The organism is Geomonas sp. Red276 (assembly GCF_054784495.1).
The window spans coordinates 1-57,671 of record NZ_BLXW01000018.1 but is presented as its reverse complement, the minus strand read 5'-3'; the positions used below and the strand labels follow the sequence as shown (position 1 = coordinate 57,671).

The window sequence follows — 57,671 nt, the reverse complement described above, 5'->3', positions numbered from 1 at the left end:
GGTTGAAGAGGACGCTGACGCTGCCGCTTTTCGGGGCCCACTGCTTGGAGGCGTTGCTGCAGGCAAGCACGATCCGGTCGCCTGCCGACCCGTAGCACATGCCGTTGAACCTGACGATCACGTATCCCCGCCCGGTGGGCGGGGCGATCGTGATGTGTGCCACGTCAACCGCCGAGCTCCTGACATCGATGTCGTCGAGGTTCACCGTGGAATAGGCCATTCCGGCCGTGCCGTAAAGCTGCCCCCCATCGCCGCTGAATTTCCCATGAAAATTGGTCGCCTTGACGACACCGTTCACCTCCAGCCTGGCGGTGGGCGCCGATGTCCCGATGCCGACGTTGCCGTTGGCGAGCATCACCGACTTGGCCGTTTCCGCCCCGACGGTCGCCCCCGGTGAGAAGACGAGATCGCCGTACTCCCGGAGCTCCAGCTTGTTTTCCGACCTGCGGAAGAGGATGCGGTGGTTGTTGTCGTAGGAGCGGATCTGCCCGTTGTCCTGGAAGAAGATCTCGTTGGAGGTCCCCCGTATCGAGAGCGGCCCCGTTTCGTTGAGCTTGTTGAGGTTGGTGGTTCCTTCGACGGTGAGATTGCCCGTGACGGTCCCTCCCGGGACGGTGATTCCCTTGTCGTTACCCATGTCTCCTCCCGTTGCGATCTTTGGTCGGCGTACCGGCAGGGTGGTAAGAAGCGACCGGCTCGCCGGTGCGTTAGTCTTTTTTACCTCTCGCGGGGCGCTTGTCAACGCCGCCTCTAGGGCCGCCCGCGCTTTCCCGGGCTCTTCGGGCTGGAGGCGGCGCTCTTTGAGGATGACTAATTCCCGGGCAGCGGCCGCCTCGCTGCCCAACCTGGCGGCACCATTTCGTTCCCGTCTCCGGGTTCCGATGCTAACCTGCGGTAATCATGAGCAATAAAGCGGCACCCCTTTTGGCACGCGTCATGTAACGGTTCACCCCGGTGTCTCACACAAACGAGCGGGGGCCATCTCCTCGCGGAAGGGGTGACGTTATGAAGCTGATCGAAGCGGTGATCAACAAGCTGAAGCTGCAGGACGTGCGAAGCGCGCTGGACGAGCTGGGGGTGGTGGATTTCATGGAGAGCCCGGTGACCTGCAACGCCGACCGCGGACCGGTCATGGTCTTTCGCGGCGCCCGGTTCGTGGCCAGGGTGGCCGGGAAGGTGAAGCTGGAGATCGTCTCGGCGGACGAATCGGTGGAGAGGATCATCGACGTCATCGGCTCCCTCGCCAGGACCGACCGCCCGGGAGACTGCCGGATCGCCATCCGCCCCTACCTGGAGGTCACGTCCCCCTCGTGACCTGAAGGCACCGACCCGTACTCCCACTCTGATCTCATGCAAAAGCCCTGGCTCCCGTCAGGGCTTTTGCCGTTGACGGCGGCCCTGGCGAAGGCCCGGGTGAGGGGAGATTGGAATCCGGTCACCGAAGCGGCCGCCTCGCTTTATATACGGAAAAATTAACATTTGACCTCGATCTTTTAACTGTTAAACTGATTCGGATTTAAAATCCGCACCTTGCTGCCGAATAGTGTTTGGAGATGTTTCATCCGCCTGCTTATTGTTTTTTAAAATAAATTAATTGTCTCTTTTTCTTTATTTGTGCTATCTAATCGTTTCGCCCGGCACCCTAAGTCAAGTGCCGGTGTCTTCCGTGACGGCCCCGACCCTGGAATGCGATGCCTCGTGCAGGTCAGTGAACTTTAGGTACTGTCGAACTCTGAATTGACTGTCGCCGTGCGCGAACCGGAAGGGCCGGCCGCGCGGTCTGATGGGGGCAATCATGGCGGTTGAACCCGATAGAAGTGGCGGGTGGATAGGGAGGGGCCCCCTCCTGTTATTGGCTCTGTGCGCAGCCGGCCTGGCGGGAAACTACTTCAAGGTAACCCTCTTTCTCAACATCGATTTTCTCTTCGGCAGCATCTTCGCCCTCCTCGCCCTGCAGTTTTTCGGCCTCGCCCCCGCGCTCTTGGCGGCGGCCGTCATCTCCAGTTATACCTTCGTCCTCTGGAACCATCCCTACGCGATCGTCGTGATGACCGCCGAGGTGGCGGTGGTAGGCCTCCTCAGACGCCGCAGGATCGGCATGGTGCCGGGGGACGCCCTCTTCTGGCTGTTCCTCGGCATGCCGCTCGTCTACCTCTTCTACCATGGCGCCATGCACGTCCCGTGGAACGTGGTCAAGATGATCACGATCAAGCAGTCGGTCAACGGCATCGCCAACGCCATCGTGGCGCGCATGCTGATCACCGGCTATTCCTTTCGCTCCCGTTCGGTCGCCGTGCCGTTCAGGGAGGTGCTCTCCAACCTATTGGCCCTTTTCGTCCTGGGACCCGGGCTGATCCTGCTGGTGATCGGCTGCCGCTCCGATTTTGCCGAGGTGGAGCGCTCCATCCGCGCCGGCCTGGTGGGGGACATCGCCGACAAGAGCGGCCTGATGGAGACCTGGGTGACCAATCGCCAGCGGGGGATAACCGGGCTGGCCGAGATCGCCAGGGACAAGCCCCCCCGCGACATGCAGTCCCGCCTGGAGCAGGCCCATGGCGCGGACCTGAACTTCCTCCGGATCGGGCTGCTCGACGAAAAGGCCGTCACGGTCGCCTTCTCCCCCCTGCGCGACGAAACCGGTGCCCCCAACCTCGGGAGGAGCTTTGCCGACCGTCCCTTCATCCCCGTCATGAAGAGGACCCTCCAGCCGATGCTCTCCGAGGTCTACATGGGGAGGATCGGCACCCCCGCCCCGGTGGTCTCGGTGCTCGCCCCGGTGGTGGTGGGGAAGGAGTACCGCGGCTACGTCATCGGGGTCTTGAGCCTGCGCTACATGAAGGATCAACTGGACCACGGCTCGCGCAACGGCATGCTCTACACCCTCCTGGACCGGCACGGCAACGTGGTGATGAGCAACCGCCGGGAGCTGCGGACGATGGCCCCCTTCGTCCGCGGCCCGGGGGAGCTCACCAGGCTGGACGGCACCATCAGCCAATGGGTGCCGCGGCTTCCCCCCAACACCCCGGCGGCCGAGAAGTGGCAGCAATCGCTCTACGTCTCCGAGGCCACCATCGGGCCGCTGGCGGAGTGGAGGCTCGTCCTCGAGCAGCCGGTGGCCCCCTTCCAGAAGAGGCTCAACGACAGCTATACCGAGAAGTTCACCCTGTTGTTTCTCATCCTCCTCGTCTCGCTCGCCCTCTCGGAGTTGCTATCCCGCGCCCTGGTCCGTACCCTGGAAAAGCTCTCCCTGGTTACCCACGACCTCCCCGCGCGGATCGCCAGCGGCGAGGCGGTGGAGTGGCCGGAGAGCGGCCTGGAGGAAACGAGCAATCTGGTGGGGAATTTCCAGCAGATGGGGGGGAGGATCGACCAGCTCGTCAAGGCCCTCAAACAGTTGAACGACTCCCTCGAGCAGCGGGTGGAGCAGCGGACCCGCCAGTTCGAGCTGCTCGCCAACCAGCAGCGCATCATCCTCGCCAACATGCCGGTGGGGGTCTGCCTGGTGAGAAACGGGAAGGTGGAGATGGCCAACCCCGCCTTCGACCGGATCCTCGGCTACCAGCCGGGGGAGACGGTGGGGCTCGACACCGCCTGCTTCGACCAGCACGCCGCCGCGGGGCGCGGCGAGGTCTGGTGGGGGGCGCTGATCGCCCGGGGCGAGGTCTTCAGCGCCGACCTGGAGCTTACCGCCAAGGGGGGGACCCCGCGCTGGTGCCACCTGACCGGGCAGACCATCACCGTCGACCACCCCGAGGAGGGGGCGCTCTGGATCATCCACGACATCGCGGAGAGGAAGTCGATGGAGTCGCAGCTTAGGGACCGGGAGGCGCACTACCGGCTGCTGACCGAGGACGTCTCGGACGTGGTCTGGAAGCTCGACGCCAACTACCGGATCACCTACTTAAGCCCCGCCGACGAGAAGCTCAGGGGATACCCCTCCCACGAGATGGTGGGGCGGTCGATCTTCGAGCTGACCACCGAGGAGGGGAGCCAGGTCATCATGGACAAGCTCCACCAGGGGGCCGATCCCACCCGGCCCGACCCGGGGGTGACGACGGTGATGGAGATCCAGCAGCGCTGCAAGGACGGCAGGCTGATCTGGACCGAGGTGACCGCGACCGTGGAACGCGACTTGGCGGGGAGGGTGGCGGGGTACCACGGCATCACCCGCGACATCACGGAAAGAAAGCAGAAGGCCGAGCTCGAGCAGCAGCTTCTGCACGCCCAGAAGCTGGAGAGCCTCGGTGTGCTGGCGGGGGGGATCGCCCACGATTTCAACAACATCCTGATGGCCATCATCGGCAACGCCGACCTGGCGGCCATGCGGCTGGGCGCCGAATCCCCGGTGCTCGACAATCTGCACCGCATCCAGGAGGCCTCCAAGCGGGCGGCCGACCTCACCAAGCAGATGCTCGCCTACTCCGGCAAGGGGCGCTTCATGGTGGAGATCGTCGATCTGAACCTCCTTTTGGAGAACATGCTCCACCTCCTGCAGGCTTCGGTTTCCAAGAAGGCACAACTGGTCCTCGAGCTGGAGAGGCCGCTCCCCCCCCTGGAGGCCGACGCCGCCCAGCTGCGCCAGATCGTGATGAACCTGGTGCTGAACGCCTCCGAGGCGCTCGGCGACGAGATCGGCACCATCACCATCTCCACCGGGGTGGCGGAGTGCGACCGGGCCACCCTCCGCCAGGAGTGGCACGAGGAGAAGCTCGCCGAGGGGCGCTACGTGGTCCTGGAGGTGAGCGATACCGGCTGCGGGATGGAGAAGGAGACCCTGGCGCGGCTTTTCGATCCCTTCTTCACCACCAAGTTCACCGGGCGCGGGCTCGGCATGGCGGCGGTGCTCGGGATCGTCAAGGGACACAAGGGGGGCGTGCGGGTGGCGAGCGAGCCCAACCGGGGGGCGACGGTCAGCATCCTGCTGCCGGCCAGCCGCCGGGTGGCCGAGCTCCTCGACGCCTACCGGGACACCCCCGATCAGCCCGAGCAGCCGGTTGCCGGGGAGAGCCTCCTCCCGCGGGGGGGGAAGGTCCTCTTGGTGGACGACGAGGAGGCGGTCCGCCGGGTCGGGGTGGAGATGCTCGGCCAGCTCGGCTACTCCACCATCGAGGCCGTGGACGGGGAAGAGGCGGTGGAGATCTTCAAGGCCAACCCGGTGGAGCTGGTGATCCTCGACCTCACCATGCCCCGCATGGACGGCGAGCAGTGCCTGAGGGAGCTGCAGCGCCTCAAGCCGGGGGTGCGGGTCATCATGTCCAGCGGCTACAGCGAGCAGGAGATCGCCCCCCGGCTCTCCGGCAAGGGGGTGGCCGGTTTCATCCAGAAACCGTACACGGTGGGGGCGCTGCGCGAGGCGATCACCCGAGGCGTCTTTTGAGCTTTGGCGTCCGGCCGGGAAAAGGAAGCGGGACTCATAGATGAAGAAAGAGGAAACAGAACAGCACCACGAGGGTAACGAACAGCACCACGGGGGGAGGGGCAAGCCGGGGGCGGTCTCTTCCCGGTTGCTCGGCCTGCGCCGCTACGGCGCGGGGATGATGGCGGCCTGGACGGTTACCATCGCGGTCTCCTTCGGATGGCTCTGGCTGCAGGAGCGGCGTAACGTAAGGGAGATGGCCCGGGCCGAGGCGCGGGTCGCCTTCGAGAAGGACACCCTGTACCGGAAGTGGGCCACCAGCCACGGCGGGGTCTACGTCCCGGTCGACGAGCGAACCTCCCCCAACCCCTACCTCTCCCACATCCCCGAGCGCGATCTCACCACCCCCTCCGGCCGTCACCTCACCCTGATGAACCCGGCCTACATGACCCGCCAGGTCTTCGAACTGGCCGGCCGGGAGAAGTCCATGGTGCGCGGCCATATCACGAGCTCCCGTCCCATCCGGGCCGCCAACGCCCCGGACCCGTGGGAGGAGCGGGCCTTGGCGGCCCTGGAGAAGGGGGCCCCGGAGTACAGCGAGGAGGTCGATTACGGCGGCGCCCGCTCCATGAGGCTGATGCGCCCCTTCAAGGTGGAGCAGGGGTGCCTCAAGTGCCACGCGAGCCAGGGGTATCGGCTGGGGGACCTCCGGGGGGGGATCAGCGTGACGGTGCCGCTGGCGGTCTTCGCCGGCTACAGCGGCAGGGTGGTGACCAGCGCGGCGGTCGCCTACGGGATCATCTGGCTTTTGGGGATCACCGTGCTGGCGGTCGGGCAGAAAAAACTGCGCGAGATGTTCGGCCGGCTGGAGGCGAGCGAAGAACGGTACCGGACGGTGGCCGACCACACGGCGGCGTGGGAGTACTGGCTCGACCCCGACGGGAACTTCCGGTGGGTCTCGCCCAGCTGCGAGGCGGTCTCCAGTTACCGCTGCGAGGAGTTCTACGCAGACCCCGGTCTGATGCTCCGGATCATCCACCCCGAGGACCTCCCCCGCTTCCGGGAGCACCTCCATGACGAGGATGGCCCCCACCAGTTCGACTTCCGGATCGTCACCCGCGACGGCGAGACCCGCTGGATGTCCCACGTCTGCCGCAACGTATACGGGGCCGACGGGGAGCCGAGCGGCCGCCGGGGGAGCAACCGGGACATCACCTTCCGCGTGCTGGCCGAGGAGAGGCTCCAGGAGCAGACCGAGATCCTCAAGGAGGAGATCGCCGAGCGCCAGTTGGCCCAGGAGAGCCTGCAGGAGCAGGCGGTGCTCCTGGAGGAGGAGATCGCCGAGCGGCAGATGGCGGAACTGGCGGGAAGGCTCAGCGAGGAGAAGTTCTCCAAGGCCTTCCAGCTGGCCCCGCTGATCATGAGCATCACCGACGCCAGAGACGGGACCTTTCTGGAGGTCAACGAACGTTTCCTGGAGCTCTCCGGATATGCCCGGCAGGAGGTGATCGGACAGAGTTCGCTCGAGCTTGGGTGGATCTCGCCGCAGGCCAGGCGGCAGATCCTGGATCGGCTGGGGGACACCGACCGGATATCGGGGCTGGTGCTCCCGCTCATCACCAAGGACGGCCGTTGCCTCGAGTGCGAGTACTACGGCGAGCTGATCACCGTCCACGACCAGCCGTGCATCCTTTCCATCGCCCTGGACGTCACCGGCCAGAAACAGCTCGAGGAGCAGCTTCGCCACTCCCAGAAGCTGGAGGCGGTGGGGCAGCTGGCGGGGGGGATCGCCCATGACTTCAACAACATCCTGATGGTGATCCTCGGCTTCGGGAGCATGGTCGAGCAGGCGATGAAGCAGGACGATCCTCTCAAGGAGAAGGTCGGCCAGATGCTGGTGGCCGCCGAGAAGGCCTCCCAGCTCACCCGCTCCCTCCTGGCCTTCAGCCGCAAGCAGGAGATGAACCCGCAGGTCCTCGATCTCAACGACATCGTCCTGGGGGTGGAGAAGTTCCTGGTGAGGATCATCGGCGAGAACGTGGAGCTCAAATCCGAGCTCGGGGTGGGAGATCTGCAGGTGAACGCCGACCGGGGGCAGATCGAGCAGGTACTCATCAACCTCATCACCAACGCCCGTGACGCCATGCCCAAGGGGGGGGTGGTCACGGTGGCCACCGCCCCGGCGCAGGCGGGGCGGGATGGGCGCCCCTACGTGATGCTCTCGGTCTCCGATACCGGGGTCGGCATGGACCCGCAGACCAGCAAACGGATCTTCGAGCCTTTCTTCACCACCAAGGAGCTCGGGAAGGGGACCGGGCTCGGCATGGCCATCGTGCACGGCATCGTCACCCAGCATGGCGGCTTCATCGAGCTCGACAGTGCGCCCGGCCAGGGGACCACCTTCCGCATCCATCTCCCGCTCGCCCGCGGGGAGGCGCCGGCCGAGCCGCTTCCGGCGGAGCAACAGGTCAAGGGGGGGGAGGAGACCATCCTGGTGGCCGAGGACGATCCCTCGGTGAGCTTTTTCATCGAGTCGATCCTCGGCCAGTACGGCTACCGGGTGATCGTGGCCGCCGACGGCGAGGAGGCGGTGGCGCGTTTCCAGGAAAACCGGGGGGCCATCGGCCTGGTGATCCTCGACCTGATCATGCCGCGGATGAACGGGAAGGAGGTCTTCGATGAGATCCGGCGGATGGAGTCGCAGGTGAAGGTGCTCTTCTCCAGCGGCTATTCGGCGGAGATGATGCTGGACCAGCTCGATCTCTCCCATGGCGCAGAGTTCATCATGAAGCCGGTCCAGCCGATCATGCTCCTGAGAAAGGTCCGGCAGATGCTCGACGCTTGACCGTTAGCTCCCTTGCGGCCCGGGCCATTCGGGGTTATGCCGGGTCCCGTCGAAGTTGTGGGAGGTCTTGTACTTCTCGAAGCGTCCCTTAGCCGATCAGGGGGTCGCGGCCGTCGATCCTGGTCATCAGGAAGACCCGGTCGCGGTAGCCGTCCGCCAGCGCCTTCCCCATCTCCGTTCGCTCTCGCCGTCGTTGTAATCCCCGCAGTTGTCCATGAAGTTGACGCCCGAGCCGATGGCGGTCCGGATGATCCGGATGCTCTCCTTTTCATCCTTCTGGCTCCCGATCTGGAACCCGCCCACCCCGACGATGGAGACTTTCTCCCCGGTCCTGCCGAGGAGCCGGTAGGGGATTTCGGTGACGGGTGGGGCGGCGAAGAGGCTGCCCGGAAGGCGGCTGGTGACAGTCAATGCGGCGGACGCCCCTCGAGCTCGCGGATGCGCGCCTTGAGCTCCACCATCCGCAACTCCCGCCCCACGAACAGCTTGTTCATCCTGGCAAGCTCCCCGTTGCTCTGCTCAAGCTCGGCGGTCCGCTCCCGCACCCGCTCCTCCAGCTCCTCGTTGAGCTTGCGGATCGCCTCCTCGGCCCTCTTTCGTTCGGTGATGTCCCGGAAAACCAGCACCGCCCCCACCATGCGGCCGTCCACCATGAGGGTAGTGGTGACGTACTCGACCGGGAAGGAGCTGCCGTCCCGGCGCCTGAACAGGTCGTCGACCACCTCCTGGTTGCTTCCCTTCAAAAGGGTGGCCATGACGGCGCCCGGCTGCTGCGGGGCGCCCTCTTCTTTTCGGTGGGAGATGATGTCGTAAAGGGGCTTCCCCTCCATTTCGGCGGGCTGGAAGCCGAGGAGCTTGGCGGCCGCGGGGTTCACGAAGGTGACGCTCCCCTCCAGGTCGAGCCCGCAGATCCCTTCGCCCACCGAGTCGAGGATCAGCCGGTGGCGGTAGCTGATGTCCTTGAAGGCCGCTTCCGCCACCCGCTGGTGCTGGATGATCCCCTCTGTGTAGGCCTCGTAGCCGCGGCAGAGGTGGATCGCCTTGGCGAAGTTGTTCATCACCGGCTGGAAGATCTGGGTGAGCGGCAGGCTGGTGGAGGGGAGGGAGGGGGCCATGAGGAGGATGACGCCGCAGTCGTTGACCGGCAACCGCAGGAAGACCCCGTAGTAATCCTTGCGGCACGGCAGCCGGCTCAAGGGTTCCCGGTCCTCGACCAGCTCCATCCCGCCGCGGATCAGGGTCGCCGGGATGGAGATGAGCGAACCGTCGTGGCCGGAGAGATCGAGATCCCCGATCGACTGTTCGAGCCTGATCTCCACCGTCTCCTCCGCCGCCTGGCCGGAGCGGACCGCCTCGGTGTCGAGGAAGATCAACCCGCACGGGAACGAGGTGTGAAACAAAAGGCGCTGCAGGGTCTTGGTGAGCAGGGGCTTGAGCCGCATCTCGCCACCGATGGTGATGGCCATCTCGTACAGGATGGCGAGGATCTGCTCCCTTTTCATCATCTCCCCCAGCGGCTGCAGACCAGCGCCCCGTTGTGGAAGTACGGATACCCCATCTGCATGGAGTGGCCGATCTCTCCCAGGGAAAGGGCGCCCGCCTGGCTGGCCGCGCCGGTGCGCTGGAAAAGTGCCGCCAGCTCGCCGGTGGCCGCCTCTCCCAGGTGGATTTTACGGCCGGCGCAGTAGAAGGTGAGGAGGTTGGCGCCGGCCAGGGAGCCGTACATGGCGGTGAGACCCCGGGCGAGTTTCTCCACCGTCTGGCGCGAGTCGACCTCCGGCGCGCGCAGCAGGGTCAAAAGGGCGTTGGGGGGGACCTCGCCGACGCAGAAGATGGAGCCGTCCTCCTCCAGCGCCACCGGCATCCGTACGACGATCTCCTCGTTGGCGCGGATGATCCCGAACGGGAAGTGCACGGCGTACTGGTAGAAATTGTCCCGGTCGATGGCGATTCCGTACTCCTCGCGGGCCGCCTCCCGGTACACGTCGAAGGCGGGGCGCCAGTCGATGGCGATGATCCGGTTCCCTTCGGTTGAGGTGGCCGAGATCATCCGCTGCGGGGCCAGGTAGCAGTGCTCGACCACCGCGCCGGGATGCCCGGTGAGAAGGATGGCGAGGACTCCCCCCTGAGTGGTGCGGTGGTTGTCGAACAGGCAGGGAATGGGGCGGAAGGTCTCGCTGCCGGCGTTGATCCCCATGTAGCGGACCCGGTCCGCCAGTTTCAGGTAGAGCTCGTCCAGGATGGTGGCGATGTGGGAGACCATGGCGTCGAAGATGAGCAAAAGCGAGCTGTCGCGGGGGCGCTCCTGGTGCGCCGTCACCTCGTCCGCCAGCCGGGCGACCGTCTCCGCGGCCGGCCGGTCGTACGGCTCGAGCGCCTCGTAGATCCGGGCGAACGGCATGACGTCGAAACGGAGCAGGACGCAGCCGTGGTCGAGAAAACGGTCCTTCGCCAAGAGGGCGGGGAAGACGGCGCCACAGAGCGTGATGCCGCGATCGCTGCAGAGCTTCTGCAACCCGGGGATCCACCGTTCGCGCTCCTTCTCGGCGACCAGGGCGAGGATCCCCATGCCGGGGAAGCTCACTTGCCAGTTCTCCAGCAGGAGCTCCACCTCTGCGACTGCCATCTGCTCGAAAACCTGCATGCCCATCTGCGGATGCTCAGTCATAAACGCCTCCTTCATCGCTTAAACCTGCTGGAGGGTAGAGTCTGGCACTGTCACAAGCCACCGACGATCTGTGACTGGTTCGGACTATGTCAGGAAAATTACAGGTGTTTAAACTTTTTAATTCAATCACAGATGGCGTTGCTGTCAACCATACCGGTATCAGTTACTGTCAATGGTAAGCAGAACCAGGCTCTCTGTGATTTCCGTGATCGTTTCCGGCGAAGGAGAGGGGGGGGAGCGTGGGGGGGGCCGCCTTGGAAAGTACCTCGGAAGCCCACTGGCTGAGGCTCATCCCATGCGCTTCAGCCGTCATGGCCGCCCGGGCATGGACTTAGGATGGGACCCTGGGACGACAGGCGTTAAGGGGGGAGCCGGAAGGAGGATGTCGGCTGTTTTACCGCAGCGCCTCCTGGATCTTCTGCTCGAGATCGGCCAGTTGGAAGGGCTTCTGGATGAAGGCGTCGGGCTTTTCGCCGGGGAACTGGTCGGCGATCGCCTGCTCGCTGTAGCCGCTGCTCAGAATGGTGCGCACGCAGGGATCGACCTTCTTGAGCTCGCGGAAGGTCGCCACCCCGTCCATGACCGGCATGGTGAGGTCCAGGATCACCAGGTCGATCTCGCTGGCGCGCTCCCGGTAGATCTTCACCGCTTCCTCGCCGTTGCGGGCGGCCAGGGCGGCAAAGCCGAGGTGCTCGGCGAAGCCTGCACCCAGGTCGCGGACCTGGTCCTCGTCGTCCACCACCAGGATGGTCCCCTTCCTCTCCCCCGGCTCCTCGCTGGGACGGGAGGGGTTCCCGGGGGCGGCGGCGGGGAGGGAGACCCCTTCGGCGACGGGGAAGCAGATCCGGAAGGTGGTCCCTCTCCCGGCCTCGCTCTCCAAAAGGATGAGCCCCCGGTGGGACTTGACGATCCCGAGCGTGGCCGCCATCCCCAGTCCGCGCCCGGTGAACTTGGTGGTGAAGAAGGGCTCGAAGAGCCGTGCCCTGGTCTCCGCGCCCATCCCCGCCCCGTTGTCGGCCACCTCCAGGTAAACGAACTCGCCGGGCGACGGCTTTTCCGCCAGCACGCTTTTTTGCACGGTTTCCCGGTCGCAGCGCATGACCCCGGTGGAGACGGAGATGATGCCGGGGCGGTTGCCGATCGCCTCGGCGGCGTTGGTGATGAGGTTCATGACCACCTGCTGGATCTGCCCGGGGTCGGCCATCACGGCGGGGAGTCGGCCGCAGGAGAGCATGGTGAGGTTTATCCCCTTGGGGATCACCGTCCTGAAGAGGTCGGTGTTCCCGGCGACGATGGTGTCGAGGTCCAGGGGCTTCAGCTGGAACACCCCCCTCCCCGCGTAGGCGAGCAGCTGCCGGGTGAGATCGGCGCCCCTGCGGCAGGCGGTGATGGACTGGTCCAGGTTGGCCCGTACCGGTGAACCCGCCGGGAGCTTCATCTGGGCCAGGTCCAGGTTGCCGAGGATGGCGGCCAAAAGGTTGTTGAAGTCGTGGGCGATTCCCCCCGCCAGGATCCCCAGGCTCTCCAGCTTCTGGGCGTGGAGGAGGCTTCGCTCCAGGTCGAGCCGGCGGCTCTCTTCGACCATGCGGTCGGTGATGTCGCGCGAGATGGTGACGATGCCATGCACCAGCGGGGTGGCGAGCCGGTTGACCGCGGTCGCCTCCATCCAGATATAGCTCCCGTCCTTGTTGCGGTAGCGGTAGCGGATGGACTGGGGGGTGGCGGGGTCGGCGATGAGCGCCTCGAAGGCGGCCGCGACCTTGGGCTGATCCTCCGGGTGGATGAGGTCGAAGGTGTTGCGCCCGAGCATCTCCTCGTCGCCGTAGCCGTGTATGGCCCGGGCCGCCGGGGAGTTGTAGGTCAACACCCCGTGCTCGTCGATGGTGCTGATGATATCCGGGGAGAGGGCCATGATGCTCCGGAAACGCTCCTCGCTCGTCCTCAGCGCCAGGTCCATCTTTCTCAGCTCGCTTACGTCGGTCATCATCATCTGCAGGTACGGCCAGCCGTCGAGGTTGACGGTCTCCGCGGAGAACATGATGTCGCGCGCCTCGCCGGAGCGGTGCCTCATCTGCAGGCTGCTGTTGACGATTCTCCCCTGCGTCTGGATGGTGACGATGATACGGTCGCGATCCTCATCCCGCAGATAGATGCCGAGCTCCTCGGTGGTCCTGCCGATCACCTCCTCCCGCTCGAAACCGAAGAGGGTGAGCCAGGCCGGATTGACCTCCACCAGCCGCCCTCCCACCAGTTCCCCCAGGCCGATGGCGATCGGGGAGTTGTCGAAGATCGCCCGGAACCGCTGCTCGCTCTCCCGCCGCTCATGGTTGATCCGTTCGAAATAGGCGAGCAACATCCCGATGGCGATCCCCAGCGCCATGATGCCGCCGAAGAGAAAGCCCCAGGGGGCGATCCAGTCGATGGGGCGCAGCAGCGGGTAGTCGAACTGGTGGACCCCCCAGATCACGAACAGCCAGCCGACGATGGGGCTCGCCAGGTCGCCGGAGCGGGAGGCCTTGATGACCTGGAAGCCGACGTGGATATAGGTGCAGCCTAAAAAGGCGAAGACGGGGATGACCAGCCAGAGGGGAGGAAGCCCCCACAACGGCGCGATGAGAGACCAGACCGAGAGGGTGGCGCCGCAGACCACCAGCCACCTCGCCGGCGGCTTCCCGATGAACTGGCGGGTGCCGGCCAAGAGCACGACGGAGCTGAGGATGATGGAGAGATAGTAGATGACGGTGGCCGGAAGGCCCTGGCCCCCGAGGGTGGACGAGGCGAGGGCCAGGTAGCGGACGACGTAGATCCCCCACGCGATGGCCCACTTCTTGAGGAACGATTCGCGATAACAGCGGTAGAGATAGGTGTTCACCAGCATCAGGATGAACACCGAGCACGCGGTCGACATGGCGGCGAAGGGGAGCCAGGACATTCGGGTCTCCGGGGTACCGTGTCACCCGGGGCGTCGTTGCCCGACGGGGACCTGTTTTCCGCCCGATCGTGCTCTCAGGCGCGCGAGATATTCGCATGAAAGCAGTCAACAGGCAACCGAAAGTTCTGTTTGACAGGGCATAGCTGCGGGGTAAGCTTGGTGGGGGCAATTGGTTCGGTTCCCCCAAAGCTTACAACGGGGCATGTCAACTGTATCACCATTTTTCAAAGAGACAGTGAAGACGAACAGTCATTCTCCCTTCTTGACTTTGGACGGGGCAGACACAATCGTCCGTTGAACTCGAACAGGAGGAGCGCTTGAACGAGATAAAGAGCATGCAGGGGCTTCTTCCCATCTGCGCCTGGTGCAAGAAAATCCGTACCGATGAAGGGGCCTGGACTCCGCTGGAACAGTACCTCTCCGGTAACTTCGAGGTCGAATTCACCCACGGAATCTGCCCGGAGTGCTACGCCAAGATCTCCCCCGAAACCTGACCGGCGTTTCGCTGCCGCCTCCCCCGGTCTTCCCCCTCATCTCCTATCCGTCGAAAAAGTTTTGCCGGCCACTTATCATTAACCACTCTCCTGCCGATAAGCTTCACTACATCTGTCGACACCCACCTTGCACCCTGCCCCCTCGACGCTCCTCGATCGGCCCGGGCATGGCCGATACGGCTGCGGTGGTGGCATCGCTGGCGTCCGGTCCCGTGCGGGTCCCGACGCACCCTGGGGAAGCCCATGTCTGATAGCAGTGCCATGGCGGACGCCCCCCCGGTCCTGGTCATCGCCTATGACGAAAAGGTCCGGGCCCAGTTGGCCCAGAGCCTGACGCCGTTCGGCATCAGGGCCGTCCCCTGCGGGAGTTTCTGCGCGGCCGAGCAGGTCGCGCTCGCGGAGGCCTGCCGGGGGGTGCTGGTGGACCTGACCGCCATGATCAAGGCGAAGTCGGAGGAGAGGATCGTCGCCCACACGCTGGCCACCTTCTTCCCGGTCCTGCGGGTGAGGGCCATGGGGCCGGTCGTCGTCCCGATGTCGATGCCGGGTGACGCGCGGCAGGAGAAGAGCCTGAGCGACTTCGTGATCAAGGGGTGCGCGGGATACCTTCCCCGGCGGCTTCGCAGGCACCGGCGCAAGCCGATCTGCCTCCCGACCGCGCTGGGAGACTGCCGGGGATTCACCCTGGATCTCTCCTGGGGAGGGGCCTTCATCGCCGACATGAATCCCGAGCGCTTCTCGGTCGGGGACCGGCTGACGGTGACCTTTCCCGATTTCGGCTTCGATGTCGCGGTGAGGGTAGCCAGGGTGCAGTTGTGGGGGGAGCACCGTCCCCCGGGGATCGGGGTGGAGTTTGCCGCGCCGGGGCCGGAGCTGGAAGAAGCCTTGCGGAGTCTGTTGCGAAGCGAAAGGGATAACGATTACGACCGGATCATCACGTAAAAGGAAGGAAACCATGGTAGATGCCAAGATTCTGGAACTGCTGAACACCACCGAGGAACGACTGGTAGAAAACCTTCACAAGGACGTGGCCGAGATCTTCACCACCATGATCGGCATCGAGATTACCTCGAGCGAGGTGGCCGAGACGGCGACCCAATTCAAGGAGAGCGTGAGCGCCATGGTCGGCTTTGCCGGCGGCTACAACGGCATGATCAGCCTCAACACCCCCCGCTCGCTGGCCCTCCACTTCGCCTCCCAGATGCTCGGCATGGAGGAGGACGAGTGCGAGGGGGAGATGGACGACGCCATGGGGGAGATCGCCAACATGATCGGGGGGAGCTTCAAGCACCAGTTCGTGAAGGACGGCCACGAGGTGCGGCTTTCCACCCCGTCGGTCATCCGGGGTGACGAGTACCACATGACGGTCGGCACCATCCCCGGCGGGCTCACCCTCCGCTTCGAAACCGACGCCGGCCACTTCACGGTCAGCGTCTACCTCGAAAACGGCGACTGACCGGGGCCTCCGCCGCGGGGGATCTCCCGGCACCATTGCCGAACCGGCAGGGGAGGGGGCTTTGCCGTCTCCTTAGTACCCCCAGTAGGGGCCGGTCCCCAGCGACGAGTCGGTCCCCTCGATCCCGACGTAGATGCTTCGTCCCAGGAAGAAGGGGAGTCCCCAGTCGAAGGCTCCGGCCATGTTGGCCCCCAGGTCGTTGAAGACGTTGTTGTAGCTGTTGAAGAGCGCCGTCGAGTTGGCGAGCTGGAAGCTGACCTGGCCGCTGGGCGACCCGTAGGCGCCGCTGTTGGTGGCGGAGAGGGCCATGGTCTGGGAGGGGGCGAACCACCCCCCGGAGTCGAGCGGGATCCCGGAGTCGGGGAAGAAGAGGCCGTTGGAGCCGCTGTCGAGGAAGCTGCTCGACAAGACGGTGCCGTTGAAGGTGGTGGTGAACTCCCCGTAGCCGTCGGCCGGGTAACCGGTCACGCCGGAGGGTGTGTTGTTCGAGCGGGTCCCTATCCCGAGGATGAGGGACCCGTTCACGTAGGAGGCCCCGGAAAGGGAGACCCCCGGAAGCTGCAGGAGCACCCCGTTGTTGTCCACGGGAAGGAGCGAGACCGGGTTCTGGACCTGGCGGGCGAGCGAGACGGTGGTGCCGCTGCAGGTCGATCCGCTGCAGCTGTAGTAGTTCCCGTTGCCGGCGCTGGCTGCGCAGGCGGCGCCGCAGTCCTGGGCGAAGAGCCCCACGCCGAGGATCCCGTTGAAGCCCCCGGCCGACGGGCTCGTGTCGGCGTTGCTGCAGGCGCGGGGGCGGGTCCCGAAGGTGGAGTCGATGACCTGGATGGGGACGGTGACCGCCGGTTCTCCCCCCAAGACCAGGTCGGCGCTCGCCACCGGCCCCCAGTGCGAGGAGCCGTCGCCGTACTGGACGCATTCGGTCAGTGTGCCGGAGCCGGCCGGCAGCTGGGGAAGGGTGACGTTCAGGGCCTGCTTGAAGATCCTCAGCCCGTAGCTACCGGTGTCGAGGAGGAGGTCGGAGACGGTCTGGCAGTTCGAGGTACCGGGAGTGCAGATGGTGACGCTCACGCACGGCTTGTTGGGGTAGGAGCCGCTCGAGCAGAGCGAGCCGTTGACGGTGACCGTCATCACGTTGCTCCCGGAGCCGGTGGAGGCGGGCTGGCCGGCCACCGTGAGGCTGGCGGAGCTGGAGAGGGAGCCCGCCACCGGCTGGGTTACCGCCAGGGTCGCGGTGATGGTGGTGACCCCGGCGGTGAGCGTGGTGGCGGTCCCGGCCGAGCCGGAGGCGTTAGTGATGGTGGCGACCGAGGTGGAGGACGAGCTCCAGGTGACCAGCGAGGTGACGTCCTGGGTAGAGTCGTCCGAGTAGGTGGCGGTCGCGGTGAACTGCTCCGTGTTCCCGGCGGTGACCGTCGGCGCCGAGGGGGAGACCGCCAGCGAAACGACGGTGGCCTGGCTCACCGTCAGGGTGGTCGACCCGGAGATGGTCCCCGGGATGGGCTGGGTGGTGGCCATGGTGGCGGTGATGGTGGTCGATCCCGTCGTGAGCGAGGTCGCCTTCCCGGCCGAGCCGGTGGCGTTGCCGATCAGGGCGACCGAGGGGAGCGAGGAGCTCCAGGTGACCGAGGCGGTGAGGTCCTGGGTGGTGTGGTCGGAGTAGGTTCCGGTCGCGGTGAACTGCTGGGAGCTTCCGAGCGCGACGGTGGGGGTGGCCGGTGCTACGGCGATGGAGACCAGGGTGGCCGAGACCACGGTGAGGGTGGTCGACCCGGTGATCCCCCCCGAGCTCGCCGTGATGGTGGTGGCGCCGGGGGCCACCGCGGTGGCTACCCCTTGGCTCCCCGACTGGTTGCTCATGGTGGCGACCGAGGAGGCGGAGGATGTCCAGAGCACCCGGCCGGTGAGATCCTGGGTCGAGTTGTCCGAGAAGGTCCCGGTGGCGATGAACTGGTGGCTAAGCCCCATGGCAAGGGTGGGTGCTGCCGGGGTGACGGTCAGGCCGGTGAGGGTGGCCGCGGTCACCGTGAGGGTGGTCGAGTCGCTGATCGGTCCGGAGCTGGCGGTGATGGTGGTCGACCCGACCGCCACCGCCGTCGCTTTCCCGATCGATCCTGCGCTGTTACTGACGGCAGCCACCGCGGTCGACGAGGAACTCCAGGTCACCGAGTCGGTGACATCGGCGGTGGTGCTGTCGGAATAGGTCCCGATGGCCTTGAACTGCTCCGTGGTGCCGAGGGCGATCCCCTGGCTGTCGGGGGTCACGTTGAGGGAAACGAGCGTCTTGGTGGCGGTACTCGCCGGGGCCCCGGAGCCCCCTCCGCCGCAACCGGCCAGTACCAGCATCATCATCAGGAAGACCAACAGCCTATCTAATTTCATGCACGCTCACCCCGCTCGGGAGCCGGGCGGGCAGGTACGCCCTTCCCCGCAACCCCCGCATGTGTCCCCACGTCTCCACCACCATCGAACCGGTCACCAGCCGCTGCCGCCTGCGTCCGGCCACCCGCGGCGCCTTTTGGCGTGCCGCCGAGTACTCCCCTGCGTATCCTCCCAGTAGTTGCGAGAGGTCGGGATGGAGGTTTCCTTCCCAGGCGATGGCGAAGACCACCCCGTCGGCCGACAGGTATTCTCTCACAACTGTGGCGCGGTCCGCCATCTCATTAATGGTGTAGCCGTTACGGGAGATGGCGGCGCGGTGGGTGGCCGAAAGGGCCGTGCGGTCGGCGGCGACCGAGGAAGGTGGGCCTCCGAGGGTGGCCCCGGCTGGCAGCGGGAGAAGCAGCATGGCTGCGAGGGCGAGCGGCGTGAACCTGGCCGGCATGGGACTCTCCTGACATTGTCGTTATGGGCGGTTAGCCCCGGGAGAAATTCGTGTCTCCGGTAGGGGGGCTGTCCGTACCGGACCCGTTACCAAGCCGCACCGGGGCAGTGGTTCCGGCGATGATAACAGGGGGCATGGCTTGTGTGGGTGAAGTGTTGTTGAGAAGTGTAAAGAAGTGTACCGGGGCGGAATCAGACGACTCCGGCGAGGCCCAGGAGGGCGCCGGCGGCTATCAGCCAGAGGGGATGGAGACGGGTGGAGAGGAGGGCGGCCACGGTGGCGGCGGTCAAAAGCCAGGCGCCCGGGGTGTGGTCGGCACCGCGGGAGATGATGCAGCCGCTGGCAAGGACGAGCCCCACCGAGAGTGGCGCAATCCCCTGCTGGACGATCCCCCGCCAGGGGGAGCTCTTCATCCTCTCCCAGAGGTTGGCTGCGCCGAACATCAATAGCGCCGGCGGACCGCTCATGGCTGCCGTGGCGACGATCGCCCCGGCGAGCCCGGCGACCTGCCACCCGATCAGGGTGGCGATCAGGGAGTTGGGACCCGGGGTAGCCTGCGAGATCGCCACCAGGTGGGTGAAGGTCTCCTCGCTCATCCAGTGGTGGGTCACCACCGCCAGCCGGTGCATCTCGGGGACCACGGTGCTCGCCCCTCCGAAGGCGAGCAGCGACAACACCGCGAAGCGGTACATCAGTTCGAGAAGGGGGTTCATAGCGTCCTCCGCTTCTGCCAGGCCGCCACCAGCATGCTCGCGGGGGCGAGGGCGAGCATGAGGGGGGGGAGCGGGAGATGGAGAATGAGCACCCCTGCCAGGATGAGGAGGGTGAAGATCCAGGAGGGGAGACTGCGGCCGAGATCCCTCCCCATCCGGACCCCCATGGCGAGGATCAGCCCGGCCGCCACCGCCGCTATCCCCCGCAGCATGGCATGCACGGCCGGGTGGCTCGCATAGCGGCTGTAGAGCGAGGCGATGGCCAAAACGAGGAGGAAGGGGGCGACGATCAGCCCGAGGAGAGAAACGACGGCGCCGGTCGCCCCCTGGAAGCGGGCGCCGACGCAGACGGAGAGGTTGGTGATGGTCGGCCCCGGGATCAGTTGGCTCAGGCCGAAGAGCGAGGTGAATTCCTGCGAGGTGAGCCATCCCCGCTCCTCGACCAGCGCCCGGCGGGCCCAGGCCATCACCCCCCCGAAACCGACCAGCGAGATCCGGGTGAAGCCCCAGAAAAGCCCGGCGTGGCTGATCCCGGCGGGGGAGGGGAGCCGCTTCCCGACCGCGAGCGGCTCCCCCGTCAGGCAATCTTCCCCGGGCGTCACCTGACCTCCTCGGCCTCGCTCCCTACCGGTATGGCGCAGAGATCGGCCACCGCCGCCGCGGATTTTTTCCGGTAGAGGATGAGGGTTCCGGCCAGGCCGCAGGCGGCGGCGAACATCATCCAGTAGCCGGGCGCCCCCTTGTCGCCGGTCGCCTTGATGAGCCAGGTGGAGACCACGGGGGTGAAGCCGCCGAAGAGCGCCGTGGCGAGGCTGTAGGCGAGCGAGAAGCCGACCGTCCGGATGTGGGCCGGGATCACCTCGGTGAGGGCCACCACCATGGCGCCGTTGTAGCTGCCGTAGAGGAAGGAGAGCCACAGTTCGATCGCCAGCATCTTCTGGAAGGTCGGCCCCGCCACCAGCCAGGAGAGGGCGGGGTAGGCGGTGGCCAGGGTGAGGAGGGTGAAGAAGATCAAGAGGGGCTTGCGGCCGATGCGGTCGGAGAGGGCGCCCATGATCGGGAGCCAGATGAAGTTGGAGACCCCTACGCAGAAGGTGACGATCAGGCTGTCGGTGTCGCTGAGCTTAAGTACGCTTTTGCCGAAGGTGGGGGTGTAGACGGTGATGAGGTAGAAGGAGGTGGTGGTCATGATGACCAGCATCATCCCGGCGATCACCACCCCCCAGTTCTCCAGCATGGAGCGGAAGATCTCCCTGGTGGAGGGGCGATGGGTGCGGCTTCTGGCCAGGAATTCCTCGGTCTCCTGCAGCGAGCGGCGGATGAAGAAGATGAGGGGAACGATCATGCAGCCGATGAAGAAGGGGACCCGCCACCCCCAGGAGGCGACCTCCGCCTTGGTGAGGAGGATGTTGAGCTCGTAGCCGATCATGGCCGCCACGATGATGGCCACCTGCTGGCTGGCCGACTGCCAGCTGACGTAGAATCCCTTGTGGCCGGGGGTGGCCATTTCGGAGAGGTAGACCGAGACGCCGCCGAGCTCGACCCCGGCCGAGAAGCCCTGGAAGAGCCGGCCGATGAGGACGCAGAGTGGGGCGAGGAGGCCGATGGTCGCGTAGCCCGGGACGAAGGCGATCATCACGGTCCCCAGCGCCATCAGGGCGAGGGTGACGATGAGCCCCTTGCGGCGCCCGACCCGGTCGATGTAGGAGCCGAGGATGATGGCCCCTAAGGGGCGCATGAGGAAGCCGGCCCCGAAGGTGACGAAGGTGAGCATCAGCGAGGCGAACTCGCTGCCGGCGGGGAAGAAGGCCTTGGAGATGTAGGTGGCGTAGAAGCCGAAGAGGAAGAAGTCGAACATCTCCAGGAAGTTACCGCTGGTTACCCGTAATACGGCCCCTAGTTTCGTTTGCTGCCCGGTTGACATAGTCTCTCCTCCTCGCGAAGCGGATGGGTTTCTAAAACGGTATTCTAGGGACCCGCGAGGTAGCTGTAAACATTGGGCCGAAAAGGAAAGTATTATCTTTATTGGCATTTTTGGCGATTTCGGCAACTTGTACCCTCGGTCCTGAAGGGGCGAGGGTGAAGGACCTTTTTGTTATCCCCTCTCCCCACGGGAGAGGGTGGCCGAAGGCCGGGTGAGGGTAGCCGTTAGAACCTCCCTCACCCCTGCCCCTCTCCCGGAGGGCGAGGGGATATGGAGTGGCGCCCCTCTCCCCTGAAGGGGCGAGGGGATCTCAAGTGAGAGCCCCTGTGCGGCGAGGGGTTGTGGTAGCAATGGGTTTCATTTGCTTTTTCTCCCGTGACTCATTAAACTCTGGGCTTCGTCCGCCCCGTATCCGATTCGCACCGCCCCGGAGATCCGCATGGTGATTAGATTCGGCAGGATGTCCCTGCGCAGCAAGATCAACGGGCTGGTGTCCCTCACCATCTTCTTCGTGCTGGCCATGGTGGTCTCCGCGACCTGGTACCTGGTGGTGGACCTGACCTTCCGGGAAACCGGGGAACGCGCGCTCGTGGTGGCCCGTACGGTGGCGGGGCTACCCGAGGTGGTGAAAGCCTTCGCAGAGCCCGACCCGTCGCGCACGATCCAGCCGCTGGCCGAGACGATCCGGCACGAGACCGGCGCCGAGTTCGTGGTGGTCAGCAACCTCAAGCTCATCCGCTACAGCCATCCCAATCCGGCCGAGATCGGCCGCCACATGGTCGGGGAGGACAACGCCGAGGTGCTCCAGGGAAAGGAGAGCATCACCCGCGCTACCGGCACTCTCGGCTACTCCGTGCGGGGGAAGGCGCCGGTCTTCGACGCTCACCACCGCCAGATCGGGGTGGTGTCCACCGGCTTCCTGGTCCGCAACGTGCGGGGCAACGTCTCGAGCCTCCTCTTCAAGCTTTTGGGCATTGCCGCCGTCGCCCTCCTGGCGGGCTTTGCCGGCTCCTATCTCCTGTCGGGACACGTCAAGCGGCAGATACTCAACATGGAGCCCGGCGAGATCGCCTTCAGCGTCCAGGAGCAGGCCGCCATCCTGGAGGCCATCCGGGAGGGGATCATCGCGGTCAACGCCGAGGGCTTCATCGTGAGCTGCAACCACGAGGCGAAGAAGATGCTCGGCCGGGAGCAGGATGAGCTGGTCGGCTCCCACATCGCCGAGGTGCTCCCCAACACCCGGCTTCCCGAGGTGCTCCGCGACGGCCTTCCCCAGTACGACCAGCCGATGGTGGTGGGTAACGCCCTGGCGGTGGTGAGCCGCGTCCCGGTGGTCCTCGGCGGCAAGGTGATCGGCGCGGTCAGCACCTTCCGCGACAAGGTGGCCCTCGAGCAGATCGACCGCCGGTTGGCCGACATCGGCCGCTACGTGGACACCCTGAGAAGCCAGCGGCACGAGTTCATGAACAAGCTCCACCTGATCTCCGGGCTCATCAGGATGTCCGATTACGATTCGGCGACCGCGGTCATCGACCGGGTCAACGAGGAGTACCAGAAGGCGATGGAGTTCTACCTCGCGCGCATCCGGGACACCGCCATCGTCGGCATCCTGGTCGGCAAGACCCACCGGGCCGACGAGCTCGGCATCCAGCTCCAGGTCTCCTCGGACTCGCTCGTCTCGGAGCACTGCCCGCACCGGGAGGTGGTGGTGGCGGTGCTGGGAAACGCCATCGAGAACGCCTTCGACGCGCTCCAGTCCTTCTCCGCGGCGGGGAGGGTATCCGTCCTGGTACGGGAAGAGACGGACCGGGTGCGGGTGGAGGTCACCGACAGCGGTCCGGGCATCGACCCCTCGGTCGCGGGACGGATCTTCGAGGACGGGGTCACCACCAAGGGGGAGGGGAGGGGGCTTGGGCTCGCCTTGGTAAAGAAAATGGTGGAAAGCTGCGGAGGGGAGATCGGGGTGACCGGTCGGGAGGGGGAAACCATGGTCAGCGTCGTGCTTCCGACGTCAGGAGGGGTGAATGGATAGCCTTAAGGTGCTGGTGGTCGACGACGATTTCATGATCGCCCGGATGCACGCGAAGTTCATCGAGCAGCAGGAGGGGTACCGTCCGGTGGGGATCGCCAAGAACTTCCAGGAGACCATCGAGCTCGCCCGGGAGCTCCGCCCCGAACTGATCCTCCTCGATGTCTACCTCCCCGACCGCTCGGGGATCGAGGCGCTGCGGGAGATCCGCGGCGAGAACCTCCCCTGCGACGTCATCCTCATCACCGCGGCCAAGGAGATCGAAACCATCGAGGAGGCGTTCAGGCTGGGGATCTTCGACTACCTCATCAAGCCGTTCGACCTGGATCTCCTGAAGGGGGCGCTCGCCAAGTACCGGCAGTTCAAGAGCCACCTGCTTTTGGGGGGCAACGCGGACCAGAAGTTCGTGGAGGGGCTGAAGCAGTTCCGGGGTCCCAAGACGGCGCCGCAGCAGTTGCCGAAGGGTATCGACCAGCGGACCCTCGAACTGGTGAAGGGGGTGCTGATCGCCGATGCCTCCTTCCGTACCGCCGACCAGATCGCCCAGACGGCGGGGCTGAGCCGCTCCACGGCGCGCGCCTACCTCGATCATCTCGTGGAACAGGGGATGGTGGAGGAATCGCTTCAATACGGAGCGGTCGGGAGGCCTCAGCGCCAGTTCCGCCTCAAAAACGGCTAGACGTCCCCCCTTTTTCACCCACCTCTGCACCCCTCATCCGAAGGAGGGGACTGGCTCCGCCAGGTGCCTGTCCCCTCTGCCACCAAAGGGACGGGAAATCGGTGCCGTTACCCGCAGCAGTTTTCCGCGGCAGCCGCGGCGGCCTGTTCGTTGCATTTTTCGACCGCCTCCTTTAGCCAGGCGATCTCGTTGGGGAGGAACTCCTTGGTATACTCGGTCCCCACGTTGAGGGCCCAGTGCAGCGGAGGGGTGGTGGTCAGCGTCAGCATGTGGCCGGGGACCTCGACGTAGCGCTTTTCGCCGCCGTCGGCGATCCAGGCGATCATCCGCTCCATGGTGTCGAAGAGCATCAGGTAATCGTTGCCGTTGGCCTGGGTGATGACCGGGATGATGTCGCGCTGACCCTCCGGGGCGTCCCCCTCGTGGTCGCCGAGGATGGGGATGAAAAAGGTCGAGTTGAGGAAGAGGTCGTAGAATTGGGACTGCTTCTTCGGGTCGTTCACGTTTTCGCGCAGCTTGACGAGCGCCTCGTCGATCGGTGTCATGGGTGTTCCTTATCTGTTGGGATTGGGTGCCACAGTACAGAACGACGCCGTCATAGACAAGGAAATTCAGTCAACCCATAACCAAAATACCTAAACCCTTTGAACGCGGATGACGCGGATTGGAGGATTTCCGCGGATAGATCTTAAGGCCTTCGCTACATACAGTCCGAAGCTTTTCAGTGGTAACCCAAAGACTTTTTTTGCCTCATCCGCGTACATCCGCTCAATCCGCAAAATCCGCGTTCCCTGTCTTTGACTGGTAATGAGTTTGCGGAGAGGGGAGGGGAGGAACTGGAGAGGTCAGCGGATGAGGGGGGCGATGCGGTTGATGTCGAAGCCGGTCATTACCCTGCCATAGATCATGAAGGTCGGGGTCGACCTCACCTTGTTCTTCTTCGCTATCTCCTGGTGCTCTTTCTGCAGCCTGATCCCTTCGGGGGTGATGACCGCCGTCCGCGGATCGTACTTCCCGCTCTCCACCTCGAGGTAGGCCCTCTCCCGGTCCTTGGCGGAAAGGATGTACTGCACCTTTTCCTTGGCGCCGGGATGGATCGCCAGCGGTAGGAAGAATATGTAGCGGGTCACCTGCGGTTTCCCCTGGAAGTATGCTTCGGCCCTGCGGCAGTGGGGACAGTCGGGATCGGTGAATTCTATCACCATGATCTTGCCGGAACCGACCTTGACCGCCTTGTCGAGGTCGAGGCTCTCGGCGCCCCGCGCGGCCCCGGCGCCCATCGGCAAACCGAAGGCAAGGGCCGCCAGCATCGTTATCAGGTGACGTAGTAGTATCTTCATGTCAGTACCGTATGCTGAAGCCGGCAAATTCGCCGGTGTACTCCCCAGGCTCCTCGGTCAGTTGTTCCACCTGGGCGAGGTCGGGACCGCGCCGGCACCACTCGACCATCGCCCGTACCGCCTCGTCTTCCCCCTCGAAGCATCCTTTCACCGAGCCGTCCGCCTGGTTCGCCACCCAGCCGCACACCCCAAGCCTCGCCGCGGTGCGCGCGGTGTGGTGGCGGAAGGCCACCCCCTGCACGCGCCCGCGGACGACGACGGTTACCCGTGTCCTCATTTCTTCCCGAGCTCCATGGAGCGGGCGACGCAGACGTCCACCGCGTTGATGGTGGCGGCGCGGAAGCCGTCCCGGTCGAGTTGGTGCATGGCGGCGATGGTGGTCCCTCCCGGGGAGGCCACCTGGCTCTTGAGGACGGCCGGGTGCTCGCGGGTCTCCAAAAGAAGCTTGGCGGTGCCGTAGACGGTCTGGGCGGCGAGCGCGGTGGCCACGTCGCGGGTGAGGCCGTGTTTCACCCCGGCATCGCTCAACGCCTCGATGAAGGTCAGCACGTAGGCGGGCCCGCTCCCGGAGACCCCGGTCACCGCGTCGAGGAGCTTCTCCTCGACCACGCAGCTCGTTCCGACCAGGTCGAAGACCCGGCGGGTGACCGAGAGATCGTCGTCGGTGGCACGGGTGCCGCGGGCGATGGCGGTGGCACCCTCCAGCACCAGGGCGGGGGTGTTGGGCATCACCCGCACCACGCGGGCCTCGGCCCCCAGGACCTCTTCGATCGCGGCGCACTTAACGCCTGCCATGATGGATATGTAGAGCTGGTTACTTCCCTGGACCTCTTTGAGCGCCTGGGTGAAGACCTGCGGTTTCACGGCGAGGATGACCACGTCGCTTTGGCGGCAGAGTTCGCCGTTGTCGGAGATGGTGCGGATGCCGTAGCGCTCCGCCAGGTGCCCCCTTCGCTGCTCGCTCGGCTCGGACACCGTCAGGTTGGCCGCCGGAACCCCTCCGGCCAAAAGCCCCTTGATGATGGCTTCCGCCATGTTGCCCCCGCCGACAAAGCCAGTTTTCATCTCCTTGTGCATCGCGTCCCTCCATAGCAAATTTCTAACTAAGACTGTGATAGGTAATCAAATAAGGGGTAAATGTCAACCTCAAACCCCTCGTCTCTTCAGCGAGGGGGTGCCTGAATTATATATACCCTCACCCCTGCCCCTCTCCCCTAAAGGGGCGAGGGGATACTTTAATGCAGCCCCTCTCCCTCCGGGCGAAGGTGGCCGCAGGCCCGTACCATATATACCCTCGCCCCTAAAGGGGAGAGGGTGGCCGAAGGCCGGGTGAGGGAGGTTTTCATCGGGAAAGGTGCATGGCGACAGGCGGGTGCCGGATATTGCATCTGCTATAGTTTACCAAGGAGGTGGGCCATGACCGCACTCTTCAAGGGGCTTACCGGCAACGTGCTTATCTTCGGCTTTGTGAGCCTCTTTACCGACGTCTCCAGCGAGATGATCTATCCCCTGCTCCCGCTCTTTCTCTCTTCGGTCCTGGGGGCCGGCCCCGCCTTCCTCGGCGCCATCGAGGGGGTGGCGGAGTCGACCGCCTCCCTGTTGAAACTCGCCTCGGGCATCATGTCGGACCGCGTGCGGGCGAGAAAGGGGCTCGTCCTCTTCGGCTATTCCGTCTCGGCCCTCATGCGCCCCTTGATCGGCGCCGCGCACTCCCCCCTCGCGGTCCTCATCATCCGCGCCGGGGACCGGATAGGGAAGGGGGTCCGCACCTCGCCGCGCGACGCCCTGATCGCCGACTCGGTCGACCCATCCCTGCGGGGGAAGGCCTACGGCTTTCACCGCTCGATGGATAACGCGGGGGCTCTCATCGGCCCGCTCCTCGCCACCCTCCTTTTGTCCGGCTGGCTCCAGGACGACCTGCGGACGCTCTTCTGGCTGGCCGGCATCCCCGGGCTCATCGCGGTCTTCCTCATCATCTTCAAGGTGCAGGATTCCGGACGGGAGGTCCCGGCCAAGCAGCAGGTGCGCCTCGCGCCGCTGCCGGCCGGCTCCCTGCGCCGCTACCTCTTCATCCTCTTCCTCTTCACCCTCGGCAACTCCTCGGACGCCTTCCTGCTCCTTAGGGCGGGGCAGCTCGGCATGCCGCTCGTCAGGGTCCCGCTGCTTTGGGCCTTTTTCAACGCGGTGAAGATGCTGGCCAGCATGCCGTTCGGCGTCCTCTCCGACCGGATCGGCCGGCGCAAGGTGATCGTGGCGGGGTGGCTCGTCTACGCCCTTTGCTACTTAGGCTTCGCCTTCGCCTCCCGCGAGTCCCACATCTGGCTCCTCTTCGCCTGTTACGGTCTTTTCTACGGACTCACCGAAGGGGTGGAGAAGGCCCTGGTGGCCGATCTCTCCGATCCCTCGGTGAGGGGGGCGGCCTTCGGCTGGTACAATTTCGCCATCGGAGCGGGCGCGCTTCCCGCGAGCCTCATCTTCGGCCTCATCTGGCAGCGCTTTGGATCGCTTGCCTCCTTCCTGGTCGGAACCGGACTGGCTGCCGTTTCCGTGGTACTGTTACTGCTCCTGGTGAAACCTCCCGCTCGTACTCAGTAGCCTCCCCGCCTCGGCCCCTCTTTCGGCTTGATCCCCGATCGCTCTTCGCTCTGATTTCCCGCCGTGGCTCAGTCATAACCCCGCCTGACTGTCAGCAAGCCCCTGGCCCGCAATCCCAACTGTCTCTGATCGGTTTTTCCACTATTGAATTATCTGCCTCTTTATATGGCACGACTTTCCTATGTCACAATGATTACTAACAGTTAGTCTCCGGCTGGAAGTTTCTGCGCGTAAGGTGCTGAAAAACAATAACTGTTAAAAATAATTAATATTGACATTGAGAAAAGCAGACGGGTAATATTCGTATCACTGGGAAAAATTTGACAGTCTGAAAAAAAGCGCTAAAGTTTTCCGGACACCGCTCGATACAGTATACGTATGCAGCAGTGTGTTCGCCGAGTTGTTCTGAAAGTTTTGTGATTTCGACTGATAGAACCGTCCTTTAATATTCGGATTTTTGTGTAGTGTAGTCTTTTTAAGAGAGTATTAATGCTGCTACTTGCAATGTCATCAAAACCCTTCGCTTGTGAGAGTGCCGCCGGCCCTAACCGGACCGCAAGGCCCTCGTCTATCATAGTTCCACCCTCATATACAGTTCCTACTCACATCAAAACTTTGCTGCAGGCTGGCGCCTCCCGGGAACGGGGTTCGGTGTCATCGGCCGGCCCGGGGCGTTAGCTTCCGGCCGGGGGGCCGAGCCTTGCGCGCGGCTCCGGTAACGACGAACAGTTCGGCAGTTTGACCGACGCGAACCCGGTGGATTCCTCCCCCTTGGTGGGTGCATTTCCCTGCTCCACCGGTTTCTTCGCGCCCGTGTACGGTAGATCCGCGCAACCAGCGGGAGAATGCCCTCAAGAACCAGATTTCCCAGATACTCGCGAGACAGGAGGAGTTGCATGTGCATTGACTTCAAAAGGTTCTGCCGTTTGCTGCCCGCCCTTTTACTGGCGGCGTTGCCTGCCGCGGCGCTGGCGGATGGGTCCGTCGACTCGACCACGATCCTGAGGATCGAGGAGGACAACCATGCCGGATTCCAGAGCAAGACCCTGGCCCCGCTCACCGAGTTCTTCGGGCTCGACGCGGACCAGCTGGGAGACGGCAGGCTCTCCGCCCACCTCTACGGGTGGGGAAGGGTGAGCCTGGCCGACCGCTACGACCCGATCGACGGCGGTGACAGCAGCGTAGGCGGCGCGCTCAACTACGGCTACCTGCAGTACCGCTTCGATCACGCCAACGCCCGCGCCCGCGCCGGCCGCTTCTTCGTGAACGAAGGGATCGTGAACGAGCAGCTGGACGGCGGCAGCTTCAAGACCGACCTCCCGTACGGCTTCGGGATCTCGGCCTTCGGCGGTGCCACCGTGCACACGGTGAAGATCCCCGGCGCCGACACCGACGGCAAGGGTGACGCCATCACCGGCGGCCGGGTGAGCTACCGCAAGGGTGGCCTCCTCGAAGTCGGTTTCTCCGGCGTCTACGAGACCGACGCACCGAGCGTCTCCAGCAACAACTTCCTCCCCGGCACCTTCGGCAGCCATCGCCTGCTGGGCGGCGACATCTGGTTGAGGCCCTTCCAGATGGTGCAGATCTCCGGCCACACGAGCTACAACACCGAGACCAAGGGGATCGCCGAGCACAGCTACCTCGTGCAGGCCTTCCCTGTCAGCAAGCTGACGCTGGCCGCAAGCTACGACGAGCAGCGCGACCGCTCCTTCTTCTACTCTTCGCTGCTCTTTGCCGACATGCTCAGGAATCTCAACCAGAATTCCAAGGCGATCGGGGGGATGGCGACCTACAGCCTGACCGACAACGTCGACGTCACCGCCGACTATAAGAATTACAAGCGCGACGTCGGGCGCGCCGAGCGGTTCGGGGGCGAGGTGAGGGGGAACTTCCTGAAGAACACCCTCCGGGCCGGGGTGGACTACCACTACCTCCGGGCCTCCGAGAACTTCGCGGTGGTCCCGGTGGACGGCGCCTCCGGCTCCTACCACGAGGCCCGCGGCTACGTCATGCACGACACCAAGGGGTACTTCGCCTCGCTTGACCTGATCGGCTACTTCTTCAAGACCCGCATCGAGAACCGCAACAACGCGTGGGAGACGGTGGCCGGCCTGGGCTACCACCTGACCCCCGACCTCTCGCTCTCCGGTGACCTAAGCTACGGTCAGAACCCGCAGTACAACGACGAGCTGAAGGGGCTGGTGCGGCTCACCTACAATGTCAAATTCGCCGACAAAGGAGACAAGAAATGAGACGCTCCCCGCTGATATCCGCGCTGCTTGTATTGGTCGCGCTCTTCTTACTGGCCGCCTGCGCCCAGATGAAAGCGTTGCCGAACCTCCCCGCCACCCATCCGGAAGAACTTTCCAGCGGGCCGGTGAGCTGCTCCGAATGTCATGAGGATCAGCAGAAGGGGACCATGAAGCCGTTCGCCGCCTTCAACCATTCCCGTATCTTCGTGAAAAACCACCGCTTCTATGCGGCAACCGACGACGCGCTGTGCGCTACCTGCCACAAGTTCTCGTTCTGCGCCGATTGCCACACCAACAAGATCGAGATGAAGCCGTCGGTCAAAAACGGCGACCGCCCGGACCGGATGATGCCGCACCGCGGCGACTACATCACCCTTCACAAGATCGAAGGGAAACTGGACCCCGCCAGTTGCTACCGCTGCCACGGCCGAACCAATAACGAGCGCTGCGTCGCCTGCCATCGATAGGAGAGGATAATGCGTATCAAAACCGCCTTGTTCATGACCATTTCCGTTCCCCTGGCTCTGGCTGCCTTGGCCGCCTGCTCCGGCGGTGGCGGCTCAACCCCGACCGTGGACCCCAACGGCAAGCACCCCGACAACTGGGTGCAGCAGCACTGGGTCTCCTACGACCAGGCCAATGGCGGGAGCTCCGACGTGACCGCCAACACGGCCTGCTCCGAGTGCCACTCTTACGACCTTTCCGGCGGCATCTCCAAGGTGGGGTGCTTCACGGCGAGCTTCAACGGGCAGTCCTGCCACGCCAACGCCGACCACACCCTGGGGCACCCCTCCGGCTGGGTCACCCCCGGCGACGACCAGTTCCACGCCTGGGCGACCTATAACGGCACCACGGTGAGGGGGAGCGCGGTGCTCGACTCCGCCAGCTCCTGCGGGCTTTGCCACGCCACCGGCAGCGGCGGGACCCAAGTTGCCGGGACCCCCTCCTGCCTCTCGAACGACCCCGCGTTCGGCCTCTCCTGCCACAGCTCGAGCCCGGCGGTCAAGTCGAGCGGCTGCGCCTCCTGCCACGGAGCGCCCCCGAACGGCACCAGCTACCCGAACCGCGCCGGCTCCCACGCGGCCCATATCGGCGTCGGCATCGACTGCTTCGCCTGCCACTCCGGCTACGGCACCGGCACCGACCGCCACGCCACCGGGGCCGCCACCAACGGCTCCGCCGCCTTCATGAACTTCTCGACGGTGTTCGCGGCCGAGACCGGCGGCTTCCGCTACCAGGGGGGCAAGTGCTCCGGTGTCAGCTGCCACGGCGGCAAGCAGACCCCGGCCTGGGGGGTGGGCTCCATCAACGTCGCTACCGACTGCCTCGCCTGCCACCAGCAGCTCGACCCGACCAATCCCCAGTACAACAGCTTCCACTCGGGGAACTTCAACGCCATCAACATGCACGCCTTCCACCTCGCCACTGCCAAGCCGGGCGCCGGGAGGCTCATCTTCTGCACCGACTGCCATAACGTGAACCAGCTGACCACCGCCAATCACTTCGCAGGTCTCGCCACCCCGGGCTTCGAGTACGACCCGGCCAACACCATCGGCGGGGGGGCGACCAGCATCACGACCTACAACGGCACCACCACCACCTGCACCAACACCTGCCACTCCGTGGCACCCGCGACGGCCAACTGGGAATAACGGCGGCCTGAGCTAAGGAAGAGTCAGATGAGAAAGACAATCGCCCTGGTATTCATCCTTATCCTGCCGCTCATCTTCGGATGCGGCGGCTCCGGCGGAAGCGGCGTCACGGGGACCTCTGCCCCGGCGGCATACTCCATCGCCGGCAAGGTCACCCTGAACGGCGCCGGCTTAGGGCAGGTGACCCTCGCGGTGAGCGGGGTAGGGAACCAGTTCAGCGACGGCAACGGCAATTTCAGCTTCATCCAGCTCTCCAACGGGAGCTACACGGTGACCCCTTCGCGCTCCGGCTACAGCTTCACCCCGGCGAGCGTCACGGTGACCATCAACAATAACGGGGCGGCGGCCGACTTCACCGCCGTCCCCATCCCGACCTACTCGATCTCCGGGACGGTCGCCTCCGGCAACAACGCGGGGTTGGCCGGCGCCACGGTGACCATCACCGACGCCTCCAACCAGCAGGTCGCAAGTCAGGTGACCGACGGGGCAGGGCAGTATGCGGTGGCCGGCCTGACCGGCGGCGCCTACCACGTGGCGGTCTCCCATCCCGACGGCTTCAGCTTCTCGCCGTCCGGCACCCAGGACGTGACCGTTTCCGGCGCCAACCTGACGGTCAACTTCACCGCCGCGGCGGCGGCCACCTACGCCATCTCGGGAAGCGTGGCGGTCTCGGGCGGGGGAGCCCTGGCGGGAGTCTCGCTGGTCCTGGCCGACCAGGCCGGCGCGAGCTATCGGACCACCACCGGCAGTAACGGCTCCTTCAGCCTGCCCGGGATCCCCGACGGCTATTACACGATGACCCCGACCCTTTCCGGGTACAACTTCGTTCCCAACCCGCTCCTGGTCCACGTGAACGGCCAGGACTCTACCGGGAACGCCATCTCCGCCTCGCAGGCGAACTCCGGGTCCGGCTCCATCACCGTGACCCTGTGAAAAAGATTCGGCGCCCGCCGGCAACCGGGGCGCCTTGGGACCATGACACGCAATCAGCCTAACCATAAGCAGAAGGAGGAGTTGTATGTCGATTAACTGGAAGAGGTTCACCTTCGGAGCCCTGGTGCTCGCCTCTTTGGCGCTGCTCCTTTCCGGATGTGGCGACTTCGCCGGCAATACACCGGCACCGAATGTGGCCGCGAAAACGCTGTCCGGGATCGTCTCCGACCCGGCGACCGGGCTGCCGCTGGCGGGGGCGACGGTGACCGCCTACTCTGTCGACCAGAACGGCGTCGAGTCGACTACGCCCCTCAGCATCTACCCGGTAACCGCCACCACCGACAGCAAGGGGGCCTACCGCCTCAAGATCCCGACCAGCTACACGGGCTCCCTGGTGGTCGAGAGCAAGGTCTCCGGCGGCAGCGCGCTCAGGCAGCTTAGGAGGGCGCTCTTCGTCGGCGGCCCGAGCACCATCCGGGCGGCCGTGCCGGCCAACTTCGTCACCCGCGCCAACATCCCGCCGGTGATGGTCAGCCTGGCCACCGAGGCCTCGGTCGAGTTCATCAAGCAGAACTACGCCGGGACCGGCTTCTCCTCCGGCAACATCAAGAGGTCCTACTCGGCCCTGGAGAACCTGTTCGGGCTGGGCTTCTACCAGACCGCGCCTCCGCGCCGGATCAACGACCGCTTCACCAACAAGGCCCAGCAGGACCTGGCGGTCAGCATCCGCGCCGTGAACCTGGTCACCTCCGGGCAGGTCTCGGTCTCGGCGGCCCACGCCCTGGCCGCCACCACCCCGACCCTGGCCGACATCGTCGCCTCCATGCTCTCCTCCAACGGGATGGGGAACGTGGCGGCCGCCCTCAAGAACGCCATCGTGGTCTCCACCTCCCAGCTGGCCCAGGAGGGTACGGTCCCCCCCGAGTACGTGCCGAGCAGCGTGATCAACACCTCGCTCTCCAACGCCATGAACGCGCCGGTGACCCTCCCTGACGTGTCCGACACCACCTCGCCGACCGCTCCCACCGGGGTGACCGCGAGCGCCCTGGCCGCCCGCAAGGTCAAGGTGACCTGGAACGCAGCCACCGACCCCGACGCCGACGGCGTGGCCGGCTACGCCGTCTGCCGCGTCAACGACGTAGGTGTCGCCTCCACGGTGGCGCTGATCGGCACCCGCGGCTCCTCCGCCTCCACCTTCACCTACCTCGACCTGCTGGCTGAGCCGGTGACCCACTATGTCTACAAGGTCTACGCCTTCGACCCGACCGGCAACTACTCCGAGGCGAGCAACGAGATCGACGTGACCACCCCGGCCCCCTACGACACCGTGGCACCCTCCGCTCCGACCGGGCTGGTCTCGCGCGGCGCCACCGCCTCGCTGGTCTCGCTCACCTGGCAGGGGTCCACCAAGAGCAACGCGGACGGCTCGGTGACCCCGGCGGCCGCCTACTACGTCTACCGCGACTTCCAGCTGATCGCCACCGTCACCACGACCTCGTTTAACGACACCACGGTCGCCCCGGTCACCTCCTACACCTACTTCGTGAAGGCGGCCGACAGCGACAGCAACCTTTCCGACGCCTCGGCCCTTCTGACCGTGCGGACCGCCGCTTCGCCGACCGCCACCGTGCCGGCCGCTCCGTCCGGCCTCACCGACACGGCGGCCTACAACCTGGTCTCCATGAGCTGGACCGCCTCCACCGACGCCGGGGTGACCTACACCGTCTACCGCGACGGCATCCCCATCGCCACCGGGATCACCGGTCTGGCCTACGGCGACGGCGCGGTGACCCCCAACACGAGCTACCGCTACACGGTGACTGCGGTGAAAAACGGCGGCGAGTCGGTGCCGAGTAACCTCCTCTCGGTCACCACCCCGGCCAACCCGAACAACACCACCCCGACCGTCCCCGACACCCCGACCAACTTCGTGGCGGTTTCGGTGAGCGCCGGCGGCGTGTCGCTCATGTGGAACAGCTCGCTCGTGGGCGGCAACCCGGTGGCCGGCTACGTGGTCCAAAGGGGTGACGCCACCGGCAACAACTTCGCCAACCTCGCCACCGTCCGGGTCCCGGGCTACACCGACACCACGGTCTCCCCGTCGACCACCTACAGCTACCGCGTGCTCGCCTACTCCGACGCCGGCATCTACTCCGCCCCGAGCGCGATCTGGCTCGCCCCGGTCCCGGCCCCCATCGACCTGACCGACACCACCGCGCCGTCGGTGCCGACCGGCCTGCAGCTCGCCACCGCCGCCACCAGCGGTTCGGTGGCCCTGACCTGGAGCGCCTCCACCGACAACGCGGCCGTGGCCGGCTACCTGGTCTTCCGCGACGGCTCCCAGGTAGGGAACGTCACGAGCGGCACCACCTTCACCGACGCCACCGTGGTGGGGGGCGCCACCTACAGCTACACCGTCGAGGCCTACGACGCCGCCGGCAACATCTCCGCCGCCAGCAGCGCCCTGCAGGTGAGCACTCCGGCCCCGCCGCCCAACACCTACACCGTCTACGGCCAGGTGGTGCTCAACAACGCCGGCCTCTCCGGGGTCATGCTGACCCTGACCGACGCCAACAACGTGGCCACCACCGCGACCAGCGACCTCAACGGCAACTTCTCCTTCACCGCGGTACCCAACGGCACCTACACCCTTTCCGCCTCGGCCGCCGGGTTCTACTCCTTCGTCCCGCTCACCCGGACGGTGACCGTGGCGGGGGCCAACGTCACCGGCCAGAACTTCGCCACCGTCCTGGTGGGGACCGTCACCGCCGGGACCCAGTACCCCAACGGCACCATCATCGGCGGCATCAGCTACGGCGGGGTGACCATCATCGGCGGGGTGAGCTACCCGACCGGCACCGTGATCGGCGGTATCCAGTACCCCAACGGCGTCATCATCGGCGGCGTCCAGTACCCGGCCGGCACCATCGTGGGCGGCGTCGCTTTCCCGGCCGGTGCGGTGACCACCGGGGTGACCTACCCGACCGGCACCATCACCAACGCGGTAGGCTTCCCGACCGGTGTCATCATCGGAGGCGTCCTCTACCCCTCCGGCATCATCTCGGGCGGCATCCTCTATCCGCCCTACACCGTGACAGGCACCATCAGCTATCCGACCGGGACCGTCTCCGGCGGGCTGATCTGGAACGTGGCCCAGTAGCGATCCTCTGAGACGGGAGTGAATAGTGAAGCAGAAGTGCGTTTTCGCTGAATGCTGTGACAGAAGAACTGCACCCAAGGAGATCGCGATGAGGTGCTTACACTTACAGGTAAGGAGCGGACGATGAGAAACAGTTTGACCATGCTTCAATGCCTACTGTTGGTCCTGGTCATGGCCGCCATGACAGGCTGCGGCGCCAACAATGCCGTCAATAGCGCCGCCGGTGGGGTCCCCGGTTCCCTGAAGGCCAAGCTGAAGTGGCAGGCGCCCCATGCCGCCCACGTGTTTGCCACCTACACCACCTCCACGATTCCCGCCAACGTGGCGAGCATCCGGTTCAGCGTGACCGGCACCGGGACCAACGGGTCGCCGATCCCGGTGGTGAGCACCACCGTTCCCTCCTCCGGGTTGGGCGGGACCGTGGGGGGGATCTATCCCGGCACCGTGGCCCTTTCGGTCAAGGCGCTCGACTCCAGCAACCAGGTGGTCTACGAAGGGTTCGCCCTCCAGGTGAGCGTGGCCGCCAACCAGACCACCGACGCCGGCGTGATCAGCATGAACGCTCCGGTCAACAAGCCGCAGGATGCGGCCTGCCTCGGCTGCCACGCGACCGCCCTGGACGCCACCGGCCAGAACATCGAGGCCAACTTCAAGCAGTCGAGCCACTACAGCTTCACCACCTGGAGCACCGCGGTGGGCAAGCTGGTCCCCGGTTGCGCCGCCTGCCACGGCCCGTCCCACAACAACCCCGACCCGTCCGCGGGCGGTGCCAGCGCCCCGTGCTTCGTCTGCCATAGCGGCAAGGTGGCCGTGCACTTCAACAACTTCACCGGCGCCGGCGCCCATGCCGCCATGTATGCGCCGGACACCGAGCAGTGCGCCTCCTGCCACCAGTTCCACAACACCAAGCACGGCAACGACACGCGGGTGGCCTGGGCCCAATCCGGTCACGGCGACGTGAACGGCGCCGCCTGGGCCACCGAGGACATGCAGGCTCCCGGCCAGCAGGCCTGCCAGCGCTGCCACACCGGCACCGGTTTCAAGGCCTTTGCCCAGACCAATTTCCAGACCTTCGCCATGGCGTCGGTCGCCCAGGCGGGGGACCACCAGCGCCAGGTGCTCGGCTGTGACGGCTGCCACACCGACAACTCCTTCGCGGTCCGTGCCGTGGGGGCCTTCACCACCCAGTACAAGATCAACAGCAACTCGGTGACCGCCACCTTCCCGGACGTCGGCGAGTCCAACCTCTGCATCGCCTGCCACTCGGCCCGCGAGAACGGGGTGGACGCGGTCACCAACTTCGCCAACGCCAGCTTCAAGAACTCGCACTACATGGCGGCGGCGGCCCTGATGTACATGTCGTCGGGCTTCACCCAGTTCACCTCGGCCACCGCCCCCATCGGCACCAGCACCTACGGCAAGACGCTCTCCCCGGACAGCACCAGCGTCCCCAACTTCGGGATCTCCGGCGGTGTCTCCAGTACCCATAGGAAGCTCGGCACTGCCCTCATCCACGGCGACAGCCACAACCCGGCGGTCTTCATTGCCGGCCAGTTCGACGCCAACGGCCCCTGCGTGACCTGCCACCTGAACGCCAACGGCGCACCGGCCGGCGTGCGTGCCGCCCACGGCCACACCCTGGCCATCGACGCCAACGCCTACAACCAGGTCTGCACGAACTGCCACACCTCGGAAAACACCGTCCCGCTCACCGGCGCGAACTTCCAGACGGTCTTCATCGAACCGCAGGCGTCCGCCTTCCAGAGCACCCTCAAGCTCGCCGTGTACCTCCTGGCGACCAAGTGGAACATCGACTACGACTCCACCGCCTACCCGTACTTCTTCGAGCACGGCCTGGCCCACGTCAGCGCGAACCAGGTGAAGGACTGGACTCGCGGGACCGGGAACCAGGCCTTCGGGAAGAAGATGATGGGGGCCTGCTTCAACGTCAATCTCCTGAACCGGGATCCGGCCGCCTACGCCCACGCCCGCAGCTACTCCAGGAGACTTCTCTATGACTCCATCGACTTCCTTGACGACGGAGTCATGAACCTCTCGTCCGGCGCCACCGCCCTGGCAGCCACCTCGTTGGTGGACGGCAACAGCAATCCCCTGTTCACCAAGGGGGCCCAGGCCTACAACGCAGCCAGCGGCAGCATCACCACCATCTACAGCGGCACCTCCGAGGCGATGCTGTACCTGATCGGCTGGTCCCGCACCGACGGCACCTGGAATACTCCGGAGCGTCCGTAGGCGGGTGGCAAGTGACGGCAAACAATAAGGCCCCGCCCGGACCGGGCGGGGGTGTTCCCCGGGATATCCCGTTAACCAAATACTGCAATAGGGCAGAAGAAACCGCGTTGACAACAACCAACACCCCAAGGTAAGGAGAGCACGATGAGAAACATTCTAACCAAGCTGCAACCCCTTCTGGTACTCTTGCTGCTGGTAGCCATGACCGGCTGTGGCGCCAACAACGCCGGCACCGGCACAAGCGGTGCGCCGGGCGCAATCAACGCCAAGCTGACCTGGACCAACGCCACCAAGCTGGCCAAGGCCAAGGCGACCTCCTCCATTCCTTCCAACGTCGCCAACGTCGTCTTCACCGTGACCGGTTCCGGCGCCAACGGCCCGATCCCGGTCGTGAAAACCACCGTGGCGGCTGCCAACTCCGCCTCGGGTTCCATCTCCGGCGTCTACCCGGGCACCGTCGCCGTCGCCGTCAAGGCGCTCGATTCCACCGGCGCCATGGTGTACGAAGGGTACGCCATCAACCTCGACGTCGCCGCCAACGCCACCACCGATGCCGGCACCATCAACATGACGGTCCCCATCGCCAAGGCTGAGGAAGTCCCCTGCCTCGGCTGCCACGAGACCACCCTGGACCTCACCGGCCAGAGCGTCGTCGCCAACTACAAGCAGTCCGGCCACTACACCAACACCACCTTCCAGGATGCCAACGGCGTGGGCGCCGGCTGCGTCGGCTGCCACGGCCCGTCGCACAACACCCAGGACCCGTCCGCCCTCGGGAGCACCCAGCTCACCAACAATCCGGCTGCGGCTACCTCGGTCGGGAGCACCCGCTGCTTCGACTGCCACAACATCGCCAACTCCAACACCGCCATGGTCGGTAACCACGACACCTACTACATGGCCAACGGTAACGCCTGCGCCTCCTGCCACCAGGTCCACAACACCGCTGCCGCCAACATGGAGCGTAAATCCTGGGCCCAGTCCGGCCACGGCGCCACCGACTTCGCCCACATCCAGGGGGGCGGTTCCGGCTGCGCCACCCGCTGCCACAACGCCAACGGCTTCATCGCCGCGGTCGCCAACCCGACCAAGATCGTAAACGGCACCATGGCGGCCGCCGACCAGATGATCACCTGCAACGCCTGCCACACCAACGCACCGCTCGGCAAACTGCGCAACCTCCCGGGCGCCAAAGCCGGCGCCTTCCAGGCGTACACCAGCTCCTCGACCGGCGGCTACGCCTTCGCCCCCTACAACCACCTGAACCCGAACAAGAAGCCGTACTTCCCGGACGTCGCCGGCTCCAACCTCTGCATCGTCTGCCACAGCGGCACCCTGGAAGGCTCCTCCTCCGCCACCGGCTACCGCGTTTCCGATCCGTACTTCGTGAACAGCACCACCGCTCTCAAAGTCAAGAGCTCCAGCACCATCAGTCAGCACAACATGCCGTCCGCGGCGGTCATGTACGTGAAGTTCGGCTTCACCAACCTCTCCACCGGCACCAACGGCCCGACCAACGCGTACCTGAACAGCCTCACCTCCGACCTCGACCCGGGCTACGGCCAGGCTAACGGCAGCATCACCAGCACCCATCGCAAGTTCGGCACCACCGCCATCTACGGCGACAGCCACTTCTCCGCCTCCAACCCGGCACCGAAGTACTTCGGCCAGAACGGCCCGTGCGCCGTCTGCCACCTCTCCGGCAGCCACACCTTCTTCATTGACCAGAAGGCCATCGACGCCGTCTGCAGCCACTGCCACACCTCCGAGGACGGCCAGCCGATCGCTACCGAGGCCGCCTTCAAGCAGTACTTCCTCGACCCGCAGCAGGAGTTCTACAACAACGCCATTGCCCTGGGTGCCACGGTCGTGAACCAGAAGATCGCCGCCTACAACGCCGCCCTGACCAGCACCCCGAACGCCCTGGGCTACAGCACCACCAACCCGCTGCAGTTCCTGGTCGCCGTCAACCCGTTCACCTCCAGCCAGCCGGGTAAACTCGCCTTCGTGAAGTTCCTTGAGCCGGCAGGTAACGCCACCTACCCGACCTACAACACGAGCGACGGGACCATCTTCACCGCGAGCTCCAGCACCACCAGCAGCACCTACGCCGCGCCGGGCACCACCTACGCCAACTACCTTGCTCCGGCCGCCACCAGCTACCCGTACTACTCCACCGACTGGACCAACACCGCCATCGCGCTCGGCTACTCGCAGACCGCCGGCGACATGGGTTACACCAAGTTCGTGGGCGCCCTCTCCAACCTGGCCTTCTTCGCCAAGGATCAGGGCGGCTTCGCCCACGCCAGGACCTATGCCCGCAGGCTGATCTACGACTCCATCGACTTCCTCGACAACGGGAAACTCGACATGTCGGTCAGCGCCACCGCGATCGCCGTCTCCGCTGTCAGCGGCAACATCAACGGCATCCCCAACCCGGTGGCCGGCCTCTACACCAAGGGAGCCGCCGCCTACAACGTCGTGAACGGCGCACTCTCCACCGACTTCGCCGGCACCTCGGAAAGCATGCCGTTCCTGATCGGCTGGAGCCGCAGCACCGGCGCCTGGTCCACCCCGGAACGCCCGTAACCAACGCCGTAGGTTAACCGCAGCACCCGCCCCGCCTCGCAAGAGGCGGGGCCTTTTCATGCCTTGAAGGTTTCCTGATGGGCGCCCATCTCCCGCCGGCAGATCTCCCCTTTCAACGGGGGGGGCGGAAGGTGAGCGCTGGTCAGGCAAAAAATTCCCCCGGCCGGCGGGAGCCCCCCCTGACGGCCACTGGGACGCTTCCTTGAACGGGGAGCGATTGCTGGTAAAGTAGCTACGACCATGACACCTCCGCCATCCGACATAGCATCGCCCTCCGCCGAGATCCTCCCCGCGGAATTCCCCGACGCCACCCGTCCGGTGTTTCACCACGGCTTCCGTCAGCTTCGCCGTCTTTTCTCCTGCTGCCTCTTCTCGGTGGCGGCCCACCTCCTCTTCGTCCAACTGATCGCCCTGTTCGGGCACTACGATTTCGGCAAGCCGGTGGGAGCCCCTCCCGCGGTGACCGTCGACCTGGCCGAACTCTCTACCGCGAGCCCGCCGGCCGAAGAGCCGGCGGCGCCCGACGATGAGGAGGCCACCGAGGATACCGCCCAGGCGGAGCCCCCGGCTGCCGATGACCCGGCTCCCGCCCCGGCGAGCGAGCGCACAGACGCTCCCGTACCGGCGCCCGCCCAGGGACCTGCGAGCGTGCAGGCTCCCGCTCCGGCTGCCGCCCCGGCCGAACCGGAAAAGGTGGCCGCCCAGGCCCCCGCTCCCCGGATTCCGGAAGAGGCACCTGCGGCGAAGCCCGCCAGACAGGCCCCCGCGCCGGCCAAGGCGCTCGTGGTGGGGACCACTCCCCTGAAAGGGGTGGGCGATTTCATCGGCGCCAAGCACGAGAAGCTCAGCTACCAGATGATGATGCACGGCCTCCCCATCGGCGACGCCGAGCTGGAGGCCCATAACGAAAAGGGGATCACCTCCATCACCCTCAGGGTCAAGACCTCTCCCGCCGTCTCCGCCTTCTACCGGGTCGACGATTTCATCGAGACCCAGCAAGTGGCCGGCATGTACATCCAGACCAAGATCCGCCAGCAGGAGGGGAACTTTGCGAGCGACGAGATGTTCACCATCAACCTGCGGAAGAAGCGGGTCTCCTGGTTCGATCTCGTCGGCGCCCGGAGCCAGGTGACCGACGTCCCCAATTCCGAGGTGCTCGACTCCCTTTCCGGTATCTACTCGCTCCGTACCCGGCCGCTCCAGGTGGGCCAGAACGAGACGCTCCAGATCTACGATTCCGAGCGCTATGCCGCGGTGCCGGTGGAGGTGGTGCGCCGGGAGGTGATCACCCTCCCGAACCTTACCCGGGTCCCCACCCTGGTGGTTCGCCCGCTGGCCGCCTCGGGTGTCATCTTCCGCCGTACCGCCGACCTCATGATCTGGATGACCGACGACGACCGCAAGGTCCCGGTTAAGATCGAGACCACCCTGCCGGTCGGCCGGGTCACCGCCCGCCTGGTCTCCGCCGAGACCGAGCCGGTCATCCCGGCGACTCCCAAACGCTGATTCTTCAGGGTCCCGTAGTTCACCCTCGCCCCCCTTGGGGAGAGGGTGGCCGAAGGCTTTCGTTGGTTTACCCTCGCCCCCCTTGGGGGAGAGGGTGGCCGAAGGCCGGGTGAGGGCAGATTTTCAAAAACCTCCCTCACCCCAGCCCCTCTCCCCTGAAGGGGCGAGGGGATACGGATTGCTGCCACACTCCTGGGCGCGAGGGGATCTGCGACCGCTTTTTTCCAATCTCGCGCTCATGAAACTTTGAGCATCTCCCTCCTTTTTCTGCTACACTTCGCCTCATGAAAGGGATCTTGGCCGCACTCCTCATGGTTCTCGTGGCAGCCCCCCCGGCCCTGGCCGGCGGCCTGGGCACCCCCACCCTTTCGCCCCCCCTTTCCGCCGCCCGCTTCTTCGACACCGACCGCCTCTTGACCACGGCAGGGGTCAAGTACGAGGCCCCCCAGGTCACCCTGGAGCCGGAGCTCGGGCTCGCCTACCGGATCGCCGAAAGGGAGCAGACCGGGGGGCTCGACGAGTCGATCCACATGCTGCACGCCCAGGCGGGGGGGCGCCTGTCGCTTGCCAAGACCATGTACCTCTCGGCGGCCGCCAAGCTCCCGGTCTTGACCGTCGAGAACGCCGCCAACTACACCGGCCAGGACTTGGGAAGCCGGCGCGGCTACGACTTCACCCGTCCCTTCCGTTCCACCCCCTCCTGGACCGGCGAGCTCGGCATCCATCTCGGCCGCTCCAGCGACCTGACCCTCTACTACGACCAGAGCCAGATCGCCGGCTCCTTCCTCGGCCCGGTCCAGCAGGAGGAGCGGATCGGAACCCGGATCATCTGGAGGTTCAAGTGAGCTATCTCCTTTCCCTCGACCAGGGGACCACCTCGAGCCGGACTACCCTCTTCACCGCCACCGGCGAGACGGTGGCCACCGCCTCCCGCCCCTTCGCCCAGCACTACCCCCGGCCGGGGTGGGTCGAGCACGACCCGGAGGAGATCTGGGAGAGCCAGCTCGCCACCCTCAAGGAGGTGCTCGCCAGCGCCCCGGTCCCCCTTTCCGCCATCGCCTCGCTGGGGATCACCAACCAGCGGGAGACCACCATCGTCTGGGAGAGGGGAAGCGGCCGGCCGCTTTACCGGGCCATCGTCTGGCAGGACCGCCGCTGCGCCCCCCTGACCGACCGGCTGGCCGCCGAGGGGCTCGAGCCGGAGATCGCCCGGCGGACCGGCCTGCTCCTCGACCCGTACTTCTCGGCCGGCAAGCTCGCCTGGCTCTTCGAGAACGTCCCGGGGTTAAAGGAACGGGGCGAGCGGGGGGAGATCTGCTTCGGCACCGTGGACTCCTGGCTGATCTACCGCCTGAGCGGCGGGCGCCTCCACCTGACCGACCTCTCCAACGCGAGCCGCACCCTTCTCTTCAACATCCACACCCTCGACTGGGACGCCGAGCTCCTCCGGATCTTCGGGATTCCGGCCGCCATCCTCCCCCGGGTGCTTCCCAGCGCCTCCCCCTTCGGGAGCTGCGAGAAGGCGGTGACCGGGATGGCCGTCCCCATCACCGGGGTGGCCGGGGACCAGCAGGCGGCGCTCTTCGGACAGGGATGCCTTAGGCCGGGGATGGCCAAGGCCACCTTCGGCACCGGCGCCTTCGTGATGATGAACAGCGGCCGGGAAGGGGGGAAGGGGGAGGGGGTGCTTACCACGGTGGCCTGGCAGCTCCCGGGGGAGCCGGTGACCTACGCCCTGGAGGGATCGATCTTCATCGCGGGTGCTGCGGTGCAATGGCTCAAGGAGGGATTGGGGATCATCGGATCGGCGGCCGAGGTGGAGTCGCTGGCGAGAAGCGTCCCCGACGCGGGCGGGGTCTTCTTCGTCCCGGCCCTCTCGGGGCTCGGCACCCCCTACTGGGACCCGCACGCCCGCGGGGTGATCGCCGGGCTCACCCGCGGGTCTAGCCGCGCCCACCTGGCCCGGGCCGCCCTGGAGGCGATCGCCTACCAGACCGCCGACGCCACCGCCGCCATGGTGGCCGGCTGCGGGGTGCCCCTCTCCGAGTTGCGGGTGGACGGCGGTGCGGCCGCCAACGACCTCCTGCTGGAATTCATGGCGGGGGTGGTGGGGGCCCCGGTGCTGCGCCCGGCCTGCACGGAGAGCACGTCGCTCGGGGCGGCCTTCCTGGGGGGGATCGGAGCCGGGGTGCTCGACGCGGAGGCGGCGGCCGCCTGCTGGCGCCTCGAGAAGAGGTTCGAGCCGGGGATCGGCGAAGAAAGACGGAGGGAACTCTTGGCAAGGTGGCGGCGAAGCGTCCGCCTGTCGCTGGGATGGGACGCTCCCGGCTAGCCCTTCGGGTGGGGGGTGTCCAGCCGCTCCCTGACCGTGGCCAGGAGCTGGTCGGGGAGCAGCGGCTTCATGACCAGTTCCGTCCCGCTCTCCACCAGCCCGTTTCTGTCCACGATGTCCGCCGTGTAGCCGCTGATGAAGAGCGCCCCGGTCCCGGGCGCCACCTTCCTGATCTCCTCCAGTGCCTCCCTCCCGTTTTTCCCCGGCATCACCACGTCGAGGATGAGGAGGTCGATCTCCTCCCGGTGCTCCCGGAAACGCTCCACCGCCTCCGCGCCGTTCTCGGCCTCGAAGACCCGGTACCCCGCCCCGGTCAACACGCTCCGTAACAAGGTCCGCACCCCGGGATCGTCCTCGGCCACCAGGATGGTCTCGCTCCCCCCCGGGGCCTCCCTCCGCTCCACGGCGTCCGCCACCGGGACGAAATCGACGAGCGGGAGGTAGATGTTGAAGGTGGTCCCTTGCCCCGGCTCGCTGTAGACCGTGATGTACCCCTGGTGCTGCTTGACGATGCCGTAGACGATGGAGAGCCCGAGCCCGGTCCCCTGGCCGGACGGCTTGGTGGTGAAGAACGGCTCGAAGATCTTCTCCCGGGTCGCCTCGTCCATCCCCGCCCCGGTGTCCGACACCGACAAGAGCGCGAAGCTCCCCGCCTTCCCGTACCCGTGCAGCCGGACGAAATCCTCGCCGATCTCCAGCCGCCGGGTCCCGATCACCAGGCACCCCTTTCCCCCCATGGCGTCGCGGGCGTTGGCGGCCAGGTTCATCAGCACCTGGTCGAGCTGGTTGCCGTCCGCCATCACCGTCAGCTCCTCGGTCGAGAAGCGGGTGATGAGCTCGATGTGCTCCCCGATCAGCCGGGCGAGGAACTTCTGGGTGATCCGCAGGCGGTCGTTGAGCCTCATCGGCAAGGGGGTCATCGGCTGTTTGCGGCTGTAGGCCAGGAGGCTGCCGGTCAGGGCCAGGGCGCGCTCGGAGGCGTTCATGATCTGGTCCACCGGGTGCCGGAGCGGGTGCTCCTTCGGCAGGTCCATGGCGATCAGCCGGGCGAACCCCATCACCACGGTCAGGATGTTGTTGAAGTCGTGGGCCATCCCTCCCGCCAGCGTGCCGAGCGCCTCCATCTTCTGGGCGTGCCTGAGTTGCTGTTCGAGGGCGTTCTGCTCGGTGATGTCCCGGTAGCAGATCACCCGCCCGACGATCTCCTCCCCGATCACCTGCGGGGCGGAAAAGCGCTCCATGACCCGGCCGTCCTGGAACTGGATCAGGTCCCGGCTCTCCTGGCCGATCGCCTCGTACTGGTGGTTGGTGAGCGACATGAAGGCATCCGGGTCCTTCACCTGGGCCTTCACGTGGGAGCGGATCAAGGGGTCGTTGCCGGTCGCCATCACCTCGGGTGGGATCCGCCAGAGTTCGGTGAACCGCCGGTTGTAGATCACCGGCCTCCCCTCCAGGTCCCGCACCATGATCCCGTCCCCGGTCGACTCCAGGGTCCCCCGCAAAAGCGAAAGGGTCTGCTCCATCTGCTCCCGGGACTCCTTCCTCGTGGTGACGTCCCTCACGACGGCCAGCCACAGCCAGGCCCTCCCCAGCCGGAACGGGCTCAGCGAGAGTTCCACCGGGACCGCCGAGCCGTCCTTGCGGCTGCCGGTCAGCTCCCGGACCGCCGCCCGCTCCCCGTCCCGGTCACCCTCCGGGAGGCTGATCTCCCCCTCGAGCGCGCTCCCGAGGATGGTGGAGAGCGGGGCCCCCGTCATCTCGTCGGGGCGGTAGCCGAAGATGGTGCCGGCCGCCTGGTTGAAGGAGACGATGGTCCCGCTGCGGTCGGCCAGCACCACGCCGTCCACCAGGTGGGCCAGGATCTCGTCGGTGAGCGACATCTGCAGCGAGGCGACGTCGCGGTGAGGCTTCCAGATGAAGCGGTAGAGGAGGGGGGCGAAGAGCAGGGTGAGAAGACCCGCATCGGCCAGGTTCCGCAGCCAGGGGAGGCGGTCGGGGACCAGCAGCGGGATCAGGTACATGAGCAGGATCTCGATCGCGAACAGCACGAGGAGCAGGAGCGGTATCGTCCTGGAGAGGGAGGGAAGGTTCGCTGGTGAGATGTTCGGCTGTTTCACAAGACCTCTGGATGCGCGGGTTGGGGGGAGCGGCTCGCCGGTGTTGGGGGGCGCGGCCCTCAGGTTACGTTATCGGCGGAGATGACCGCTAACTTTAATGGGGATCGCGGTTTCCTGTTAACAATGAAAAAGCCCCGCCTCTTTCGAGACGGGGCTTTCCGGTACCAGGGGAAGGGGCGTCGGCACCCTCCCGGGCCTTCACCGGGAAGGATGGGCGCTACGGCCTTTCAGGAATCGACCAGGCGCCGGTTGAGCGGTTGAAGGCGTTGATGTAGGTCATGGGCGCCGTGGTTCCCGGGGCGAGCGGGCTCGACTCGATCGGGCCGGTGAAGGCGGCGGCCCCCTTCTGGAAGCGGCCGAATACCGAGACCTGGCTGGTGGCGGCGTCGGCGATGAGCGACTGGGCGACCGCGCTGGCGCTCACCGACTGGTCCATCGACATGTCGTCCAGGAAGTCGACGGAGTCGTAGACGAGGCGGCGGGTGATGGTCCTCGCGTGGACGTAGGAGGCGGGCTCCTTGTAGGCGAGGATGATGTTGAACATGGCCCCCTTGAGCTTGTAGACCTGCGCGTCGGTGAGGGCGGCTCCGCGGCCGGTGGTCACGTAGGTGCTCCAGTTGGTGGCGTTGGAGAGGGAGACCGGGTTGTTGGGGTCCACGATCGGGTACTGGACGAAGCTCACCTCGGTCGGGGTCTCCAGCGCCTCGTTGTCGGTCAGGTTGATGGTGATGCCGAAATTGTTCTCCAGGAAGCGGACCGCCAGCGCCAGGGCGGCGAACATCTCGTCGCGGTTTTCGTCCAGGAACTGGGTCCGGAAGTTCGCGGCGTTGATGGTGATGCCGTTCTCCTGGGTGTGGCAGTTGATGCAGACCTGGCTGTAGCTGTTCTGGAGGAAGGTCGGGTCGTCGAAGGTCAGCGTGTGGCCGGCGGTCATGTGGCAGACCACGCAGGGGCCGTTGGTCTGGAGGTTGGCCGGGGCCGGGTTGGTGACCGAGAAGTGGGAGTCGGTGATGATGTCGAGCGTCCCGAGTTTTCTGTGGGTGCTGGTGACCCCGCCCGAGATGTCGTTATTGGTGATCAGGCTCTTGCCGTAGGCGCCGGTGAGCGCCCCCGGGGTGGAGAAGTTGATGAAGCCGATCTTGCCGTACATGGTCGCCGCGGCCGGGAAGTAGTGGGGATCGAAGGGGGCCTGGGTGCGCAGCGGGGTGATGGCGGCACCCGCACGGGCGCCGGTACGGCCGGCGTGGCACGGGACGCAGACCTTGGAGTCGCCGATGTCGGCGGTCGGGAAGTTGCTCCCCGGGATCCGCTTGGTCACCCCGTCGAAGCGGGCGTAGGGGGTCGAGTAGGTCTGGAAGGCGATGGCCGGGTCGCTGGAGATCCTGCGCCAGCTGTAGTTGGAGTGGCAGGCCCAGCAGGCGATCACTTCCTTGGCGGAGCTGTAGGCCCCCAGCGTGGCGGCGGTGATGACCCTCTGGGCGCCGGTGGTCATGTACCAGCGGAAGCCGGTGGCGGTGTGGCAGCGGCTGCAGGCCCCCCCGGAGAACTTGATGAACGGTTCCTCGTCGAACGGCGCGTCGGTGGTGTCGCCGTGGCCGGAGGCGGCCCACTGGCGGTTGACCGGCAACAGGCTCGTCGGGTCGTGCGGGTTGTGGCAGCCGTTGCAGGCCGAGGCGCTCCGGTCGCCGGTGGCCGGGTTGACGATGGCCTGGGAGAGCCGGGAGAGCGGCAGCCCCAGGTAAGAGGCCGAGTTGTTGGCGAAGTGGACGTTCTGGGTCGCCATGGTGACCGTGTTGGTGTGGCACTGGACGCAGACCAGGTCGGTGGGAAGGGGCGGAATGCTCCCGTTGGAGGGGTGCCCGTCCACGTGGTGGCAGTCGTCGCACCCGGCGCCGCCGGCGGCGCTTGCGTGGGCCGAGGCCATCCATTCGGTGACCACCGAGTTGCCGGTCACGTGGCTCGTGGTGCCGGAGTGACAGCCAATGCAGCCCGTCGAGGCCCTAAGCTGCGGCGATGAGCCGCTTTCCCGGTGATCGGAGCCGCAACCGGCCACGACCAACATGAAAGCCCACAACACTGCTGCAACGAGGTTCACTTTTTTCATGCGTTAGATCCTCCTTGTAGGTGATGACCGATTCCCTAGTGGCAGATCCTGCAGGTTCTCTTGGTCCGGGCGCTGATGTTCCCCCCCTGGAAGTCGCGGGGGTGGGGGTTGATGCGGGCCCCGGAGGTGGCGCTGTGGCACCTCAGGCAGACGTCCCCCTCCGGGTGGCAGGACTGGCAGGACTGGAGGTTTCTGCGCGCCTCGGTGGAGTGCTCGCTGGTCCACACGTAGCTCTGGCTGTTGGAGCCGGTGGGGAGGTGCGACTTGATCCGCATCGATCCCCTCGGGAAGCGGTCGTGGCAGGCCTGGCAGTAGCTCTTGTCGTGGCAGCGGTAGCAGGTCTGCGGGTTGTCGAGCGCCTTTAACGGGTGGATGTTGACGAAGTCGGAGCGGTGGCTTTTCGGGATGTAGTCGCGTCCGAACTGGTCGGTGGAAAGATCGGCGGTGATGCCGCCACCCTGGTGGCAGTCGAGGCAGTAGGCCTGGGTGTGGCACTGGGCGCAGTTCTTGCCCGCCTTGCTGGCGGTCACCCGGTGGTTGCGGATCCAGTCGGCGTCGTGGTTGGGGGAGACCCCTTCTCCCTTGTGGCAGTCGTTGCACTCCCCTATCTTCATGTCGGCGTAATCCCGGTGGTTCTCCTTGTTCCCCTGTTTCTGGGCCAGGGCCTGCTGGGAGAAGAGCGCCGACAAGAGCGCGATGAGTGAAAGAAATAACAGTTTCCTCACGGGTTTACCCCCCTTTCTAGAAATCGTAATCGAAGACCACCCGGCCGGAGAAATTGCTCTCGAACCGGATGTTGACGTCATCCTGGATCCGCCCGGAGAGCGCCATGTTCTTGGCCAGGCGGTACCTCCCCCCCAGCCAGTAGCGGCGGGCGATCTCCTCGCCGGTCAGCGAATCCCTCCGGTAGGCATCCCAGTTGATGCCGCCCTCGACCAGGGAGTTCTTGTTGATGTCCCACCCTATCTCGGCGATCACCCCCCCCACCCGGCCGTAGTAGCCGTGGCGCTGGTCGTACTCGACGCTCAGGCGGACCGGCTCGATCGGGCGTACCCCGATCCCGGTGTGCCAGACGTCGGCGTCGCCCCCCTCGCCGAACTCCTCGTGGGTGTAGCCGCCGTTCACCGAGATCCGGTCGTTGATGGTGTAGTCGGCCCGGGCGACGTACTCCTGGTAGCGGTCGACGGCGAAGACCGAGTAGATGGAGGTGGTGTCGAACTGCGGGTAGCTCTGGTAGTACTCGCCGGTGAAGATCAGGCTGGAGGTGGGAAAGTACTTGATCCCCCCCAAGACCTCGTTGAAGGTCTCGGAGACCAGGTCGAAACGGGTGTTGCCGTAGAGCTTCAGGTTGCTCAGAAGGTACTGCTTGATGGTCCCCCCCACGATGTCGCGGGAGCAGTCGCCGTGGTCGAACTTGCGGAACCAGCTGACCTCGGCATCGGTATGCCTGAAGCCGGAGAGGTAGGCGGCCAGGCCGAAGGCGGCGTTGGAGGTGGTGCTCGCCTCGCCGTTCAGGCCGAAGATCACGTCACGCCCCCCCATCACGCTGAAGGCCACCGGCCCCACGTTCTTCAGGTCGATCTGGGCACCGTCGATGATGGCGCTGCCGGCTGCGTAGTTGACGAACTGCCGCCCCACCCGGGTGTCGATCTTGTCGAGGAAGTCCCGGTACTCCGCGTAGAGGTAGTAGAGCCTGCCGTTGGTACCCTGCCCGTTGGTGAAGTCCTGGCTGAGCCGGCCGTACCCCTGGACGGTCAGTTTCCCCTCCTTGTCCAGCCCGGTCGCCGAGAACCGCAGGTACTCGGCCAGCTCTATCTCGCGCCGGTCGTCGGTCAGCTCGTTGTTGAACGACTGGAACTGGGTGGAACTTCTGCCGTGGATCTCACCCGCCCAACCGGCCGCGGCCGGGAGCAGGAGAAGGCAGAGAAGCGTCGTTGAAAGACCTTTCATCCCCATTAATTTAGCCTCCTTTCCAAACGTGATCGCATCTTCTGCAGTGCATCCCCTGCCTCTCCTTTCCCTGGAGGAGCAATCGGGCGGGCTGTCGCTGCCGATTGCGCTGGCATTGCCGGTAAGTGGGCGTTAGGGCGACCGGTGAGGCTTTGGCGAGGCGCTCCGGTGAGGAGGTTGCGTGGGGCGGGCTAGGACGTGTTGGGGGGACCGAAAATCATGTGAGATCACCTCCGGAAGTTTTATTAAAAAACACTTGTTAGAAAATACCAATAAATTTTGGGATGGCAAGGCGTGAACGATCATTTCGTTCCCATGAACGGGAGGGAAGGGGGATACTGATGAAGAAGGGGAGGCGCCGGGGATGGTTAGCGGATATTATGTTGAGGAGGCCGCAGGGGTGATTTAGAATCGGTTTGTCCCCAGGGAGGCGAGGAGGGATTTTCCGGAGGTGCGTGATTTCCTGAGCAGATGGCAACGGAGTCGCCGATATGGGAATTTCAGTCGTCTTTACCAATGGGGAGGAGAGGATTGTCCCCGCCTACATGCTCGAATACCTGATCCGCGAGAGCCGGATCGTCGCCTTTCGCCGGTCGGCCGGGTGGGTCCGGATCGGGCTTGATCCCATCAGGAAGAGCCAGCAGCCCCTCTCGAAGCCGGGCCAGCGGTGGAGCGATTTCCTTTACAAACGCAAAGCCGGGTAAGGGGGACGGGCTTTCCGGCCGGCAACTCCCCGCTTTCATCCTCCCCCGTCCAGGACACCCCGCCAGCCGATCCGACGGCGCGGCAACGATCGGGTAAAAAAAAGCCGGATTGCCCTTCATCGGCAATCCGGCCAGGCACCCGGGGAACCCCCCGGGGCCGTGTCAGGAGTGGTTAGTTGGCGGAGAAAAGGATCTCGTCCCGGCGGTTTTTCGCCCTGGCAGCCTCGTCGTGTCCCGCCACCGCGGGCTTCTCCTTCCCGTAGCTCACCGTCGATACCCTCTCCGAGGGGATTCCCAGCGCCACCAGGTACTTCTTCGCTTCCTTGGCCCGCCGGTCACCCAGGGCCAGGTTGTAGTCGTCCGATCCCATCTCGTCGCAGTGCCCCTCGATGCGGACCTTGCGCCCGGCCGCCTGCTTGATCACCTCGGCGTCCTTGGAGAGCGAGCCCCGTGCCGGCTCGGTGAGCGAGGAGGAGTCGAAGTCGAAGTAGATCTTCTCCAGGGCGGCCTTGACCGCTCCCGTTCCTGCCGCGGCGCTCCCGCCGTTAATCGCACTTCCCTGCCCGTTGTCCGCCTGGTTCTGGGCGGTCCCTTCCCGCAGCTGGTCCCCCTTGATGGCGGTGGCGTCGCCCGCCTGGGTGGAGGCGTGGGAGGCGGCCGGCTTGGCGGCCGCAGTCTGGGCCGAGGCAGCCTGGATGGCGGGGGCGATGGCCTGGTCGGCCTTGACCGCCTGCTCCTTGGCGCAGCCGGCCAGGGCGCTCACGCCGAGGGCCAAAAGGCAGATGGTCGATTTGCAGATGCTGTTCATAACTACGGTACTCCTTTGTCCATGGTTGAAAGTTGTCGAAAAGACGCAGATATCCCGGCGGCGCCCGCCAAAGGGCGGCCGCGGGCACCGGCTTGGTGCGGTGGCGTCGGGTTATGGGGGAGAGTCGGTGCCGCTTTCTAGGCGCGGCGAGGAGGCGCTCGGGCCTCGCTTTGGGATGGGACGAAGGAGCAGCAGGGCTCGGTGACCCGGGAGAAGAGTCGGGGACGCTCGCTAACGGTGGCGCAAGGGGAGGGGACGAGGCCGTCGCGGGAAGCCACCACCTCGCGGGCGGAGGCCTCCTGGCAGATCCTTCCGCTGACCTCGAGGACGGCCCGCGGGAGCGGTTTGGCGTGGTGAGTCCGGCCGGCATCCGGCATCCTGGTCCACATGGCGACCAGCAGCAGGCAGAGGAAGACCACCAGAAAGAGGTGGCACCGCCTGCCGATATGACGCTCCAGCACGTTTCTCATGAGGCGAACATTTACACCAAATGCGGCCCGCAGGCAATAGGTTATTTTCCTCCCCCGCGTTGACATTTGTATCCCGCTTCCTAGAATCGTATACATAACGATTGCTTATAGTTAAATTTTAAGGTAACGTACGCCAGTTGCCCGGCCGGGGGCGCCGGTGCGGGGGAGGCGGCAGGCCGTGTCCCACCGCGGGTGCGCCTGGCTTTTTATGTTATTTCGATGAGTTAGGGGGAGGCATGGGCGCGATCGTAAATGACGAGAACGGCTTCATCTGCGAATGTGGGCTCCGCAACGACTACCCGAGCTACGTCCAGGACCATCGGAGCGTCAAGCTCATCTACTCGTGCGCCTGCCAGCGCCGGTACATCCTGTACCAGGGGACCGTCACCAGGGCGCAGCAGGGGGGACCGCAGGTCGCCAACGACGAGGCGTTCGGGGACTGAGCGGCCGGGCCGTTTTCCCGGCAAAATAAAAAGGCGGGGATGTCATCCCCGCCTTTTATGGTGTCCATTGACAAGCTAACCCACCCGGTTTTCCTACTTGGCAGGCTCCGCCGGCGCGTCGGCCGATGGAACTGCCGGAGCCGGTGCCGGTGCCGGTGCCGCCACGGGGGCCGCAGCCTTGTATTTCTCCAGATCCGCCTTGAGCTTCTCGATCTCGGCGGTCATGTTCTTCCTCTCCATGATCAGCTTGTTGTTCTTCTCCTTCAGCTTGGCATTTTCCGACTTGACCGTCTCCATCTCCTTGATGGCGGTATCCCACAGGATGGCGTCGGAGCGGAGCTTCTCCAGCTCGGCGTTTCTGTCCTCGAAGACCTTGACCCGCGCCTTGAGCTTGGTGATCTGGGCGGTCATCACCTTCAATTCCTCGGTATCCTTCTCCTTGTCGAGCTTGGTCTGCCCCATGGCCAGGTAGAGCTCCACCATGGCGGCGAAATGCTTGACGTCGCGGCCCGCCTCGGGCTTTAGGTCGCCGAACAGCGTCGGGAGCCCCGCCTTGAAGGCTTCCTCACCCTTCTTGAGCATGCCGCGGGCAGCCTCCACGTCGGCGGTGACGAGCTTGCTCTCCCCTGCCTTGTTGGAGAAGGCGTCGATGGCGACCTTGGCGGTCTCCAGCTCCTTCTGGGCCTTGGATTTTTCGTCGGCGAAGGCCGCCACCGGGATGAGCAGGGCGACCAGGCAAATGGCGATCAGTCGGCGCATCTTATTTCTCCTCCGGTGCCAGGTAGTGTTCGAGCTGCGATTCGAGCTTCTTGAGCTGGACCCGGTTGAGGGCGATCTCCTCGGCCAGCTCCTTTTCGCTCGCCTGGGCCTCGGCTACCGTGGCCTGCAGCTCCGCCTTCTCGACCTGCTGGGTGGCGAGCTTCTCGTTGCCGTTGGCGACCGCCCCCTGGGCGACCACCAGGCTGGTGGAGGCCGACTCCAGCATCTCCTTCGCGTAATCGCCGACCTTGCCGGCCTTGAGCTTTTCGACCCGTTCGGTGGTCATTTTGATCCGCTCGGAGATGTCCTTGGGGACCTTGCCGGCCGCTCCCCAAGCCGCGGTGGCGGAAAAGATCACTGCCGTAACTATCATCACAATTCGCCGCATGTAGCCCCTCCTGATACGTCCTTACCGGCCGCTCGCCGGTCCCATCCGTCCTTGCCCGGCACGGTATGGTCCTCATTGTAGACCAACGTTTTAGACTAAAATGAGCTCAAGGTCAATAACATCCGCAGCGGCGGGAGAAATTCCCCTCCCGGGGCCGTCTTGAGTTGGTCGGTTTTTTGCAGCTCTCAGGAGTCCGCCCCAAGCTTGGGTAGGTGGGGCCCCTGAAACAGCGGGCCGGGCCCGACATGCCCGAGGAGTTTGACGGACAGTTGACACCCTGCCTGCACCGGTGTCAAAAAATCCCGCTCTTTTTGCGCTGCCGGTCGGGGGCGCAGACGAGGTGAATACGGAGATGAAGGTAGATCCTTTGCAGGTGGTGAGTACCGTGCCGTCGCCGGCGGCCGAGGCGGCGAGGAGCGGTGGCGGAGATGGCCGTTTCCAGGCGCTGCTCGATTCGGTGGCTGCCGGAGAGAGCGCGGCCTTGAAGCCCGAGCAGGTGGCCGCCGAGATGTTGCGGATAGAGATGATGCAGAGCACCCTGTCGATCTTCGGCGGAGGCGACAACCCCGGCGGGGGCGGCGGCAGCGTGCTGGAGTCCTGGGGGCGGGGGCTTCCCCGTAATTTCACCGGCTGGCAGACCGCGTCAGGACCGGTCCCGCTTCCACCCGCCGGACAACAGCCGGCCGAGCCGGTGGGAAGCGGGGTAGTGGCCGACGCGGGAGATCCCTCCGGGATCGAGGCGACCGCCGAACGTTACCTGGGGACCCCGTACCGTTTCGGCGGCGAAGGGGCGGACGGCATCGACTGTTCCAGTTTCGTGCAGCAGGTCTTCCGGGAGCACCAGGTCGATCTGCCAAGGACCGCGGCCGAGCAGGCCCGCGTGGGGGAAGGGGTGCCGCTCGGGGAGCTTAAGAAGGGAGATCTTCTCTTTTTCCATACCTACGCATCCTACCCGTCCCATGTCGGGATCTACCTAGGAGATGGCAAGATGATCCATGCCTCCTCCGGCAAAGGAGAAGTCACCGTCTCCGACATCAACAGCAGCTACTACCAGTCGCGCTTCATGGGGGCGCGGCGGGTGACCTAATTCTCCTTCACCCTCGGCGGCTCTTTCTGACCCGGTAGAGGCGTTCCGTAAAGCCGCCGTTGGTCTCGAAGGCCGAAGCCAGCGTCGTCAACTGTCGCTCCAGCAGAGCACAGGCCACCGCAATAAGGACCAGTGCCGCATTGGCGGCCACTTCCGGAAGCGGGGGCTGTGTGGACACGGTGGACACGGTGGACACGGTGGCGAAGTGTTGGGCATTGACCCAGGCGGCGACTGTGTCGGCGTCCTGGGGCCGGAGGTCGATGAGGGCTTGGCGTCGCGGGTCGTGGCGGTCCCACAGTGGCAGACCACGTTGGCGCAGGAAGTCCTCGTAGTCCAGGCGCAGCTCCTCCAGGCTGGCGCGGGCCACGTTGGTCAGTTTAAGCTCAGTTTTCTTCGAAGTTCCCGAGGCCTGGCTCCCCTCGGCGATATTTTGCACCCCCGACCGGGCCGCCTGGACCATCTGGTCGTGAGTACGGCTATGGCGGTTGATGAAGCGGTCACAGAACCTGACCGTGAAGTCGTAGACCACCTGAGCCACCTGGAAGCTCACCAGCTTTCGGTACCCCCCGTGGCAAGGAATCAAAGGCTCGTCCATAACTCCTCCCCTCGCACCAGTTCAGTCCACCAAGTCCACCAGGTCCACCAAGTCCACCAAGTCCACCAGGTCCACCAGGTCCACCAGGTCCACCAGGTCCACCAGGTCCACCAGGTCCACCAGGTCCACCAAGTCCACCAGGTCCACCAAGTCCACCAAGTCCACCAGCGTCCACCAGCGTCCACCAGCGTAAATGAAACCGCACGATGCCACCCACGTCAATGGCAACCAAACGCACCGCGGGCGGTCAACCGCCCGCACTGTCACAGGCACTCTCATAGCGCGCCAACCTGAAAAAAATGTCTCTAAATCACCCTGCTCCATTTGACAGAACCATGAGAGAGCGGTAAGAAATAAAGTACCATTTTTTCAACGAAGGCATTAACCAGCTCTTATAATGCGCCATTGTCGAGCCTGGACCGGTGTCTACCCCAACACTTGTGTCCGACTGAGTACTTTCAGCCAAGGCAGTGCCTCTAGTTGTGTGAGAAAGAGAGGGTGCGTATGAATTTCTTCGATGCGGGGATTTTGCACTTTCTGAACCATTTCGCTCACCACTCATGGACCTTTGATTTCTGGGTACACTGGCTCACCGCCGACGACTTTCAAAAAGGTGGCGTCGTCGCCCTGCTCCTCTGGTGGGCGTGGTTCCTGCCCGCCGAAGATCTCCAGGAAAACCGTGAGAAACTGATCTGTATCGCCTTTGCCGCGGTCCTCGCCGTCATCGTTTCCCGCGTCTCCAGCGAACTGCTTCCCCTCCGTCCCCGGCCGCTGCATCTTCCCGAACTGCACCTACAGCTTCCCTACACCGTCTCGCGGACCGAGCTCATGCATTGGAACTCCTTCCCGAGCGACCATGCCGTCCTCTTCTATGCCCTCGTCACCGGATTCTTCCTCGTCAACCGGCGGATCGGCATCATTTCCTTTCTCTACGTCACCATCTTCATCATCGTCCCGAGGATGTATCTCGGCTTCCACTACCCCACCGACATCATGGCGGGAGGCTTGCTGGGGGCTGCGGTCACCTATCTTTGCTGTCTTCCGAAGGTACGGGGCAAGCTCGTGCGCCCGATCCTCTCGTTGAGTGTCAGCTCACCCTCGCTCTTCTATGCCTGTTGTTTCTTCTACACCTACCAGCTCGCCTGCTCCTTCTCCTGGGTGAACAAGACCCTCTCCACCACCCTGCAGATCACCTCCGGGGTTCTCGAGAAGCTCCACCTGTAGCGCCACCTCCGCTGCACCGTGCCAGGCACCTCCCGCCCTGGCGCCGAGCCTGTTAGAATAACTGCAACGGCTCTCACCAGTTAAAAGCAGGAGGACGGACATGTCTCTCAAGCGGATGGACAACGTGCTGATAGTGGTCGACGACCTGGAGGCGGTGAAAGCGTTCTTTGTCGAGCTTGGAATGGAGCTGGAAGGAGAGATGCCGATCGAGGGGAGTTGGGTGGACCGTAGGCCCGGCATTGTCGCTATCGATGGACACCGATGACCGGGCAAAACGTGAAGTTGTCGCGACCGAAGAGAAGAAGATTGCGACTCTTTGACTTTTGTTGCGGCCGGGGAGGATAAAATTGCGACTGCCGACCTGGGCCTGTAAACAGTTTTGTGTAAATGGTTCGGCTTCCGGTTTCTACAGATTGATCGGCATCCTGTCCTCAAAGAGGATGGTGAACCGATTCATGGCAGCCTTCCAGTCTCTGATCGGCAGGGTCCATTT

The 57,671-nt window shown here is 65.2% G+C and carries 48 protein-coding genes and 1 pseudogene (1 of these 49 running past the window's edge); 24 read left to right on the top strand and 25 right to left on the bottom strand.

Annotated features, from left to right (window positions below):
• Positions 1-637, bottom strand: the 5' portion of a protein-coding gene (locus ACYVL5_RS13720; protein WP_460596143.1) for a hypothetical protein. Its footprint begins 188 nt before the window's first position; the window shows 637 of its 825 coding nt (coding positions 1-637); the start codon lies at positions 635-637; the stop codon falls past the left edge of the window.
• A gap of 368 nt (positions 638-1,005) precedes the next feature.
• On the opposite strand from ACYVL5_RS13720, the gene ACYVL5_RS13715 reads away from it, so the two are divergent.
• The 3 genes from ACYVL5_RS13715 (at position 1,006) to ACYVL5_RS13705 (ending at position 8,201) form a co-directional block, all read left to right on the top strand.
• Positions 1,006-1,314: a P-II family nitrogen regulator gene (locus tag ACYVL5_RS13715; protein WP_460596142.1), complete on the top strand. Its 309-nt coding sequence runs from the start codon at positions 1,006-1,008 to the stop codon at positions 1,312-1,314.
• A 538-nt stretch (positions 1,315-1,852) separates the two neighbouring features.
• Complete coding sequence (locus ACYVL5_RS13710) at positions 1,853-5,377, top strand: hybrid sensor histidine kinase/response regulator (protein ID WP_460596141.1); 3,525 nt, start codon at positions 1,853-1,855, stop codon at positions 5,375-5,377.
• A 40-nt stretch (positions 5,378-5,417) separates the two neighbouring features.
• On the top strand, positions 5,418-8,201 hold the full coding sequence (locus ACYVL5_RS13705) for a PAS domain S-box protein (RefSeq protein WP_460596140.1): 2,784 nt from the start codon (positions 5,418-5,420) through the stop codon (positions 8,199-8,201).
• A 126-nt stretch (positions 8,202-8,327) separates the two neighbouring features.
• Here ACYVL5_RS13705 and ACYVL5_RS13700 read toward each other — a convergent pair whose 3' ends face one another.
• From ACYVL5_RS13700 to ACYVL5_RS13680, 5 genes and pseudogenes are all read right to left on the bottom strand, one after another.
• Complete coding sequence (locus ACYVL5_RS13700; protein ID WP_460596139.1) at positions 8,328-8,612, bottom strand: aldo-keto reductase family protein; 285 nt, start codon at positions 8,610-8,612, stop codon at positions 8,328-8,330.
• Positions 8,609-9,703 carry a nitrogen regulation protein NR(II) gene (locus tag ACYVL5_RS13695; protein WP_460596138.1) on the bottom strand — a complete coding sequence of 365 codons (1,095 nt, stop codon included), beginning with the start codon at positions 9,701-9,703 and terminating at the stop codon, positions 8,609-8,611. The genes ACYVL5_RS13700 and ACYVL5_RS13695 overlap by 4 nt, the downstream gene beginning before the upstream one ends.
• Positions 9,703-10,869 carry an FIST signal transduction protein gene (locus ACYVL5_RS13690; RefSeq protein WP_460596137.1) on the bottom strand — a complete coding sequence of 389 codons (1,167 nt, stop codon included), beginning with the start codon at positions 10,867-10,869 and terminating at the stop codon, positions 9,703-9,705. The genes ACYVL5_RS13695 and ACYVL5_RS13690 overlap by 1 nt, the downstream gene beginning before the upstream one ends.
• A 169-nt stretch (positions 10,870-11,038) precedes the next feature.
• Positions 11,039-11,191 (bottom strand): annotated as a pseudogene (locus ACYVL5_RS13685) (hypothetical protein); the annotation flags it as partial.
• Between the two features lie 72 nt (positions 11,192-11,263).
• Entirely contained in the window at positions 11,264-13,801 is a 2,538-nt protein-coding gene (locus ACYVL5_RS13680) for a PAS domain S-box protein (RefSeq protein ID WP_460596136.1), read from the bottom strand.
• 317 nt (positions 13,802-14,118) lie between these two features.
• On the opposite strand from ACYVL5_RS13680, the gene ACYVL5_RS13675 reads away from it, so the two are divergent.
• The 3 genes from ACYVL5_RS13675 to ACYVL5_RS13665 all read left to right on the top strand — a co-directional run bounded on the left by ACYVL5_RS13675 (position 14,119) and on the right by ACYVL5_RS13665 (position 15,751).
• The gene (locus ACYVL5_RS13675; RefSeq protein ID WP_460596135.1) at positions 14,119-14,295 is read left to right on the top strand and encodes a hypothetical protein; all 177 of its coding nucleotides are present in this window, start codon (positions 14,119-14,121) and stop codon (positions 14,293-14,295) included.
• 243 nt (positions 14,296-14,538) lie between these two features.
• Positions 14,539-15,237, top strand: a complete 699-nt coding sequence (locus ACYVL5_RS13670; protein ID WP_460596134.1) for a PilZ domain-containing protein — start codon at positions 14,539-14,541, stop codon at positions 15,235-15,237.
• A 13-nt stretch (positions 15,238-15,250) separates the two neighbouring features.
• The gene (locus tag ACYVL5_RS13665) at positions 15,251-15,751 is read left to right on the top strand and encodes a chemotaxis protein CheX (RefSeq protein ID WP_460596133.1); all 501 of its coding nucleotides are present in this window, start codon (positions 15,251-15,253) and stop codon (positions 15,749-15,751) included.
• 72 nt (positions 15,752-15,823) lie between these two features.
• Here ACYVL5_RS13665 and ACYVL5_RS13660 read toward each other — a convergent pair whose 3' ends face one another.
• The 5 genes from ACYVL5_RS13660 to tcuC all read right to left on the bottom strand — a co-directional run bounded on the left by ACYVL5_RS13660 (position 15,824) and on the right by tcuC (position 21,209).
• Positions 15,824-18,130, bottom strand: coding sequence for a DUF3443 family protein (locus ACYVL5_RS13660; RefSeq protein WP_460596132.1), 2,307 nt, complete (start codon positions 18,128-18,130; stop codon positions 15,824-15,826).
• The gene (locus ACYVL5_RS13655; protein WP_460596131.1) at positions 18,117-18,572 is read right to left on the bottom strand and encodes a DUF2844 domain-containing protein; all 456 of its coding nucleotides are present in this window, start codon (positions 18,570-18,572) and stop codon (positions 18,117-18,119) included. Before ACYVL5_RS13655 ends, ACYVL5_RS13660 begins: the two co-directional genes overlap by 14 nt.
• Positions 18,573-18,763: 191 nt before the next feature.
• Complete coding sequence (locus tag ACYVL5_RS13650; protein WP_460596130.1) at positions 18,764-19,285, bottom strand: chromate transporter; 522 nt, start codon at positions 19,283-19,285, stop codon at positions 18,764-18,766.
• Positions 19,282-19,887, bottom strand: coding sequence for a chromate transporter (locus tag ACYVL5_RS13645; protein ID WP_460596129.1), 606 nt, complete (start codon positions 19,885-19,887; stop codon positions 19,282-19,284). The genes ACYVL5_RS13650 and ACYVL5_RS13645 overlap by 4 nt, the downstream gene beginning before the upstream one ends.
• Positions 19,884-21,209, bottom strand: coding sequence for an MFS transporter (gene tcuC / locus ACYVL5_RS13640; RefSeq protein ID WP_460596128.1), 1,326 nt, complete (start codon positions 21,207-21,209; stop codon positions 19,884-19,886). Before tcuC ends, ACYVL5_RS13645 begins: the two co-directional genes overlap by 4 nt.
• Before the next feature lie 439 nt (positions 21,210-21,648).
• On the opposite strand from tcuC, the gene ACYVL5_RS13635 reads away from it, so the two are divergent.
• Positions 21,649-23,241 carry a sensor histidine kinase gene (locus ACYVL5_RS13635; protein WP_460596127.1) on the top strand — a complete coding sequence of 531 codons (1,593 nt, stop codon included), beginning with the start codon at positions 21,649-21,651 and terminating at the stop codon, positions 23,239-23,241.
• Positions 23,234-23,917 (top strand): response regulator, encoded by a 684-nt coding sequence (locus ACYVL5_RS13630; RefSeq protein ID WP_460596126.1) that lies wholly within the window; start codon positions 23,234-23,236, stop codon positions 23,915-23,917. The genes ACYVL5_RS13635 and ACYVL5_RS13630 overlap by 8 nt, the downstream gene beginning before the upstream one ends.
• Before the next feature lie 107 nt (positions 23,918-24,024).
• Here the strand turns inward: ACYVL5_RS13630 and ACYVL5_RS13625 are convergent, their stop codons facing one another.
• The 4 genes from ACYVL5_RS13625 to proC form a co-directional block, all read right to left on the bottom strand.
• A complete protein-coding gene (locus ACYVL5_RS13625) occupies positions 24,025-24,462 on the bottom strand; it encodes an SseB family protein (RefSeq protein WP_460596125.1) in 438 nt (145 codons plus the stop codon).
• 300 nt (positions 24,463-24,762) lie between these two features.
• Positions 24,763-25,257: a DsbC family protein gene (locus tag ACYVL5_RS13620; protein ID WP_460596124.1), complete on the bottom strand. Its 495-nt coding sequence runs from the start codon at positions 25,255-25,257 to the stop codon at positions 24,763-24,765.
• Between the two features lies 1 nt (position 25,258).
• On the bottom strand, positions 25,259-25,534 hold the full coding sequence (locus tag ACYVL5_RS13615) for an acylphosphatase (RefSeq protein ID WP_460596123.1): 276 nt from the start codon (positions 25,532-25,534) through the stop codon (positions 25,259-25,261).
• The gene (gene proC, locus ACYVL5_RS13610) at positions 25,531-26,334 is read right to left on the bottom strand and encodes a pyrroline-5-carboxylate reductase family protein (RefSeq protein WP_460596122.1); all 804 of its coding nucleotides are present in this window, start codon (positions 26,332-26,334) and stop codon (positions 25,531-25,533) included. The genes ACYVL5_RS13615 and proC overlap by 4 nt, the downstream gene beginning before the upstream one ends.
• 339 nt (positions 26,335-26,673) lie before the next feature.
• On the opposite strand from proC, the gene ACYVL5_RS13605 reads away from it, so the two are divergent.
• From ACYVL5_RS13605 to glpK, 11 genes are all read left to right on the top strand, one after another.
• Entirely contained in the window at positions 26,674-27,852 is a 1,179-nt protein-coding gene (locus tag ACYVL5_RS13605; protein ID WP_460596121.1) for an MFS transporter, read from the top strand.
• An 896-nt stretch (positions 27,853-28,748) separates the two neighbouring features.
• Positions 28,749-30,104, top strand: coding sequence for a hypothetical protein (locus tag ACYVL5_RS13600; protein ID WP_460596120.1), 1,356 nt, complete (start codon positions 28,749-28,751; stop codon positions 30,102-30,104).
• Positions 30,101-30,571, top strand: coding sequence for a cytochrome C (locus ACYVL5_RS13595; protein ID WP_460596119.1), 471 nt, complete (start codon positions 30,101-30,103; stop codon positions 30,569-30,571). Before ACYVL5_RS13600 ends, ACYVL5_RS13595 begins: the two co-directional genes overlap by 4 nt.
• Positions 30,572-30,580: 9 nt before the next feature.
• Positions 30,581-31,756: a CxxxxCH/CxxCH domain c-type cytochrome gene (locus ACYVL5_RS13590; protein ID WP_460596118.1), complete on the top strand. Its 1,176-nt coding sequence runs from the start codon at positions 30,581-30,583 to the stop codon at positions 31,754-31,756.
• 27 nt (positions 31,757-31,783) lie between these two features.
• Entirely contained in the window at positions 31,784-32,689 is a 906-nt protein-coding gene (locus ACYVL5_RS13585; RefSeq protein WP_460596117.1) for a carboxypeptidase regulatory-like domain-containing protein, read from the top strand.
• Positions 32,690-32,774: 85 nt separating this feature from the next.
• Positions 32,775-35,849 (top strand): fibronectin type III domain-containing protein, encoded by a 3,075-nt coding sequence (locus ACYVL5_RS13580; RefSeq protein WP_460596116.1) that lies wholly within the window; start codon positions 32,775-32,777, stop codon positions 35,847-35,849.
• A 123-nt stretch (positions 35,850-35,972) separates the two neighbouring features.
• Positions 35,973-38,102, top strand: coding sequence for a hypothetical protein (locus ACYVL5_RS13575; RefSeq protein WP_460596115.1), 2,130 nt, complete (start codon positions 35,973-35,975; stop codon positions 38,100-38,102).
• Positions 38,103-38,246: 144 nt separating this feature from the next.
• The gene (locus ACYVL5_RS13570; RefSeq protein WP_460596114.1) at positions 38,247-40,691 is read left to right on the top strand and encodes a hypothetical protein; all 2,445 of its coding nucleotides are present in this window, start codon (positions 38,247-38,249) and stop codon (positions 40,689-40,691) included.
• A 240-nt stretch (positions 40,692-40,931) separates the two neighbouring features.
• Positions 40,932-42,197, top strand: a complete 1,266-nt coding sequence (locus ACYVL5_RS13565) for a DUF3108 domain-containing protein (protein ID WP_460596113.1) — start codon at positions 40,932-40,934, stop codon at positions 42,195-42,197.
• A gap of 296 nt (positions 42,198-42,493) precedes the next feature.
• Positions 42,494-43,042 carry a hypothetical protein gene (locus ACYVL5_RS13560; RefSeq protein WP_460596112.1) on the top strand — a complete coding sequence of 183 codons (549 nt, stop codon included), beginning with the start codon at positions 42,494-42,496 and terminating at the stop codon, positions 43,040-43,042.
• Positions 43,039-44,529, top strand: coding sequence for an FGGY family carbohydrate kinase (gene glpK, locus ACYVL5_RS13555; RefSeq protein WP_460596111.1), 1,491 nt, complete (start codon positions 43,039-43,041; stop codon positions 44,527-44,529). Before ACYVL5_RS13560 ends, glpK begins: the two co-directional genes overlap by 4 nt.
• Here the strand turns inward: glpK and ACYVL5_RS13550 are convergent.
• From ACYVL5_RS13550 to ACYVL5_RS13535, 4 genes are all read right to left on the bottom strand, one after another.
• Positions 44,526-46,646: a hybrid sensor histidine kinase/response regulator gene (locus ACYVL5_RS13550; protein ID WP_460596110.1), complete on the bottom strand. Its 2,121-nt coding sequence runs from the start codon at positions 46,644-46,646 to the stop codon at positions 44,526-44,528. The two genes, glpK and ACYVL5_RS13550, sit on opposite strands and share 4 nt — an antisense overlap.
• Before the next feature lie 217 nt (positions 46,647-46,863).
• A complete protein-coding gene (locus tag ACYVL5_RS13545; RefSeq protein WP_460596109.1) occupies positions 46,864-48,750 on the bottom strand; it encodes a hypothetical protein in 1,887 nt (628 codons plus the stop codon).
• 35 nt (positions 48,751-48,785) lie between these two features.
• A complete protein-coding gene (locus ACYVL5_RS13540) occupies positions 48,786-49,475 on the bottom strand; it encodes a cytochrome C (protein WP_460596108.1) in 690 nt (229 codons plus the stop codon).
• Positions 49,476-49,491: 16 nt separating this feature from the next.
• Entirely contained in the window at positions 49,492-50,706 is a 1,215-nt protein-coding gene (locus ACYVL5_RS13535; RefSeq protein ID WP_460596107.1) for a hypothetical protein, read from the bottom strand.
• Positions 50,707-51,191: 485 nt separating this feature from the next.
• Here ACYVL5_RS13535 and ACYVL5_RS13530 point away from each other — a divergent pair, with 485 nt between their 5' ends.
• Positions 51,192-51,404 (top strand): GSU3473 family protein, encoded by a 213-nt coding sequence (locus tag ACYVL5_RS13530; protein ID WP_460596106.1) that lies wholly within the window; start codon positions 51,192-51,194, stop codon positions 51,402-51,404.
• Positions 51,405-51,576: 172 nt separating this feature from the next.
• On the opposite strand, the gene ACYVL5_RS13525 is transcribed toward ACYVL5_RS13530, so the two are convergent.
• Entirely contained in the window at positions 51,577-52,212 is a 636-nt protein-coding gene (locus tag ACYVL5_RS13525) for an OmpA family protein (protein ID WP_460596105.1), read from the bottom strand.
• A gap of 137 nt (positions 52,213-52,349) precedes the next feature.
• A complete protein-coding gene (locus ACYVL5_RS13520) occupies positions 52,350-52,682 on the bottom strand; it encodes a hypothetical protein (RefSeq protein ID WP_460596104.1) in 333 nt (110 codons plus the stop codon).
• 236 nt (positions 52,683-52,918) lie between these two features.
• On the opposite strand from ACYVL5_RS13520, the gene ACYVL5_RS13515 reads away from it, so the two are divergent.
• Positions 52,919-53,125 carry a hypothetical protein gene (locus tag ACYVL5_RS13515; protein WP_460596103.1) on the top strand — a complete coding sequence of 69 codons (207 nt, stop codon included), beginning with the start codon at positions 52,919-52,921 and terminating at the stop codon, positions 53,123-53,125.
• Positions 53,126-53,218: 93 nt separating this feature from the next.
• Here ACYVL5_RS13515 and ACYVL5_RS13510 read toward each other — a convergent pair whose 3' ends face one another.
• Together ACYVL5_RS13510 and ACYVL5_RS13505 are read right to left on the bottom strand one after the other, a co-directional pair.
• Complete coding sequence (locus ACYVL5_RS13510) at positions 53,219-53,884, bottom strand: hypothetical protein (protein WP_460596102.1); 666 nt, start codon at positions 53,882-53,884, stop codon at positions 53,219-53,221.
• A gap of 1 nt (position 53,885) precedes the next feature.
• Entirely contained in the window at positions 53,886-54,272 is a 387-nt protein-coding gene (locus tag ACYVL5_RS13505; protein WP_460596101.1) for a hypothetical protein, read from the bottom strand.
• Between the two features lie 352 nt (positions 54,273-54,624).
• Between ACYVL5_RS13505 and ACYVL5_RS13500 the strand changes: the two genes are divergently transcribed.
• The gene (locus ACYVL5_RS13500) at positions 54,625-55,359 is read left to right on the top strand and encodes a C40 family peptidase (RefSeq protein WP_460596100.1); all 735 of its coding nucleotides are present in this window, start codon (positions 54,625-54,627) and stop codon (positions 55,357-55,359) included.
• Between the two features lie 7 nt (positions 55,360-55,366).
• Here ACYVL5_RS13500 and ACYVL5_RS13495 read toward each other — a convergent pair whose 3' ends face one another.
• Together ACYVL5_RS13495 and ACYVL5_RS13490 are read right to left on the bottom strand one after the other, a co-directional pair.
• Positions 55,367-55,942 carry a four helix bundle suffix domain-containing protein gene (locus ACYVL5_RS13495; protein ID WP_460596099.1) on the bottom strand — a complete coding sequence of 192 codons (576 nt, stop codon included), beginning with the start codon at positions 55,940-55,942 and terminating at the stop codon, positions 55,367-55,369.
• A gap of 33 nt (positions 55,943-55,975) precedes the next feature.
• On the bottom strand, positions 55,976-56,119 hold the full coding sequence (locus ACYVL5_RS13490; RefSeq protein WP_460596098.1) for a hypothetical protein: 144 nt from the start codon (positions 56,117-56,119) through the stop codon (positions 55,976-55,978).
• A 339-nt stretch (positions 56,120-56,458) separates the two neighbouring features.
• Between ACYVL5_RS13490 and ACYVL5_RS13485 the strand changes: the two genes are divergently transcribed.
• A complete protein-coding gene (locus tag ACYVL5_RS13485; protein ID WP_460596097.1) occupies positions 56,459-57,178 on the top strand; it encodes a phosphatase PAP2 family protein in 720 nt (239 codons plus the stop codon).
• Positions 57,179-57,278: 100 nt separating this feature from the next.
• A complete protein-coding gene (locus ACYVL5_RS13480; RefSeq protein WP_460596096.1) occupies positions 57,279-57,443 on the top strand; it encodes a VOC family protein in 165 nt (54 codons plus the stop codon).
• Positions 57,444-57,671: the final 228 nt, after the last annotated feature.

Excerpts from the sequence above, each read along its gene's own strand:
- ACYVL5_RS13595 (WP_460596119.1), top strand. The coding sequence starts at position 30,101 with ATGAGACGCTCCCCGCTGATATCCGCGCTGCTTGTATTGGTCGCGCTC.
- ACYVL5_RS13585 (WP_460596117.1), top strand. The coding sequence starts at position 31,784 with ATGAGAAAGACAATCGCCCTGGTATTCATCCTTATCCTGCCGCTCATC.
- ACYVL5_RS13590 (WP_460596118.1), top strand. The coding sequence starts at position 30,581 with ATGCGTATCAAAACCGCCTTGTTCATGACCATTTCCGTTCCCCTGGCT.
- ACYVL5_RS13485 (WP_460596097.1), top strand. The coding sequence starts at position 56,459 with ATGAATTTCTTCGATGCGGGGATTTTGCACTTTCTGAACCATTTCGCT.
- ACYVL5_RS13680 (WP_460596136.1), bottom strand. The coding sequence starts at position 13,801 with ATGTCCTGGCTCCCCTTCGCCGCCATGTCGACCGCGTGCTCGGTGTTC.
- ACYVL5_RS13625 (WP_460596125.1), bottom strand. The coding sequence starts at position 24,462 with ATGACACCGATCGACGAGGCGCTCGTCAAGCTGCGCGAAAACGTGAAC.
- ACYVL5_RS13530 (WP_460596106.1), top strand. The coding sequence starts at position 51,192 with ATGGGAATTTCAGTCGTCTTTACCAATGGGGAGGAGAGGATTGTCCCC.
- ACYVL5_RS13690 (WP_460596137.1), bottom strand. The coding sequence starts at position 10,869 with ATGACTGAGCATCCGCAGATGGGCATGCAGGTTTTCGAGCAGATGGCA.
- ACYVL5_RS13565 (WP_460596113.1), top strand. The coding sequence starts at position 40,932 with ATGACACCTCCGCCATCCGACATAGCATCGCCCTCCGCCGAGATCCTC.
- ACYVL5_RS13500 (WP_460596100.1), top strand. The coding sequence starts at position 54,625 with ATGAAGGTAGATCCTTTGCAGGTGGTGAGTACCGTGCCGTCGCCGGCG.
- ACYVL5_RS13480 (WP_460596096.1), top strand. The coding sequence starts at position 57,279 with ATGTCTCTCAAGCGGATGGACAACGTGCTGATAGTGGTCGACGACCTG.
- ACYVL5_RS13695 (WP_460596138.1), bottom strand. The coding sequence starts at position 9,703 with ATGAAAAGGGAGCAGATCCTCGCCATCCTGTACGAGATGGCCATCACC.
- ACYVL5_RS13620 (WP_460596124.1), bottom strand. The coding sequence starts at position 25,257 with ATGAAGATACTACTACGTCACCTGATAACGATGCTGGCGGCCCTTGCC.
- ACYVL5_RS13715 (WP_460596142.1), top strand. The coding sequence starts at position 1,006 with ATGAAGCTGATCGAAGCGGTGATCAACAAGCTGAAGCTGCAGGACGTG.
- ACYVL5_RS13535 (WP_460596107.1), bottom strand. The coding sequence starts at position 50,706 with ATGGGGATGAAAGGTCTTTCAACGACGCTTCTCTGCCTTCTCCTGCTC.
- ACYVL5_RS13600 (WP_460596120.1), top strand. The coding sequence starts at position 28,749 with ATGTGCATTGACTTCAAAAGGTTCTGCCGTTTGCTGCCCGCCCTTTTA.
- ACYVL5_RS13660 (WP_460596132.1), bottom strand. The coding sequence starts at position 18,130 with ATGAAATTAGATAGGCTGTTGGTCTTCCTGATGATGATGCTGGTACTG.
- ACYVL5_RS13515 (WP_460596103.1), top strand. The coding sequence starts at position 52,919 with ATGGGCGCGATCGTAAATGACGAGAACGGCTTCATCTGCGAATGTGGG.
- ACYVL5_RS13505 (WP_460596101.1), bottom strand. The coding sequence starts at position 54,272 with ATGCGGCGAATTGTGATGATAGTTACGGCAGTGATCTTTTCCGCCACC.
- ACYVL5_RS13655 (WP_460596131.1), bottom strand. The coding sequence starts at position 18,572 with ATGCCGGCCAGGTTCACGCCGCTCGCCCTCGCAGCCATGCTGCTTCTC.
- ACYVL5_RS13615 (WP_460596123.1), bottom strand. The coding sequence starts at position 25,534 with ATGAGGACACGGGTAACCGTCGTCGTCCGCGGGCGCGTGCAGGGGGTG.
- ACYVL5_RS13670 (WP_460596134.1), top strand. The coding sequence starts at position 14,539 with ATGTCTGATAGCAGTGCCATGGCGGACGCCCCCCCGGTCCTGGTCATC.
- ACYVL5_RS13705 (WP_460596140.1), top strand. The coding sequence starts at position 5,418 with ATGAAGAAAGAGGAAACAGAACAGCACCACGAGGGTAACGAACAGCAC.
- ACYVL5_RS13580 (WP_460596116.1), top strand. The coding sequence starts at position 32,775 with ATGTCGATTAACTGGAAGAGGTTCACCTTCGGAGCCCTGGTGCTCGCC.
- ACYVL5_RS13520 (WP_460596104.1), bottom strand. The coding sequence starts at position 52,682 with ATGAGAAACGTGCTGGAGCGTCATATCGGCAGGCGGTGCCACCTCTTT.
- tcuC (WP_460596128.1), bottom strand. The coding sequence starts at position 21,209 with ATGTCAACCGGGCAGCAAACGAAACTAGGGGCCGTATTACGGGTAACC.
- ACYVL5_RS13570 (WP_460596114.1), top strand. The coding sequence starts at position 38,247 with ATGAGAAACATTCTAACCAAGCTGCAACCCCTTCTGGTACTCTTGCTG.
- proC (WP_460596122.1), bottom strand. The coding sequence starts at position 26,334 with ATGCACAAGGAGATGAAAACTGGCTTTGTCGGCGGGGGCAACATGGCG.
- ACYVL5_RS13605 (WP_460596121.1), top strand. The coding sequence starts at position 26,674 with ATGACCGCACTCTTCAAGGGGCTTACCGGCAACGTGCTTATCTTCGGC.
- ACYVL5_RS13635 (WP_460596127.1), top strand. The coding sequence starts at position 21,649 with ATGGTGATTAGATTCGGCAGGATGTCCCTGCGCAGCAAGATCAACGGG.
- ACYVL5_RS13650 (WP_460596130.1), bottom strand. The coding sequence starts at position 19,285 with ATGAACCCCCTTCTCGAACTGATGTACCGCTTCGCGGTGTTGTCGCTG.
- ACYVL5_RS13525 (WP_460596105.1), bottom strand. The coding sequence starts at position 52,212 with ATGAACAGCATCTGCAAATCGACCATCTGCCTTTTGGCCCTCGGCGTG.
- ACYVL5_RS13510 (WP_460596102.1), bottom strand. The coding sequence starts at position 53,884 with ATGCGCCGACTGATCGCCATTTGCCTGGTCGCCCTGCTCATCCCGGTG.
- ACYVL5_RS13630 (WP_460596126.1), top strand. The coding sequence starts at position 23,234 with ATGGATAGCCTTAAGGTGCTGGTGGTCGACGACGATTTCATGATCGCC.
- ACYVL5_RS13665 (WP_460596133.1), top strand. The coding sequence starts at position 15,251 with ATGGTAGATGCCAAGATTCTGGAACTGCTGAACACCACCGAGGAACGA.
- ACYVL5_RS13545 (WP_460596109.1), bottom strand. The coding sequence starts at position 48,750 with ATGAAAAAAGTGAACCTCGTTGCAGCAGTGTTGTGGGCTTTCATGTTG.
- ACYVL5_RS13575 (WP_460596115.1), top strand. The coding sequence starts at position 35,973 with ATGAGAAACAGTTTGACCATGCTTCAATGCCTACTGTTGGTCCTGGTC.